The organism is Steroidobacter agaridevorans (genome assembly GCF_009932555.1).
Classification (GTDB): Bacteria; Pseudomonadota; Gammaproteobacteria; order Steroidobacterales; family Steroidobacteraceae; genus Steroidobacter; species Steroidobacter agaridevorans.
In genome coordinates this window covers 376,930-434,600 of sequence record NZ_BLJO01000007.1, presented here as the reverse complement: position 1 = coordinate 434,600, position 57,671 = coordinate 376,930, and the positions used below count along the sequence as shown (strand labels likewise).

At 62.2% G+C, this 57,671-nt stretch carries 48 protein-coding genes (1 of these 48 running past the window's edge); 39 read left to right on the top strand and 9 right to left on the bottom strand.

The window, feature by feature from the left end:
• Both GYH35_RS25450 and GYH35_RS25445 read right to left on the bottom strand, forming a co-directional pair.
• A protein-coding gene (locus GYH35_RS25450; RefSeq protein ID WP_161829857.1) for a substrate-binding domain-containing protein crosses the window boundary here: on the bottom strand, positions 1 to 1,015 show its 5' portion. 437 nt of this gene lie to the left of the window's left edge; only the first 1,015 of its 1,452 coding nucleotides appear in the window; it begins with the start codon at positions 1,013 to 1,015; its stop codon lies beyond the left edge, outside the window.
• A gap of 15 nt (positions 1,016 to 1,030) precedes the next feature.
• Positions 1,031 to 1,561: an RNA polymerase sigma factor gene (locus GYH35_RS25445; RefSeq protein ID WP_161829856.1), complete on the bottom strand. Its 531-nt coding sequence runs from the start codon at positions 1,559 to 1,561 to the stop codon at positions 1,031 to 1,033.
• A 116-nt stretch (positions 1,562 to 1,677) separates the two neighbouring features.
• Between GYH35_RS25445 and GYH35_RS25440 the strand changes: the two genes are divergently transcribed.
• From GYH35_RS25440 to GYH35_RS25385, 12 genes are all read left to right on the top strand, one after another.
• Entirely contained in the window at positions 1,678 to 2,139 is a 462-nt protein-coding gene (locus GYH35_RS25440; RefSeq protein ID WP_161811645.1) for a hypothetical protein, read from the top strand.
• 216 nt (positions 2,140 to 2,355) lie between these two features.
• A complete protein-coding gene (locus GYH35_RS25435; RefSeq protein ID WP_161829855.1) occupies positions 2,356 to 2,898 on the top strand; it encodes an RNA polymerase sigma factor in 543 nt (180 codons plus the stop codon).
• On the top strand, positions 2,895 to 3,944 hold the full coding sequence (locus GYH35_RS25430) for a FecR family protein (protein WP_161829854.1): 1,050 nt from the start codon (positions 2,895 to 2,897) through the stop codon (positions 3,942 to 3,944). Before GYH35_RS25435 ends, GYH35_RS25430 begins: the two co-directional genes overlap by 4 nt.
• A gap of 78 nt (positions 3,945 to 4,022) precedes the next feature.
• Complete coding sequence (locus GYH35_RS25425; protein WP_161829853.1) at positions 4,023 to 7,001, top strand: TonB-dependent receptor; 2,979 nt, start codon at positions 4,023 to 4,025, stop codon at positions 6,999 to 7,001.
• Positions 7,001 to 8,647, top strand: a complete 1,647-nt coding sequence (locus tag GYH35_RS25420; RefSeq protein WP_161829852.1) for an FAD-dependent oxidoreductase — start codon at positions 7,001 to 7,003, stop codon at positions 8,645 to 8,647. Before GYH35_RS25425 ends, GYH35_RS25420 begins: the two co-directional genes overlap by 1 nt.
• 100 nt (positions 8,648 to 8,747) lie before the next feature.
• Positions 8,748 to 9,437, top strand: a complete 690-nt coding sequence (locus GYH35_RS25415; RefSeq protein WP_161829851.1) for a protein-L-isoaspartate(D-aspartate) O-methyltransferase — start codon at positions 8,748 to 8,750, stop codon at positions 9,435 to 9,437.
• 257 nt (positions 9,438 to 9,694) lie between these two features.
• The gene (locus tag GYH35_RS25410; RefSeq protein ID WP_161811650.1) at positions 9,695 to 10,489 is read left to right on the top strand and encodes a GlcG/HbpS family heme-binding protein; all 795 of its coding nucleotides are present in this window, start codon (positions 9,695 to 9,697) and stop codon (positions 10,487 to 10,489) included.
• Between the two features lie 128 nt (positions 10,490 to 10,617).
• Entirely contained in the window at positions 10,618 to 12,909 is a 2,292-nt protein-coding gene (locus GYH35_RS25405; protein ID WP_161811651.1) for a sensor histidine kinase, read from the top strand.
• Positions 12,910 to 13,033: 124 nt separating this feature from the next.
• On the top strand, positions 13,034 to 15,520 hold the full coding sequence (locus tag GYH35_RS25400; protein ID WP_161829850.1) for a TonB-dependent receptor: 2,487 nt from the start codon (positions 13,034 to 13,036) through the stop codon (positions 15,518 to 15,520).
• A 97-nt stretch (positions 15,521 to 15,617) separates the two neighbouring features.
• Positions 15,618 to 16,103 carry a hypothetical protein gene (locus GYH35_RS25395; RefSeq protein ID WP_161829849.1) on the top strand — a complete coding sequence of 162 codons (486 nt, stop codon included), beginning with the start codon at positions 15,618 to 15,620 and terminating at the stop codon, positions 16,101 to 16,103.
• Positions 16,104 to 16,228: 125 nt separating this feature from the next.
• Positions 16,229 to 17,113 carry a glutathione-dependent disulfide-bond oxidoreductase gene (gene yghU / locus GYH35_RS25390; protein ID WP_161811654.1) on the top strand — a complete coding sequence of 295 codons (885 nt, stop codon included), beginning with the start codon at positions 16,229 to 16,231 and terminating at the stop codon, positions 17,111 to 17,113.
• 84 nt (positions 17,114 to 17,197) lie between these two features.
• Positions 17,198 to 17,581 carry a DoxX family protein gene (locus tag GYH35_RS25385; protein WP_161811655.1) on the top strand — a complete coding sequence of 128 codons (384 nt, stop codon included), beginning with the start codon at positions 17,198 to 17,200 and terminating at the stop codon, positions 17,579 to 17,581.
• Between the two features lie 12 nt (positions 17,582 to 17,593).
• On the opposite strand, the gene GYH35_RS25380 is transcribed toward GYH35_RS25385, so the two are convergent.
• A complete protein-coding gene (locus GYH35_RS25380; RefSeq protein WP_161811656.1) occupies positions 17,594 to 18,388 on the bottom strand; it encodes a 2-keto-4-pentenoate hydratase in 795 nt (264 codons plus the stop codon).
• Between the two features lie 102 nt (positions 18,389 to 18,490).
• Here GYH35_RS25380 and GYH35_RS25375 point away from each other — a divergent pair, with 102 nt between their 5' ends.
• From GYH35_RS25375 to GYH35_RS25350, 6 genes are all read left to right on the top strand, one after another.
• Positions 18,491 to 18,811: a DUF1330 domain-containing protein gene (locus GYH35_RS25375; RefSeq protein WP_161811657.1), complete on the top strand. Its 321-nt coding sequence runs from the start codon at positions 18,491 to 18,493 to the stop codon at positions 18,809 to 18,811.
• 19 nt (positions 18,812 to 18,830) lie between these two features.
• On the top strand, positions 18,831 to 19,568 hold the full coding sequence (locus GYH35_RS25370; protein ID WP_161811658.1) for an SDR family oxidoreductase: 738 nt from the start codon (positions 18,831 to 18,833) through the stop codon (positions 19,566 to 19,568).
• Positions 19,569 to 19,616: 48 nt separating this feature from the next.
• Positions 19,617 to 20,429, top strand: coding sequence for a tRNA (N6-threonylcarbamoyladenosine(37)-N6)-methyltransferase TrmO (gene tsaA, locus GYH35_RS25365; protein WP_161811659.1), 813 nt, complete (start codon positions 19,617 to 19,619; stop codon positions 20,427 to 20,429).
• A 122-nt stretch (positions 20,430 to 20,551) separates the two neighbouring features.
• A complete protein-coding gene (locus tag GYH35_RS25360) occupies positions 20,552 to 21,112 on the top strand; it encodes a dihydrofolate reductase family protein (RefSeq protein WP_161829848.1) in 561 nt (186 codons plus the stop codon).
• A 47-nt stretch (positions 21,113 to 21,159) separates the two neighbouring features.
• Positions 21,160 to 21,669, top strand: coding sequence for a DUF1697 domain-containing protein (locus tag GYH35_RS25355; protein ID WP_161829847.1), 510 nt, complete (start codon positions 21,160 to 21,162; stop codon positions 21,667 to 21,669).
• Positions 21,666 to 22,202 carry a P-loop NTPase family protein gene (locus tag GYH35_RS25350; protein WP_161829846.1) on the top strand — a complete coding sequence of 179 codons (537 nt, stop codon included), beginning with the start codon at positions 21,666 to 21,668 and terminating at the stop codon, positions 22,200 to 22,202. Before GYH35_RS25355 ends, GYH35_RS25350 begins: the two co-directional genes overlap by 4 nt.
• On the opposite strand, the gene GYH35_RS25345 is transcribed toward GYH35_RS25350, so the two are convergent.
• A complete protein-coding gene (locus GYH35_RS25345) occupies positions 22,195 to 23,097 on the bottom strand; it encodes a LysR substrate-binding domain-containing protein (RefSeq protein ID WP_161829845.1) in 903 nt (300 codons plus the stop codon). The genes GYH35_RS25350 and GYH35_RS25345 overlap by 8 nt on opposite strands.
• A gap of 74 nt (positions 23,098 to 23,171) precedes the next feature.
• Here GYH35_RS25345 and GYH35_RS25340 point away from each other — a divergent pair, with 74 nt between their 5' ends.
• The 5 genes from GYH35_RS25340 to GYH35_RS25320 all read left to right on the top strand — a co-directional run bounded on the left by GYH35_RS25340 (position 23,172) and on the right by GYH35_RS25320 (position 26,709).
• Positions 23,172 to 23,756 (top strand): LysE family translocator, encoded by a 585-nt coding sequence (locus GYH35_RS25340; protein ID WP_161829844.1) that lies wholly within the window; start codon positions 23,172 to 23,174, stop codon positions 23,754 to 23,756.
• 21 nt (positions 23,757 to 23,777) lie between these two features.
• A complete protein-coding gene (locus GYH35_RS25335; protein WP_161811664.1) occupies positions 23,778 to 24,407 on the top strand; it encodes an NADPH-dependent FMN reductase in 630 nt (209 codons plus the stop codon).
• Between the two features lie 140 nt (positions 24,408 to 24,547).
• Positions 24,548 to 24,892, top strand: coding sequence for a YciI family protein (locus tag GYH35_RS25330; protein WP_161811665.1), 345 nt, complete (start codon positions 24,548 to 24,550; stop codon positions 24,890 to 24,892).
• Positions 24,832 to 26,151 (top strand): RNA polymerase sigma factor, encoded by a 1,320-nt coding sequence (locus tag GYH35_RS25325; RefSeq protein WP_161829843.1) that lies wholly within the window; start codon positions 24,832 to 24,834, stop codon positions 26,149 to 26,151. The genes GYH35_RS25330 and GYH35_RS25325 overlap by 61 nt, the downstream gene beginning before the upstream one ends.
• A 30-nt stretch (positions 26,152 to 26,181) precedes the next feature.
• On the top strand, positions 26,182 to 26,709 hold the full coding sequence (locus GYH35_RS25320; protein WP_161829842.1) for a GNAT family N-acetyltransferase: 528 nt from the start codon (positions 26,182 to 26,184) through the stop codon (positions 26,707 to 26,709).
• On the opposite strand, the gene GYH35_RS25315 is transcribed toward GYH35_RS25320, so the two are convergent.
• Together GYH35_RS25315 and GYH35_RS25310 are read right to left on the bottom strand one after the other, a co-directional pair.
• Positions 26,693 to 29,068, bottom strand: a complete 2,376-nt coding sequence (locus GYH35_RS25315) for an arylsulfatase (protein ID WP_161829841.1) — start codon at positions 29,066 to 29,068, stop codon at positions 26,693 to 26,695. The genes GYH35_RS25320 and GYH35_RS25315 overlap by 17 nt on opposite strands.
• Before the next feature lie 126 nt (positions 29,069 to 29,194).
• Positions 29,195 to 30,190, bottom strand: a complete 996-nt coding sequence (locus GYH35_RS25310) for a TIGR03118 family protein (RefSeq protein WP_161829840.1) — start codon at positions 30,188 to 30,190, stop codon at positions 29,195 to 29,197.
• Between the two features lie 419 nt (positions 30,191 to 30,609).
• Between GYH35_RS25310 and GYH35_RS25305 the strand changes: the two genes are divergently transcribed.
• Positions 30,610 to 31,701, top strand: coding sequence for an alpha/beta hydrolase family protein (locus tag GYH35_RS25305; protein WP_161829839.1), 1,092 nt, complete (start codon positions 30,610 to 30,612; stop codon positions 31,699 to 31,701).
• A gap of 84 nt (positions 31,702 to 31,785) precedes the next feature.
• Positions 31,786 to 32,817 (top strand): MBL fold metallo-hydrolase, encoded by a 1,032-nt coding sequence (locus tag GYH35_RS25300; protein ID WP_161811671.1) that lies wholly within the window; start codon positions 31,786 to 31,788, stop codon positions 32,815 to 32,817.
• A gap of 47 nt (positions 32,818 to 32,864) precedes the next feature.
• Here GYH35_RS25300 and GYH35_RS25295 read toward each other — a convergent pair whose 3' ends face one another.
• On the bottom strand, positions 32,865 to 33,938 hold the full coding sequence (locus GYH35_RS25295) for a branched-chain amino acid aminotransferase (protein WP_161811672.1): 1,074 nt from the start codon (positions 33,936 to 33,938) through the stop codon (positions 32,865 to 32,867).
• Positions 33,939 to 34,003: 65 nt separating this feature from the next.
• Here GYH35_RS25295 and GYH35_RS25290 point away from each other — a divergent pair, with 65 nt between their 5' ends.
• The 7 genes from GYH35_RS25290 to GYH35_RS25260 all read left to right on the top strand — a co-directional run bounded on the left by GYH35_RS25290 (position 34,004) and on the right by GYH35_RS25260 (position 45,317).
• Positions 34,004 to 34,744, top strand: a complete 741-nt coding sequence (locus tag GYH35_RS25290) for a helix-turn-helix domain-containing protein (RefSeq protein WP_161829838.1) — start codon at positions 34,004 to 34,006, stop codon at positions 34,742 to 34,744.
• A gap of 147 nt (positions 34,745 to 34,891) precedes the next feature.
• Positions 34,892 to 37,042 (top strand): S9 family peptidase, encoded by a 2,151-nt coding sequence (locus GYH35_RS25285; protein ID WP_161829837.1) that lies wholly within the window; start codon positions 34,892 to 34,894, stop codon positions 37,040 to 37,042.
• Between the two features lie 11 nt (positions 37,043 to 37,053).
• Entirely contained in the window at positions 37,054 to 38,775 is a 1,722-nt protein-coding gene (locus GYH35_RS25280) for a serine hydrolase domain-containing protein (RefSeq protein WP_161829836.1), read from the top strand.
• 12 nt (positions 38,776 to 38,787) lie between these two features.
• Positions 38,788 to 39,777 carry a class A beta-lactamase gene (bla, locus tag GYH35_RS25275; RefSeq protein WP_161829835.1) on the top strand — a complete coding sequence of 330 codons (990 nt, stop codon included), beginning with the start codon at positions 38,788 to 38,790 and terminating at the stop codon, positions 39,775 to 39,777.
• Positions 39,778 to 39,861: 84 nt separating this feature from the next.
• Positions 39,862 to 41,634, top strand: coding sequence for a DUF885 domain-containing protein (locus tag GYH35_RS25270; RefSeq protein ID WP_161829834.1), 1,773 nt, complete (start codon positions 39,862 to 39,864; stop codon positions 41,632 to 41,634).
• An 11-nt stretch (positions 41,635 to 41,645) separates the two neighbouring features.
• Entirely contained in the window at positions 41,646 to 42,599 is a 954-nt protein-coding gene (locus tag GYH35_RS25265; RefSeq protein WP_161829833.1) for a proline racemase family protein, read from the top strand.
• A gap of 15 nt (positions 42,600 to 42,614) precedes the next feature.
• Positions 42,615 to 45,317 carry a DUF5695 domain-containing protein gene (locus GYH35_RS25260; RefSeq protein ID WP_202624675.1) on the top strand — a complete coding sequence of 901 codons (2,703 nt, stop codon included), beginning with the start codon at positions 42,615 to 42,617 and terminating at the stop codon, positions 45,315 to 45,317.
• Positions 45,318 to 45,381: 64 nt separating this feature from the next.
• On the opposite strand, the gene GYH35_RS25255 is transcribed toward GYH35_RS25260, so the two are convergent.
• On the bottom strand, positions 45,382 to 47,766 hold the full coding sequence (locus GYH35_RS25255; protein ID WP_161829831.1) for a glycoside hydrolase family 127 protein: 2,385 nt from the start codon (positions 47,764 to 47,766) through the stop codon (positions 45,382 to 45,384).
• Between the two features lie 9 nt (positions 47,767 to 47,775).
• Positions 47,776 to 49,005: an NAD(P)/FAD-dependent oxidoreductase gene (locus GYH35_RS25250; RefSeq protein WP_161829830.1), complete on the bottom strand. Its 1,230-nt coding sequence runs from the start codon at positions 49,003 to 49,005 to the stop codon at positions 47,776 to 47,778.
• A gap of 72 nt (positions 49,006 to 49,077) precedes the next feature.
• Between GYH35_RS25250 and GYH35_RS25245 the strand changes: the two genes are divergently transcribed.
• The 7 genes from GYH35_RS25245 to GYH35_RS34660 all read left to right on the top strand — a co-directional run.
• Complete coding sequence (locus GYH35_RS25245) at positions 49,078 to 49,989, top strand: dihydrodipicolinate synthase family protein (RefSeq protein WP_161829829.1); 912 nt, start codon at positions 49,078 to 49,080, stop codon at positions 49,987 to 49,989.
• A 42-nt stretch (positions 49,990 to 50,031) separates the two neighbouring features.
• The gene (locus tag GYH35_RS25240) at positions 50,032 to 51,444 is read left to right on the top strand and encodes an amino acid permease (protein WP_161811683.1); all 1,413 of its coding nucleotides are present in this window, start codon (positions 50,032 to 50,034) and stop codon (positions 51,442 to 51,444) included.
• Complete coding sequence (locus tag GYH35_RS25235; protein WP_161829828.1) at positions 51,444 to 53,156, top strand: DUF885 domain-containing protein; 1,713 nt, start codon at positions 51,444 to 51,446, stop codon at positions 53,154 to 53,156. The genes GYH35_RS25240 and GYH35_RS25235 overlap by 1 nt, the downstream gene beginning before the upstream one ends.
• A 188-nt stretch (positions 53,157 to 53,344) precedes the next feature.
• On the top strand, positions 53,345 to 54,868 hold the full coding sequence (locus GYH35_RS25230; RefSeq protein ID WP_161829827.1) for a hypothetical protein: 1,524 nt from the start codon (positions 53,345 to 53,347) through the stop codon (positions 54,866 to 54,868).
• Positions 54,869 to 54,951: 83 nt separating this feature from the next.
• Positions 54,952 to 55,356, top strand: coding sequence for a GtrA family protein (locus tag GYH35_RS25225; RefSeq protein ID WP_161811686.1), 405 nt, complete (start codon positions 54,952 to 54,954; stop codon positions 55,354 to 55,356).
• 13 nt (positions 55,357 to 55,369) lie between these two features.
• The gene (locus GYH35_RS25220) at positions 55,370 to 56,464 is read left to right on the top strand and encodes a glycosyltransferase family 2 protein (protein WP_202624673.1); all 1,095 of its coding nucleotides are present in this window, start codon (positions 55,370 to 55,372) and stop codon (positions 56,462 to 56,464) included.
• Between the two features lie 296 nt (positions 56,465 to 56,760).
• Positions 56,761 to 57,671 (top strand): TonB-dependent receptor plug domain-containing protein (locus GYH35_RS34660; RefSeq protein WP_202624671.1); only part of this gene is annotated, 911 nt, incomplete at its 3' end.

Genomic DNA, 57,671 nt, shown 5'->3' with positions numbered 1-57,671 from the left:
CCGGGTCGGCGAGGCGCAGCCTTTCGATAGATCGCTGTGCGTTGCAGCCACGCTCGAGCAACGCCGCTGCGAAGAGCCGATGCAGGGGAGTGGCGCGAGCGGGTCCAAACAGCGCGATGGGGCGATATTCGAGCTTGCCATCGATCTGGTCCCAGGTGATGTTCGGGTTGTCGATGAAGCGCGCCGGTTCGAGTGGATCGGGGATCTTTCTCGCAATCGCAAGATATACATCGCTCGCCGACAACTTCATGGGCGTGCTGTCACGACCGCCGGTGAGCACCAGCGCCTGATAGCCGAGCTTCGACTCGATGATTCTGTCGATGCCATTGCGACGGCAAGTTGCAAACTCAGCATGAGCGATGCGGCGCGACGCTACGACCATATCGAACTGCCGAGCGTTGCCGGGCGCGCACAGCCCGGCAAAAGCAGCGTCTGCTTCGATTGTCTGGGTCCGCGGCTCGGCGCCGAGTTTGCCGGGTGGCCGGCGGGCCAGAACGCTGAGTACCAGAGCATCCGTGAGCGGCGACACTGCAATCCGCGCTGGCGGTTGCGATCGGATCAGCCCGCCCTGCGTCGTCTGCTCCGGGGTACTCGGTGCGGCGGCGGCGGGACCTTCTGTCGTCGAACCTGGCTGAGCCGGGAAACCCATGTTTGCTGGCGAGCCCGCCGGTTCGTGTGAGTTGTCATTATCAAACGGGGTCGCGCCGTTGCCTTCGGGCACGAACCCGGGGCCGAGAGAGCGCGGTCGATACGCGGTCGAGTCCGACTTTGCGGCGGCCATCTGTGTCTGCGCTTGCGATTGCGCGGGCTCCGACTTCTCGGACGACTGCCTTTCGAGAACTAACATTCCGCTCGCGAACGCCGACCCGACGATCAGAAACACCAGGGCGCGGGTCCGCCGCGACCAGGAGCGCCGCTTGGCTTCTGCGTCCTGCGCCTGCAGTTGCTGTTTGAGCCGACGCGCGAACTGGGGCGGCGGGTCGCGGCGAAGTGCTTTCAAGAATTCGTCATGCATCGCTGCTTCCTGTCGTCACCATTGCGAACGCAGCGTCTGAACGATTCGATACAACGAGGTGCCGACGTTCGATTCGCTCAACCCGGTGAGGCGCGCGATCTCGCGATTGTTGAGCGCGGCGCCATACTTCAATGCGATCAGCTCCTGCTCGCGCTCGGGCAGTCGGGCGGTGAGCCGGCCCAGTCGTGACAGATCGGAATCCCGGGCGGCTTCCAGTTCCGGCGTGATCTCGGCGGCAAGATCGACGGCCGCATCCAGCGGCGCGTGCGGGTGCCGGGAGCGCAGGTAGTCGATGCCCACGTTCTGAGCGATCCTGAACAACCAGGTCGAGAAGCCGGCCAGGTCGCGCCGATAGCGGGCACGGGCCGACCAGGCCTTCTCGAAGGTGCGGGCGGTCAGATCCTCGACCTCGGCCTCGCCACCCAGCCGGAACCGGAAATAGTTGTAAATGCGTGGCAGCTGATCCGCGTACACCGCGTCCCAGTCCACTTTGTCCGCCGGCTCCCGGGAGCCGGCGTTGGCCATGTCCATCTGTTGCGAGACCATGAAAGCTATATACGACGCGAGCCCGGAAGTATCACGGCAACACGTGCAAAAGCGGTGTCAAGCTGGCCTGCCGGGGATGATTCCGTCAACATAGCGGCGAGGTAAACCATCCCATCATGCGATCCGTAGCTATTCTGCTCGTTCCCGGCATCCTCGCCCTGGTCGCCGGCTGCGGCGAACAACGCGGCCCGACCGTCTATGTCCTCGACGGACAGCAAACGGTCGAATTGAAAGCCACGGCATCGCCCATGAAGGTGCCACCCGGCGGGCAGGTGGTGTTGCACGTCGAGCGCCGCACCACCGGACAGTGGAAAAAGATTTCGCGCAGCGAGCTCACGCCCGGTCAGTGCTGGGTGTATCGGCCGCCGGTCGAAGTCGAGCCCGAAGTGGCGCACAGCGTGCAGTGGGAAGTGGTCCCCGAGAACGCCGTCGAGTTCCACAGCGAATACCAGCTCGATCAGTCTCGCGTGGCGACCGTGCGCGCGTCCGGCAAGGTGTCATTGACGCCGCTCGACAAAGTCAAATGCGAAGAAGACCGCGTCGTGGCCGGCAATACGATCGAGATCGACGCCTCCTGATCTAGCGCGTCAAGCGCCGTTTTGCGCGCGCTCCCCGGTTTCGCGCCGCTCCCGCTGAGAATTATCTTGCCGTCTCGGGCAGCCGGAGAATGTGGCGCACTCGATATCAGATCGGGCTGACAGCCAGCAAGCAGGGCAGCGGCGGGTTTTAGTCAGGGGCGCGTTCTTATCTACTATGGCGGGCTACGCCGGGTTGAGCTGGAGAATCGGGTCGAGATGGATGCGCCGGGACAGGCACGCCGCGGCGAGAGCGCGGAATCGGAGCAAATAGCGCTGCTTTCGCGCCAGTTTCGTCCTGCGCTGGGGCGATTCTTCGGTAAACGCGTCAAGGAACAGCACGAGATCGACGACCTGGTCCAGGACGTGTTCGTGCGCCTGGTGCGCAAAGTGCAGGCCGACGGCTCGCAGATCGTCGCCGGTTACGTCTTCCAGACCGCGCAAAGCGTGCTCAACGACTGGCTGCGCAAGCGCCAGGTGCGTCAGTCGGCCGCGCACGAGCAGCTCGAAGTCGAGCTGCCGAATCTCGAGGACGATGCCACGCCCGAACGCGATCTCGCCGGCAAGCAAAGCCTGGCGAGCGCGACGGCGGCAGTGCTCGAACTGCCGGAGGTCACGCGCACCATCTTTCTTCTGCGGCGGCTCGAGGGCATGCGCTACGCCGACATTGCCAAACGTTTGCAGATGCCGATGAGCACGGTGGAGAAGCACATGGCGCGCGCCGTGGCTCATCTCGATCTGCGTTTGAACGGGAAGTCATGATGCGCGCTCGTCCCGTCCCCGCAGATCTGTCCTCCGCCGAAGCGGCCGCGCGCTGGGCGGTGCGCCTCGATGGCGACAATGTCTCCGACGAAGAGCGTCGTGCCTTCGAGGCCTGGCGCAGTCGATCGGCCGAGAATGCCGCGGCTTACGAGCGTGCCCTGGCGGCGATGCATGTCTTCGATGCCTCGCCCGAAGATGCATCGTTGGATGCGCTTCGTCGGGCGGCGCTGCGTTATCAATCGGAACGTTCCTGGCTCGGGGTCAGAGCGGCGGCGGCGGCGCTCGTGCTGCTGTTTGCTGGTCTGGGAGCTCTCATCGTCGCTGGCGACGGTTCCAATTTGTTTCGCGGCGGTCCCGTCGCTTCGCTTTACGAGAAGGGCGCGGCGGATTACGTCACCCGACGCGGCGAGAAACTCGATGTGACATTGCCGGATGGCTCGGCGCTCACGCTCAACACGGAGACCGACCTCGATGTCGTTTTCGACGGCCGCCGGCGCACCGTCGAAGTCCTCCGCGGCCAGGCGTTTTTCAATGTCGCGAAAGATCCGTCGCGGCCGTTCGTCGTGGTGGCGGGCGGCAAGCAAATCGTCGCGGTGGGCACGGCTTTCGATGTCCGGCTCGATCAGGGACGGGTCGAGGTGCAACTCGTCGAAGGTCACGTCGTCGTCGAGAATGCCGAGCCCTCCGGTTCCGCGTCGCCTCCGACTCGAGACTCCACAGCAAGCGTTCATCTCAATCCCGGCGAGGCGCTCGTGGCGACCGACAAACAAGTCGTGCGCGCGGCAGCGGAAGATCAGGAACGTTTGCTGAAATGGCGCGATGGGCTCATCGAGTTCGACAACACGTCGCTGGCCGATGCGGTCGCCGAGTTCAATCGCTACTCCGCACAGACCATCAGCATCGACGATCCGCAGGTCGCGAAGCTGCCGATCTCGGGTGTGTTTCGCACCAACAGCCAGCGCAAGTTCCTGGAAGCCGTGACCAGCTTGCATCCGGTCACGATCGAATATCGCGGCACCGACCGGTTCGCCCTGGTTCCGCGCTGACAACGCTGGCGGTTTTTCGAGCGCTGCACGTTCTTGGAAATATAGAGCCGTATGGCCGTCAGCAGCGAAGGGGGAAGAGTGCACAAGGTTCAATGGGCCACGGGTGGAGTCTGCGCGCTCGCGCTGGCCGGCAATGCCTTCGCTCAAGTCAGCGAGCAAACAACGATCGAGATCGAGAGTGGCAATCTTGCGCAGTCGTTGACGGCGCTCGGGCGGCAGACGCAAACGGAACTGGTGTTCGATCCTACCGTCGTTGCGGATCGCAAGGCGCCCGGCGTGCGCGGCTCGATGACGGCGGATCAGGCGCTGGAATATTTGTTATCGGGAACGGGGCTGCGTCACGAACGCACTTCGTCCGATGTCGTGCTGGTGCTCGCGAGTGCGCAGCAGTCGTCATCGACACGGACGGCGCCTGCGGAAGAACAACCTTCCCAGGATAGCGGCGGAGATGACGGCGGCCAGGAGAGCGCGTCGACATCGGAGCCCGTGCTCGAATCGGTCACCGTCGTCGGCATCAGAAAATCCATTGCCGACGCCATCGATGTGAAGCGCGACGCCACGCGCATCATGGATTCGATCTCGGCCGAAGACATCGGCAAGCTGCCCGATCAAAACATCGCCGAGACGTTGAGCCGGATTCCCGGCGTGCAGGTGACGCGCGTCGAAGGCGAAGGCAAGTCCATCACCGTGCGCGGCCTCGGCCTCAACAAACTGTTGCTGAATGGCAAGAGCTTCATCGGCAGCGCTCGCAACGGCGATCCCAATCTGTCGGATGTTTCGCCGGAGCTGCTGGCGGGCGTCGACGTGATCAAGGCGCCCTCGGCGGACCTGGTGGAAGGCTGGCTGGGTGCGGTCATCAACCTGCGCACCAAGCGGCCGCTGGATCTGGCCGATTCGGTCATCTCCGGCCGCCTGCAGAGCTCGTACGCCGATCGCGCCGAAGAGTGGGGCGAGAAGGTGTCGGGCTTCGTCGCGCACACATTCGCGGATCGCAAGTTCGGCGTGTTGCTCAGCGGCTCGTATTCCAACTCGACGGGTGCGAGCGATGTCTATCAATCCGGCGGCTGGACTCAAGTGTCCAACGTCGATGCGACCGGCGATGGCGTCAACGACACTTTCTTCCGGCCGCTGCGCCTGATGAGCTGGGCGAACACTTATGAGGACGAGCGCTACTCAGTGAACGCGTCGGCGCAGTGGCGTCCGATGGACGAGCTGACGTTCACGCTCGAAGGCGTGAAGTCTCGCCGCGAGACCGATCGGCTCCGCTCGACGCAGCAGGCCATTCTCACCAACAACATCACCAACGGCGTCATCGATGCCAGCGGCACGCTGGTCTCCGGCAACTATTCCGGCGTCACGGTGCGTCCGCTGATTTACGGCGGCGACTCGTACTCCGACAACAAATACCTCAGCGGCAACGCCCACTGGGCCAAGGACCGTTGGACGGCGAACCTCAACGCGTCGGTGAGCGAAGGTGAGGGCGCGGGTCTCGGCGGTGACGGCGGCAACAACAATTCGGGCAACGACAACGTGCTCGTGGCTCGCCAGCGCGCGGGCAACCTCGCCAGTGTTTCCTACGACGCGGCGGGCTCGAACGTTTCGCCGGACTACGGCTTCAATGCCAACTACGACATCTACGATCCGTCGCAGTACGAGATCTATACGACGTTCGATGTCGATTATGTCGCGGAGAACAAAGGTCACGACGCGGACTTCGATGTCGAGTATGAGCTCGACGGGTTCTTCAAGTCTGTAAAGGTCGGCGCGCGCACCGAGACGATCGAAGTGTTCGGCGGCAATCCGCTCTCGACCTATCCGGCGCTGTCCAGCCACGATCCGACACCGGGCTCGCCGTTGCTCGCAACCGAGGTGCCGGGGCTGAATTACTCGGGCGTCATCGGTGGAATGTTTCCTGGCGAAAGCGGCAGCTTTCCACGCCGCGTGCTCACCGGGTCGGCCGACTTCAACCAGATCCGCAGCGCGCTCGGCGCGACGCCGATTTCGTTCGACACTCCGGGCGCCAAGGCGACCATCAATCAGGTGGAGCAGACCACTGACGCGTTCTTTGCGATGGTGAGATTCGGCAGCGACCTGTTCGGCGTGCCCATGACGGGCGATCTCGGCGTGCGCCAGGTGAACGTCGACCGCGAATCCTTGGGCTACACCATCGTCGGCAATCAAGCGATCGAGGCGCGCGCCGGCAAGTCGTTCTCCGATACACTGCCCAACCTCAATCTCATCTTCGACCTGCGCGACGATTTGCGATTGCGGTTTGCCGCGGCCAAGGTGGTGGCGCGTCCGGACCTCACGAGCACGGGCGTGGGCATTTCGCTGCAGCCGGTGTCGATGACGGGCTTCTCAGGCAATCCCGATCTCGATCCGTTCCGCGCCACGCAGTTCGATACCACGGTCGAGTGGTACTTCGCGCCGGCCAGTCTGATTGCGGTCGGCGCCTTCTATAAAGATGTTTCCGCGTTCACGACGTCGGTGGAAGTGGTCGAGGAACATCCGGAAGCGCCGAACAACACGCTCACGGGGCCGGCGGCGTACACGTACATCATCGGTCGGCCGGTGAATGGCAAGGACGGCGAGATTCAGGGTGTCGAGATCAACTATCAGCACGCGCTGACCATGCTGCCGCAGCCTTTCGATGGCTTTGGCTATGCGTTCACTTATACGTACGCCGATAGCGAGACGCCGGAGAAAGATGAGCTGACGGGCCAGACGTTGCCCATTCCGAACTCATCCGAGCACAGCGCGAACGCGGTCGTGTACTACGAGAAGGGGCCGTTCAGCGGACGCGTCGCGTACAACTATCGCAGCGAGTACATGACCAACGGCGGCTCCATTGCCTCCGGCGGCAGCAACTATGCCGATGCCCGCGGGCAGGTCGACGCCTCGGCGTCGTTCAGAATCAACGACAACTTCCAGCTGACGTTCGAGGGCGTGAATCTCACGCGCGAGATCAACAGTTTCTATCGCACCAACCCCGGCCGGTTGTACAGCTCGTATCTCGACGACCGGAGAATTTACTTCGGTGTGGCGGCGACGTTCTGATGCGCACGCTCGCTGTATTGGCACTCGGCCTCGTTGCAGGTTGCACGGGTTCGGCACGGCAAGGCGATGCGAAAGTCGCCGACCTCGTCATCTACGGCTGCACACCCGCCGGCCTCACTGCCGCAATCACCGCCAAGTCGCGTGATCGCAGTGTTGTCTTGCTGTGCCCCGAGCGGCACGTCGGCGGGATGACGACCAACGGGCTCGGGTGGGCCGACACGGGAAATCACGCTGCGATTGGCGGCATGGCGCGACGTTTCTATCAAGACGTCAAAACGCACTACCAAGCCGTGGGCTTCAAAGGTATCGCAACCTCGCAATCCAAAACCGAAGGCGAGGAAGATGCGATGTGGGTGTTCGAGCCGCACGTCGCCGAGACGATCTATTTGCGATGGCTGAAGGACGCGGGCATCGAGCCCGTGTTCAACGCAAAGCTGCGTCTCGATTCCTCTGCTGTTGAAAAGCGCGACCAGCAGATCGTCTCTATCCAAATGCTCGACGGCGCGCGCTACACCGGCCGCGTGTTCGTCGATGCCACCTACGAGGGCGATTTGATGGCGATGGCTGGCGTGAGCTTCACGACCGGCCGCGAAGGCAACGCCATGTATGGCGAGGATTACAACGGCGTGCAGACCGCCAACGCCGAGCAACACAACTTCGAGATCGACATCGATCCGTACGTGAAGCCTGGCGATCGCTCCAGTGGCCTCGTGCCTCTGGTCGAGCCGGGTCCGCCGGGTGAGCAGGGCGCAGGCGACAAACGCATTCAGGCGTATAACTTCCGGCTGTGCATGACGAAGGATCCGGCGAACCGCGCGCCCGTGCCGAAGCCGGCGGACTACGATCCCTGGACGTATGAACTGCTGGGGCGCTATCTCGATGCCGGCTGGCGACACAAGTTCCGCAAGTTCGATCCCATCCCGAACAACAAGACCGACGTAAACAACTACGGCGCGATCTCGACCGATTTCATCGGTGGCAATTACGATTATCCGACGGCCGGCTACGAACGACGCCGCCAGATCTTCGAGGCGCACAAGAACTATCAGTCCGGCTTGATCTGGTTCATGCAGAACGATCCACGCGTGCCCACCGATGTGCGCCAGTCGATGTCGGAGTGGGGACTGTGCGCCGACGAGTTCGTCGACAACGGTCATTGGCCGCGTGAAATGTATGTGCGGGAAGCACGACGCATGGTGTCCGACTTCGTCATGACCGAGCGGCATCTCGAGGGTCAACTGCCGACGCCGCGTTCCGTCGGGCTCGGCTCGTACACGATGGATTCGCACAACGTGCAGCGCTACGTGAACGCGGACGGCTTCGCCCGCAACGAAGGCGATGTGCAGATCCATCTCGATCGCACCTACGAGATCAGCTACGACGCGATCGTGCCGCGAGCGGCCGAGTCGACCAATCTGTTCGTGCCGGTCGCCGTGTCCGCTTCTCACATTGCCTATGGCTCGATCCGCATGGAGCCGGTCTTCATGATCCTGGGTCAATCCGTGGGCGAGGCGGCAGTGCTGGCGATCGAGCAGGGCGTCCGCGTGCAGGATGTCTCCTATGAAAAGCTGGCGGCGCGCCTGCGCGATCGAGGCCAGCTGATCGATCCGGTCGGCGGCAAATACGTGCCAGCGCCGTCACGCTAGCGTTGTCCGAATTTGGCGGGTGTCTGCTGGCCGCCGAGGTCGATATGATCGGCTCTGGAGGTGCACGCACATGCCCCGTGGCCTGCTCTCTCGAGCCATCATGTTCTCTTTGCTCTGTGCTCCCGAGGCTGGCGCCGCTGGCGCGGGTTCGGACGACTATGCGTCCGCCCGGGCCCGGATGGTGAGTCGGCAAATCGCGGAACGCGGTGTTAGCGATGAGCGTGTGCTCGCAGCGATGCGCAAAGTACCCCGGCATGAGTTCGTGCCGGACAGCGAGAAGCGCTCGGCCTATCACGACACGCCGCTGCCCATCGGCGAAGGCCAGACGATCTCTCAGCCCTACATCGTGGCGTTGATGACCGAACTGGCGCGGCCTGCCGGGAATCATCGCGTGCTCGAAGTCGGCACGGGATCGGGCTATCAAGCGGCGGTGCTCGCGGAGATCGTCGAGCACGTTTATTCCATCGAGATCGAAAGCACGCTCGCGCAACGGGCCAGCGAAGTTCTGCAGAAGCTCGGCTACAACAACGTGACTGTTCGAGCCGGCGACGGCTATGCGGGTTGGCCGGAGTACGCGCCGTTCGACGTCATCATCATCACGGCGGCACCCGATCACATACCGCAGCCGCTGATCGAACAACTCAAGCCCGGCGGCCGCATGGTCGTGCCGGTCGGACCGATCGCCGCCACACAACAGCTGCGCGTGTTGGAAAAGAATGCGGCCGGCAAAGTCACCTCGACCGTCGTGGCGCCGGTGCGTTTCGTGCCGCTGCGAAGACGGCCGGACTAGGCTCAACATCTTCCCGGTTTACTTGGAAAACAAGCGGCGCTGTGAGTCGACTGCCGTTTGTTTTGTTGCGAGCGCCAGGCGTATAAGACGCGCTGGTCATCGCCGAGCGTGATGTCTTCGGCCCGCTCAGTTCTTGTGCAGGGCGCACCTTTGGAGTTTGTCAGCAGGATTACCCGGAGTGTAGCAGCAACGCCGCTCACGTCCTTTCTGCGTGATCGATCGTCAATCACTCCGCAGCAAACAACAGGAGCCTGCTCATGAACACGATTCTTCTACGGACGTCGTGCATAACCGCGTTGACGGTGGTTTCGGCGACGGCGGCCGCACAGGGCGAAGGACAGGGCAGCAGCTGTGCGGCGTTGCCATCGTATTCCCAGTTGAAAACGGCATTAACGGCGGCGCGCGAGCAAGCCAATGGCGGTTTCAACCTCGACATGTGGGGCTCGGTCGTCAACCGGGATGGCATCGTGTGCGCGGTCGCGTTCACCGGCGACGATCGCGGCGCGCAGTGGCCCGGCAGCAGAGTCATCTCCGCGCAGAAAGCAAACACAGCGAACGCCTTCAGCCTGCCGACACTGGCGCTGTCCACTGCGAATCTGTATGCAGCGGTGCAGCCCGGCGGTTCGCTGTATGGCCTACAGCACAGCAATCCCGTCGATACGCAGGTCGCCTATCAAGGCAACGCGTCTCGCTTCGGTCAGTCGAACGATCCGATGGTCGGCTCACGCATCGGCGGCGTGAATGTGTTCGGCGGCGGCCTCGCGCTCTACGACGAAAATCAGCAGCTGATCGGTGCGATCGGCGTGAGCGGCGACACTTCGTGCGCCGATCACAACATCGCGTGGCGAACGCGGCACGCATTGAATCTGGATTTCGTGCCGGGCGGCGTCAGTGCGCAGGGCGACGACAACATCAACTACATCGGCGAGGTGACGGATCCCAGCCTCGCGAACGATTTCTCGCACCCGATCTGCGCCATCGCCGGTGAGGACAAGGTGTCGGACATCAGCGCGAACCTGCCGCCGATCCAGGAGCCTGAAGAAGCTCAGTAAGAGCGGCGCGTGGCGGGCGACTTCGCCCGTCACGCTGCTTCGCAGCACGGTGCATATCGAGAGCGGGCCAGGGAACCCGAAGCGGGCGTGACGGTTACTCTTGAAGCCATTCGTTGAAGTTATTTTCGATGGTAGCGGGTGAGGGCAAGTTTGCCGACGTGGCCGCCGCGTCGGGCCCGATAGAACACGACAGCAGCTCCAAGGGTGTCAGGCCGCTCGTGAAAATCTGGGCTGTTGCCCTGACATTGCACGCAGTTCTGATCTCGAGCGGCTGGCTCGACTACAAAACAACAACAATTGTTAACGACGTCGCCTGGACGCTCGCCTCCCTGCTGGCGACGATCAGCAGTTTCCGAGCAGCGCTGGCTCTGCACGGGCGCGATCGGGTCGCATGGCTGATTTTCGCGTTCGCCTGCGGGACCTGGGCGATCGGCCAGCTCATCTGGGATTTTTTCGAGATCTATCTCGGCGTTCCGGCGCCCTTTCCAAGTTACGCCGATGTCGGCTATCTGTTGTTCGGCCCGATGATGCTGGTCGGGCTGTTCGTCCTGCGGGCTACGCAGGAGGAGCGGCGGATGACCTGGCTGCGCGTGGCGAATCTCGGCCTGATTCTGTGCAGCCTCGCATCGGTTCTGGTCACCACGCTGGCGCGGCCGCTCGAGGAGATGCCGCGCTCCCTGCAGAGCGTGGTGATCGTCGCCGTCGAAAACGGCACGATCGCCATCGCCTTCATCGTGGCCGTGTATTTTCTGTGGTCGTATCGATGGGGCGATCGATTGCTGGCCTACGGGCTGGTAACGCTGTCGCTCGGCGTGCAGACGATCACGGGAATGTTGTACACCCGCGAGCTCATCGGCGACAGCTACGCCACGACCAGCCTTTTCAATGTCGGCTGGATGCTCGCATTCGCGCTTCATCAGTGGGGCGCGGAGGCGCAAGTGACGGCCCAGGCGCACGGCCGCGTCGAGTCGCTGCCCGTCCGGCAGAGCCAGGGCTGGGTGGAAGCGCTGGTGCCGTCGTTCCTGCTGTTTTGTGTGGCCATTTCCGCTACCTGGTTTTCGGCAGAAACAACGGCACGCTCGGTCTATTGGCGCACGATCGTGCTCATTGGCTTTGCGATCGTCCTGGCCTCGCGCGAGGGCTGGCTGTATTGGCGAGGACAGCAACTGCGAGCCGCTCTCGACAACTCGGCGAACGCGTTGACGCGCGCCCATGAGCGGCTGCAGGCCGTCGACAGTCAACGCAGTGAGCTCGAGCGTGTGATCGACGTGACGGCGCTCGCCGGCAGCGTCGGGCTTTGGGAGTGGGAGACGTCTTCGAACGTAGTGCGCTACTCGCCTCAATGGAAGCGGCAGCTCGGCTATGCCGACGAGGAGCTGCCGAATACCTTCGACTCGTGGAGCAACCGGGTGCACCCGGCCGACGCTGCCCGCGTCAGGGCCATCATTGACGAATTCATGCGCCATCCGGAAAGCGAGCTGGTCATGGAACATCGCTTGCGCCATCGCGACGGCTCGTATCGCTGGGTGCTGTCGAAGGGCTCGGCGTTGTTGGATGCGCAAGGACGGCCGGTGCGCATCATGGGCTCGCTGGTCGATATCACTCCCTTCAAGGAGCTGGAGCAATCGTTGCGCGACAGCGAGCGCCGCTACCGCGAGCTTGCCGATAAGCTCGAATCTCGCGTAGCCCAGCGCACCCGCGAGCTGTCCGATGCATATCGTGAGTCGCGCAATTTCGCTCACGCAGTAGCGCACGACTTGAAAGCGCCGCTGCGGGCGATCAACGGATTCTGTGCGCTGCTGGCAGAGAGCGCGTCGACCACGTTGAGCGATACCGAGCGAAGTTACATCGAGCGCGCCCGTCAGGGCTCGATGCGCATGTCCGCATTGATCGACGATCTGCTCGACTACTCGCGACTCGAGCATCGCGAGCAGCGCTTGCAGCCCATCGATTGTCAGTCTTTCGTCCGAGCGCTGCTCGACTCGATGAAGGAGGAAATCAGAGAGGCCGGCGCGCAAATTCATATCGAGCTCGACCCCAGGCCGGTCCTGGCGGATAGCGAAGGACTGCGGATCGCGCTCAGCAATCTGATCGAGAACGCGCTGAAGTTTTCCCGCCAGACCGGGCAGCCGCGCATCGGCATCGAATCGAGCGTCGAGTACGGCCGTTATCTGCTGAAGGTGCGCGACAACGGCATCGGCTTCGACGTCGCCTATCGCGACAAGATCTTCGAGATCTTCAATCGGCTGCATGCCTCCGGCTATGAAGGCACCGGCATCGGTCTGGCGCTGGTCCGCAAGGCCGTGCAACGAATGGAAGGAGAAGTGTGGGCGGAAGCCACGCCCGGCGCCGGCGCTACGTTCTCGGTGAGTTTGAAACTGGCCGACGCCACGGAAACCGCGACTGCCTCTGGCGCGTAGTCATTCGTAGTGCGTTGACAACGCTATTTCCAACGACTTTTGTTGGTGATAGACAAAACCACATTGTCAATCACTCGTTTACACGTATCGCCGCCGCTACATACGCGCATCGAAGGGGGGAATCATGAGCATGAGTTGCTACCGTCAACGGGCCGGTTGGATCACCGTGGTGACGGCGTTCACGCCCGTTCTGGTTCAAGCACAACAGGCCCCCGCGGAGCCTGAAACGCCGCCCTCCGGTCTCGAGACTGTAGTTGTTACAGGTAGCGCGCTCGGTGGCGTGAAGAAACTCGAAGCCAGTTACAACATTGTCACCGCGAATGAGGATCAGATCCGCCAGTCGAATCCAAAAAGCACGGCGGACCTGTTGAAGATCTCACCGGGCATGTGGCCGGAAAGCTCCGGCGGCCAGACCGGCGCGAACATCGCGATCGCAGGTTTTCCGAGCGGCGGCGACGCGCCGTTTTTCACGACCTTGCTGATGGGCTCGCCGTTATATGGCATGCCGACGCTGTCGTTCTTCGAAACGACCAGTATCGTCCGTCTCGACGACACGGTACGCGCCGTGGAAATCCTGCAAGGCGGACCTTCGGTGGTGTTCGCCGGCGGCCAGATGGGCGCAACCGCGAACTTCCTGTTGAAGACTGGCACCGACGAGCCCTCCGGCAGCCTCGGGCTCACCTATGGCGATGAGAATCTCTGGCGTGTCGATGGCTTCACGGGTTTCAAAGTCGGCGAAGGGTGGTACGGCAGCTTCGGCGGTTTCTATCGAACCTCGGATGGCGTGCGCGATCCGGAATTCACCGCCGACGAAGGCGGACAACTCACCGCGACCTTGAAGCGCGAGTTCGACAAAGGCGAGCTGATTCTGTTTGCACGCTATCTGAACGACAAGAATCAATTCATCACGCCGATTCCGTTGATCCAGACCGGCACCGACAACTTCCACGAGTACCCGGGCTTCGATGCGCTCACGGGCACTTATTACAGTGAAGCGATCCGGCACGTGCGCCTGCCTGGCTATCCGAACGGCGGTACGACGGCCGATCTTGCGGATGGCCGCGGCGCGGACATGTGGTTCGTGGGCGCGAACTACGATCACGAGTTCGACAACGGCTGGTCGATCAGCAACAAGTTCCTTGCCAACGCCGGGGACGTGGATACGAATGCGCTGTTCTCGCGCAGCAATCCTTCCCTGCTGGCCGACAAGCTGTACACCGTGCCCACCACGCTCGACGGCTTTCAGCTGCCGGCGGGGTCGGCGACCGCGACCTTCTCCGACGGCAGCGCGGTTGCGCCCACCCAGGATGTCATCAATCAAGGCTGGTGGTTCGTGCACAAGGAACTGCAGAACCTCAACAACGACTTCCGCCTCAGCAAGGAAATTTTCCAGGACAACACGCTGACCTTGGGCGTGTACCTGGCCTACTACGAGATGGATGACGAATGGGGCCAGGGCGGCCTTGGCATGTTGATGACGAATGAGCCGAATGCGCGGCCGATCAGGGTGAGTTACGTGTCGGGCGGCCAGACATTTCAACTGACCGACGAGCAGGGCTTCCTGGACTATGGCGGTTTCAACATCGCGCAACGCGGTCATGCGTTCAATCACGCGATCTACCTGTCCGATTCCTGGCGCATCGACAAGTGGTTGCTGGACGCGTCGGTGCGCTACGAGAACCAGGACGCCACCAACCGCGTCTGCAATCTGACCAATCGGAATCTCGACGGCAACCCGCTGACGGTCTATGACAATGCCGTGCCTCAGTGCAACGGCACGCTCGCGATCACGGATTACGACGAGGACTTCACCTCGTGGACGGTGGGCGCGAATTACAGCTTCACCGATACGATGTCGTCGTATGTGCGCGCGAACCGTGGCGGACATTTCGCGGATTTCGACAACGGCATCCGCGGCAGCACCACCGGCAACACGCCGCCCATCCAGATCGTGCGCAACTATGAAGTCGGTTTCAAATTCCAGAACGAAATCGTCTATGCCGACATCAGCGCGTACTATCGCGAGTTCACCGGCCTGCAGTATCAGCAAACGGACCGCTTGGGCGCACCGACCGGCGCGAAGCTGCATTACGGCTCCGAGTCGAAGGGCTTGAATTTCATCGGCGCGCTCACGCTGTGGGAGAATTTCAGGTTCCAGGCCGTGGCGAACTATCTCGATGGCGAATACACGGACTACGACGCTTGTGTGCCGTTCACCAACGTCGTGACCGGCAATGGCTGCGCGCGCATCGAAGGCCAGCAGCTGCAACGTCAGCCCAAACTGCGATATATGCTCACGCCGAGCTATCACTTCCCGTTCGACTGGGGTGGCATCGATGCGCAGGTGACCTATACCCACATCGGCGACCGCACTCAGGATCAATCCGGACTGCAGGAGCTGGGCTCGTACTACACCTGGGACTTCGCCGTGATCGCGAACGTCGGCGAGAACTGGCAGTTCGCCGTGCGCGGCACCAACATTTCGGATGAGCTCGGCATCACCGAAACCAATTCACGCATCTTCGGCACGGCGGCGGGCACTGGCGGTGTGTTGCTGGCGCGTCCGATCGAGGGCAGCGAGATCAATTTCCAGGCCAAGTATCTGTGGTAGAAAACTGAGCGCTTTGTATCGCCGAGCGGCGCTTCGTGTGCGAGCTGCGAGTGCCCGATGACATACAACGTCTCGGGCACTTTCACAGGAGCAGAGCATGCGAGCCAACAGCAGCTATCTGGCGCTCGGCTTGATCGCGGCCGGCGTCGGCGCCTGGGCCGCGAACGACGGATCGGCCACCGAACAACTCGATGCGCCCGCCGTCGGCGCGGGCTGCGCCCGTCAATTCGAGCGTGCACAACGAGTCGACATGGAATCCTTCCGCGACTACGACGCGGAAACATTCAGGGCCGGGCATATCTCCGGCACCGTCACGATCTTCGCCAGCGGCGCCGCTCGCTACGGTATCGATGCCGTCATGGAAGCGTTGCGCTCGCACTTCGAGAACCGCGAGGCCGTGTGGGCCTGGACCGAGAAATATCGAGTCGTCGATGGCTGCAAAACCGCGTTCATTCTCTACGAAACGACCTACGACATCCCCTCGAACGGCTACCACCAACGCGCTCTCACCGGCGTGACCTACACCTACCAACGCGGCAAATGGCTCGCGGTCGCGGATTCGGGGACGCTGCTGCCGAATTAACGTAGCGCCGTAGTCGGGAGCGCCATCCTTGCCTGAGCGGCACGACTGAGTTGCCGTGCTTGGAACGCGGGGGCGACTCTTTCATTCTTCAGCCTGTGGACTCCACAGGCTGAAGAAGGTGCCCCATGACTGACTACGTGACTCCCGACTACACGCCGCCCAAAGTGTGGAGCTGGGGCAAACCGAACGGCGGCCAGTTCTCGAACATCAATCGACCAGTCGCGGGTCCCACGCATGAGAAGGCGCTGCCGGTCGGTCGCCATCCGTTGCAGCTGTATTCGCAAGGCACGCCGAACGGTCAGAAAGTCACAATCCTGTTGGAAGAGCTGCTCGCGCTGGGGCACGCCGGCGCCGAGTACGATGCGTGGCTGATTCGCATCGGCGAGGGAGATCAGTTCGGCAGCGGCTTCGTCGAAGTGAATCCGAACTCGAAGATTCCCGCGCTGGTGGATCGTTCGGGGCCGCAGCCGATCCGGGTGTTCGAGTCCGGTGCGATTCTGGTCCACCTCGCCGAAAAATTCGGAGCGTTCCTGCCGTCGCAGCCGCACGCTCGCGCCGAGTGTCTCTCGTGGCTGTTCTGGCAGATGGGCAGCGCGCCGTTCCTCGGCGGCGGGTTCGGGCATTTCTATGCGTATGCGCCGGCGAAGATCGAGTATGCGATCGATCGCTACGCCATGGAGACCAAGCGTCAGCTCGACGTGCTCGATAAGAGACTGGCGCAGAGCACGTATCTCGCCGGCGACGAGTACACCATCGCCGACATCGCCGTGTTCCCGTGGTACGGCGGAATGGTCAAAGGCTGGCTGTACAATGCGGGCGAGTTCCTGTCCGTGCACGAGTACAAAAACGTGCTGCGTTGGGCCGAGACCTTGCTGGCTCGTCCTGCCGTCGTTCGCGGCCGCATGGTGAATCGCACGAGCGGCGATCCCGCCAACCAATTGCACGAGCGGCACGACGCCAGCGACTTTCAGACCAAGACGCAAGACAAGCTCGTCGGGTCCAAGTCGTAGCAAGGAGCTACCAGCGGCGCGTGGACGTCGCCGCTACCCTCGCGCGGGAGCTACAATGGGCCGAAGCGGAATACGGGAGCTCCCATGAACGACAATACCGGCAAACTGATTCTGCGACTGGCGCTGGGCATCCTGATCCTGTTGCACGGCATAGCAAAAATCAAAGGCGGCGTGGGTGGCCTGTCGGGCGCGGTCACCGCCGCCGGTCTTCCGGCCTTCGTCACCTACGGCGTTTATGTGGGCGAGGTGCTGGCGCCGATTCTGGTGCTGCTCGGCTGGTACTGCCGGATCGGCGCGGGCTTGATTGCAATCAATATGCTGTTCGCCTTCGCCCTGGTGCATGGCGCCGAATTGACCACTCTCGGCAAGAGCGGCGGCTGGGCGCTCGAGCTGCAAGGAATGTTTCTATTCACCGCCATCGCGCTGGTCCTGCTCGGGCCGGGGCGCTTCAGTCTCAACGGCAAGTAGGGCCGCGTCGTCTCAGCCGATCGTCACCGTCACCGGCGGCAGCGAGCCGAGCTCGAACGAGTAGGTGTCGCCCGCGACGGCGAATCTGGTCGGGATGATGGAGCCGGTCATGATCCACTGACCGGGCTGCAGCGGCGTGCCGGCTTCCTTGGCGAAGCGAGCCACCCAGGCGAGCACCCAGAGCGGGCCATTCATCACGTCGTCGCTGGAGCCGGTGGCCGATTGCTCGCCATTGACGAGCAATCGGCCTGGCAAACCACGCAGATCGCCGAGGTCGGAAGGCGATGCAGCCTCGCCGAGCACGATGCCCTGGTTCCAACTGTTCTCCGCGGCGATCGAGCTTGCTTCGAGATGGGCATAGTCGGCGTCGCGATCGTCGATGACTTCGAACGCTGCCGCGATGGCATCGACGCACCCGATCAAATCCTGGACGTTGGTATCGGAGCGCAGCGCCGGCACTTCCTTGCCGACGCGCAAAGCCAGCTCGCTTTCGATGCCCAGCCGATGGAACTGCGATTTCCGAATCGTTGCGCCGCTCGCGCGCACGTTGCTTTTCAGAATGCGACCGCCGATCGGCTCGGCGACGCCGCAGAATTGTTGCATCTTCCCGGTGGTCAGGCCGACCTTGTAACCGGCGACGCTGTCGCTGCCGGAGCGAAGCGCGCGCGCCAGGATTTCGGATTGAATGGCATAGGCATCGTCGAGCGTCGCCGGGCGGCCGTCGATGCGATACAACTGGAAGCGGGTGCGGTTCCTTACGTCGGCTTCGAATCGATCGACGATGGCGCGAACCTGGTCGGCGTGCATTGTTCGACCTCGACACTCGGGTTGGGGATCGTAGCACAGGCCATTTAGGAAAAATTTCTGCGTCCGGGGCAGTAGACTGCGGTGGGTATTCGAGGAGGGCGTATGGCTGCCTACATGATATGCACGATGAAGGTCCACGACCCGGCGACCTTCCGAAAATATTCGGATCACACGCCCAAGACACTGCAGAAATATGGCGGCCGATTTCTGACGCGCGGCGACCAGGTGACGACGTCCGAAGGCGCGGCCTTCTCGGAACGGATGGTGATTCTGGAGTTCCCGGACCGAGCTTCGGCCGAAGCCTGGTACAACGATCCCGAGTATCAACGCCTGTCCGAATTCCGGCGCGCGGCAACGACGAACGGCCGGATGATTCTTCAGGAAGGCCGGGCCGATCACGTCGCGCCGGATCCTCGCGTTTGAATCCCGCTGGAGTTTTGTAATGGATCTGAAAATTTCCGGACGTCGCGCGCTGGTATTCGGCGCCTCCAAAGGACTTGGCAAAGCAGTCGCGCGCGAGTTGATTGCAGAGGGCGTGCAGGTCGCAATCGTCTCTCGCGATCCGGATCGAATCGCGGCAACGGCGGCGGAGATTGGCGCCATCGGCATTGCAGGCGATGTTTCCTCTCCTGGCAATTGTGAGGCGCTGGTGGCGCAGGCTACGAGGGCGCTCGGCGCACCCATCGATATCCTCGTCACCAACACCGGCGGTCCGCCCGCTGGCTCGTTCGAGCGCATGTCCGCGGCCGACTGGCAAAAAGGCTTCGACAACTTGTGGATGAGCACGGTGGAAAGCGTGCTCGCGGTGTTGCCTCACATGCGTCAACGCAAATGGGGTCGCATCCTCGCGATCACCTCGATCTCCGCTCGCGAACCGCAACCGGGCCTGGTGATTTCAAACAGCTTGCGCGCCGGTCTGCTTGGGTTGATCAATTCCGTCAGCCGCGATGTTGCGAAAGACGGGATCACGATGAATGCGCTGCTGCCCGGCTACACCGCCACCGAGCGACTGACGGAGCTCGGCGTGGACGACGCGACCATGGGGCCCAGGATTCCAACCGGCCGAATCGGCAGACCGGAGGAGTTCGCAGCGCTTGCGGCGTTCCTCGCATCCGAGCGCGCGTCGTACATCACCGGTCAGGCGATCGCGGTCGATGGCGGGTTCTTGAATTCGATCTGATGTCACTTCCGATCACCTGGAGGACGGCATTGGCGTATCCTGCGCCTCATGTCGTCCGCTTCAGATAAAGACTTCTCGCGGCTCGTTCTCGAGCCCATCGGAATCGTTCGCACTTCACTGGCCACCAAAGTCGAAGCGGCACGGCAGCCGCGGGCGGCGCAGGGCGCGAGTGCACGGATCGAGTTGTTTCCCGGTCGAAACTTCGAGCATGCACTCGAGGATCTGACGCGCTGGAAATTGATCTGGGTGATCTTCTGGTTTCATCACAATCCCGGCTGGCGCCCCAAGGTGCTGCCGCCGCGAAGCACTTCGGGCCGCAAGGGTGTGTTTGCCACGCGCTCGCCACATCGACCGAATCCCATCGGCCTGTCCGTCGTCAGACTGGAGAAGATCGAGGGCTTGAATATCCACGTCCTCGATGCCGATATCCTCGACGGCACGCCGGTGCTCGATCTCAAACCCTACATTGCTTACACGGACTCACATCCCGATGCGGGCAATGGCTGGCTCGATGACCGGCCTGACGATCCGGTGGCCGCGTACGAAGTGACATTCCTGCCGCTGGCAACGGAGCAAGCTCATTGGATCGAGACGCGAACGGGTCTCGCCATCGAGGAACGAATTCGCTCCACCCTGGCGCTCGGCCCAGAGCCGCACCCATATCGGCGCATTCGGCGGATTGACGATGGGATGCAACTGGCGGTCAAGGAGTGGCGTGTGCGATTCAGCGTCGAGGGGCGGGACGTGCGCGTCGCTGCGATCGTGTCTGGGTTCCGGGAATCGCAGCTCGCGAGCGACAGTGACGATGATGTGTTACGGGCGCATCGGGAGTTTCTGCAGACGTGGGGTGAGCTGCGCTAGATGGACTTTTGTCGCCACGGCGATTCGATTCCATGACACGGCATGTCAGCGACGAAACCTATCATGCCTCGAGCGAGCGCAACCCTCGTCCACACGATTCCCACTCCGAGCGCCATCAAAGCATGAAGACCATTTACTACGCAGCCACCAGCCTCGATGGTTTCATCGCGACTGAGGACGACTCGTTGGACTGGCTGTTCTCTCTCGGGAGCTTGAATGACTCCAGCTATCCGGAGTTCATTGCTGGCGTGGGTGCTTTGGCGATGGGCTCGGCTACTTATGAATGGATGCTCAGGAACGCGGAGAATGTCGCCGCACAGACCGGTTCCGCGTGGCCCTACACTCAGCCCGCCTGGATATTCTCCACTCGCAAGCTGCCGGCAATAGCCGGGGCCGACATTCGCTTCGTCAGCGGCGATGTTCGACAGGCCCATGCCGAGATGAGGGCGGCGGCCGGCGCCAGTAACATCTGGATTGTCGGCGGCGGTGATCTGGTCGGCCAGTTCTACGATTGCGGCCTGCTGGATCAACTCATTATTCAGATCGGCTCGTGCACGCTGGGCGCCGGAAAGCCGCTATTGCCGCGGCAGCTGCTCAGCCCGGCTTTGCAGCTGAGGTCTGTTCGTCAAATGGGTTCTGCCATGGCGGAATTGCGTTACGACGTGCAGAAGGGTGAGAAGTGACACCGGGGTAATCGAGCGCGGGACTCGACCGGCACGTTTGGAGGAACATGACTACCTTTGTCGCTCTGTTGCGCGCAGTGAACGTGGGTGGGACCGGGAAGCTGCCCATGCAGGATTTGAAACGTCTCTGCGAACGGCAGGGGTTTGCCAACGTGCGTACCTATATCGCAAGCGGCAATGTGATCTTCGAGAGCGGGAAGCGTGAAAGCGCTGTGAAGGCGGCGTTGGAAGCGGCATTGCGCGAGTACGCCGGTAAGGAGGTTGGTGTACTGGTGCGTACGGCGGAGGAGATGCAGCAGGTGCTCGCAGCGAATCCATTCGAGAAGTTGGAGTCCAATCGGACCGTGGCGTGCTTTCTCGACGATCCGCCGCCGAAGGATACGCTGCGCACGGTTACAGGTGCACAGGATGAAGAAGTCCGCCTGGGCAAGCGGGAGATCTATGTGTACTACGGCGCAAACATGGCGCATTCCAAGCTGAAGATTCCGGCGGCGAAGGCCGGTACCGCGAGGAACATGAATACGATCGCCAAGCTGGTTGAGCTCGCCGCGTCTTGAGAGCTCAAAGGATTCTCGTCATCGGAACGAGCTGCACCGGCAAGTCGACGTTCGCCCGCGCGCTGGCAACCAACACCCAGCTGCCGCTGGTTGAGCTCGACGCGTTGTACTGGGAACCCGGCTGGAAGCCTGCGGACGCCGGGACTTTTCGACAACGTGTTCTCGAGAGCACCTCTAGCGATGGTTGGATCGTCGTTGGCAACTACGGAACGGTTCGCGACGCACTCTGGTCGCGTGCCACCACGGTGTGTTGGTTGAACTACGGATTCGCGCTGACGTTCTGGAGGGCATTGCGCAGAACGACGCGTCGCGCCGTCGTCCGAGAAGAGTTGTGGAATGGCAATCGCGAGTCGATCCGACGATCGTTCTTCTCACGGGAATCGATTCTGTGGTGGGTCATCACCACTCATCGCCGCCGCCGCGAGGAGTTTGCCCGTCTACGCGCCAGCGCCGACTACCCGCACTTGAGCTGGGTCGAATTTCAGCGGCCGGGGCAGGCTGAAGCCTATATACGTCAATCGGCGCTCAAGTAGGGCGCTTCGCCGCGCATGCCTTGATCCATTCGATGACCGCGTGCATCGCGGGTCGAGCGGTTGCATCGTCTCGACGACGCACCAGCCAGTAGGCATTCGCTATCCGAACGTGGTCGGCCTCGAATGGCCGAAAAAGTATTCCGCGCGACACATCGATTTCCGCCAACGATCCCCGAGCCAGTGCGACGCCAAGTCCCTGGGCTGCCGCTTGCAGTACCAGGTCGGATGAGGTGAAGCGCGGTCCGACCCGAAGGTCGATGTTGCGCGCCGGATAGACGTCGAACCATCGATCCCAGCCACTATCGGGATCGCGATCATGCAGCAGCCTGGCTTTGGCCAGCGCTCGCGCGGGCTTGCGCTCGCCGAGGCTCTTCCAATAGCCGCGAGTTGCCACCGGATACAGCAACTCATCCATCAGCGGTTCACAGATTCCATCCGGCCACGGGCCGCCGCCCATGCGAAGCGCCAGGTCTGCGCCTTGCGCGGCGAGATCCTTCACGGAGGCTTCAGTCACGATCGACAGTTCGATTGAAGGATGATTTTTTGCAAGCACCGGCAGACGCGGCATCAACCACCGCGTGGCGAGGGACGGTGTCGTCGTGATCACGACGGAATTCGGAGCTCGCAGTTCGCGCACGCTCTCGACCGCGCGCTCCAGATCGTTCAGTCCCGAGATCAGCGCTTTGCCCAGCGCCTGGCCCTGAATCGTCATTGCGAAGCGGCGCTGCCGTCCCGGCTTCTCGATGAGCGCGACACCGAGCCAGGCTTCGAGCTCACGCACCTGTCTGCTGATGGCCGAGTGAGTGACTTGCAATGCGCGAGCGGCCGGGCGTACGCCGCCTGTCTCAAAAACATAAGCGAAGGCGCGCAGGGCCGACAGTGGAAGCTTTCGCATGGTCTAAAAATGAAACCATCTGCATCGAGTTTTGCAACAGGGTACGCGGGCCGCGCTCCCCATACTAGAGGCCTATGAACTCCTTACTGCCAGTGATTGGCGTGCTATTCGCTGCGGCAATCACACCCGGCCCCAACAACATCATCGTCATGCAAGCCGGCGCACGTGGCATGGCGCCGGCGATAGGCGCCGTCCTTGGAGTTGTTTGCGGTTCGATGCTGCTGCTCATCGTCACCTGGTTCGGCTTCGGTCTCGCAACGTCGGTTGTGCCCGCGTTTACGCTCGTTCTGCACATTCTGTGTGGCGCGTACCTGGCTTGGATGGGGTTCGCGCTACTGATGCGAGAGCGGACATCTGCGACCGATGCGGCAGTTCCCTCGACGCCTTTGGGCATTGCCGTCTTTCAGTTGTTGAATCCCAAAGCATGGATTCTGGTTGCAGCCGCGGTCGCGGCGATGCCTCAGGGGCAAAGCCTGACGCTGCTGGTGCTTCTGATGGTGGCAGTGACCAGCGCTTGCTTGATGCTGTGGGCGTTGGCGGGGACGGCAGCGACGCGGTTGTTTGCTCGCCCCGAGGCGCGTCGTGCCATCGATCGAATTCTCGGCGCGGTGCTCATGCTTTCGGCTGCGAGCATCGTCGTCGACCTGTTGAACACTTGAGCCGGATTGGAGGATTTGAGGATGTGGAGCCTGCCCAACACAGCAACAGAACAGCCTGGCGACGTATCCGTGAGGCCGGTCGTACTGGCTCTGGCGGGAAGTCTCCGTCGACGTTCGTATAACAAGCAGCTGCTGGCGGCCGCCGAGCTGCATGCACGGCCGACGCTTTCGATTCGGATCTACGAAGACCTGGGGTCGGTGCCGCTGTTCAATGAGGACCTCGAAGCACACGATCCACCGGGGGGAGTCGTGAGACTTGCAACTGCGCTCGTGCAGGCGGATGCCTTGTTGATCGCCACGCCTGAATATAATCAGGGATTGCCGGGCGTGCTGAAAAACGCCATCGATTGGCTCTCTCGAAGCGAGCCTGACCTGCTAGACGGTAAGCCCACAGCGATTCTCGGAGCCAGCGCCGGGCCGTGGGGAACCCGCCTTGCTCAAGCATCGCTCCGGCACACCCTCACGGCCTGCGGCGCCATCGTGATGCCACAGCCGCAAATCTACGTGCGCGAGGCGGCCAACGTATTCGATAGCGACGGCGCTCTGACGGATGAGCGGCTGCGTAATTCGCTTTCGACGTTCATCGGTTCTTTCCAGAGCTGGATCGAGGGAAGCGGGCGTTTCCGCCGCCGGCTAGAATGCGGCGCATGAACCGCCCGGCCGGAGGAGCTCAGGGTCGACGGCCGATACCGAACGCAGATTTTCTTGCGGCGTGTGTCCAATCCGGCCTGGCCCGAGCATCTCAGTCAGGCAAGCCCGCCGAGCGTCGGCGGCCAGACCCGGAGAGACTGATGTCCACGAGCAAAACCAAGTTCCTGTTTCTGTATCGATTCCCGGCCGGACCGCAGCCGGCCTCATCGCCCGAGGAGATGCAGGCCCAGTACAAGGCCTGGGCGGCCTGGCGAGCGAAGTTCGAGAAGGAGGTCATCCCTGGCGAGGGTTTGAAGCAGGGGGGCACGGTGGTTCGCGGCGGCAACGTGACGGATGGTCCTTACATCGAAGCCAAGGAAGTCATGGGCAGCTACGCGTTCGTCGAGACCGAGTCGCTCGCGCAAGCCATCGAGATCGCGAAGGAATGCCCGATCAACCAAGTGCCCGGCGCGAGCGTAGAGATCCGCGAGCTCGGCTGGCGCTGAAGCACGTGATCGATCCGAAATCGACCGCTGCGCTTCCGGAGCACTACTTCCGGCACGAGTCCGGACGGTTGGTTTCGGTGCTGTCGCGCCGGTTCGGCGTACATCGCGTGGAGCTGTGTGAGGATGCCGTGCAAACGGCGTTGCTCCGCGCTGTGCAGTTATGGGCCGAGCGAGGCCAGCCGGACGACAAGAGCGCATGGCTCTATCGCGTGGCAGTGAATGAGATGCTCGGTGCGCTTCGACGTGAGAAGCGCACCGACGCCTCAGTCGACAGCGCCGAGCAAGCGGCCGCTGACGCTGGCGCCGAGGAGCCTGTCTATCTGGACAACGAGGTCAGGGATGACCAGCTCCGCATGTTGTTCGTTTGCGCGAATCCCGCGATCCCGCGCGAATCGCAGATCGTGTTTGCGCTGAAGACCCTGTGCGGCTTCAGCACCGAAGAGATCGCGCTTCGACTGTTCCAAAGTCATGAAGCGATCTACAAGCGATTGCAGCGGGCCCGCGCCGCCCTGCGCGAGCATGTCGAAGAACTGGAAACTCCCGGCATCGAAGAACTGGCCACGCGCCTTCCCGCCGTTCTGGAGATTTTCTATCTGCTGTTCACCGAGGGTTACAGCTCGGCGCAACCAGACGAGGTAATACGTCACGAGCTGTGTGAGGAAGCGATTCGTCTGGGCAGGCTGCTCGACGAACATCCGATTGGCGCAGTGCCTGAGACCGCTGCGTTGCTGGCGCTCATGTATCTGGACGCGGCGCGTTTCGAATCACGCGTCGATGGAGCCGGCGGGCTGCTGCTGCTCGAGGAACAGGATCGCTCGCTGTGGGACGTCGAGCTCATCCGCATTGGGGTCTCGTACCTGCATCGCGCGGCTCGGGGCGATGTCTTCTCTCGATATCACGCCGAAGCTGCCATTGCCGCCGAGCATTGTCTGGCTCCGTCTTATCGGGAGACTCGCTGGGAGGAGATCGCGCGTCTGTATCGAATGCTCGACGGCATCGCGCCGTCGCCGATCAACACATTGAACCGAGCGATCGCGATCGCCGAGTGGCAGGGGCCCGATGCGGGGCTCGCCTTGCTCGAAGCGATCAATCCGCCGCCGTGGCTGCTCGGCTATTACCTTTGGGACGCGACGCTCGGCGAGCTCTATCGCCGTCGCGGAGATCGCGAGCGAGCGATCATGCATTTAACGCGTGCGCTCGGAGCGGCTCCGACTCACGCGGAGCAGGCGCTTTTGCGCAGAAGGCTGGGCATGGCATAGTTGGCGGAGTTCCTGTTGCCATTGACGACCATGTCCGCCCATTCCGATACCACCTCCATTCGCCGAGCCACCCCCGAAGACGCCGTCGTTCTGGCCGAGTTGGGAGGCGCGACGTTCACGGAAACATTCGGGCACTTGTATCCGCCCGAGGATCTGCAGGAGTTCCTCACCAGAAGTCACACGCCGGAAAGCTGGGCTCGCACGCTCGGCGATCCCAATCGTGGCGTGTTCGTGGTCGAGCACCCGAGCGGGCGCAAGATCGGCTTCATCGTGGTCGGCGCTTGCAAGCTCCCGGTCGAGAACCTGGAAGCGCAGTCGGGCGAAATACAGCAGCTGTATGTGCTCGCCGAATTCCACAATCTCCGTCTCGGCCGGCGCTTGATGGATCTCGGCCTCGAGTGGCTGGCCTCGCAGGGCCGCGCGCCTCTTTATATCGGCGTCTGGTCGGAGAACTACGGCGCACAGCGCTTCTATGAGCGTTATGGGTTCAGCAAGGTGGGCGAGTATGGGTTTCCGGTGGGCAAGACGGTCGACCGCGAGTTCATCCTGAAGCGCTGAGACCCGCCTCCGCCGTCGCCTTCTCACCGACGTCCATCGGGCCCAGATCGATCGTCACGGATGAGATCTTGCCGGTGAAGGCGAAAGGCAGCGGGTAGGTAAAGTCGACGGGCGATCCCATGTCCATGCCGACATCGATGCCCTCGCCGAGCGAGAGCTGAATCGGGATGGTGCGCGCCAGGCGGCCGCTGGCGATGGGCTTGCCGTTCGCGCTCATCGTGATCTCGCCACCTTTGCCGAAGCCGCCGCCGTCATATTTGAAATCGACGACCAGCGTGGTCTTGCCCGCGGGCAAGGGTTGCTTCGCCGCGAAGGTGAAGCGTTCGACGCTCAGGAAGTTGTAAACAAACGTCGGCTTGCCTTGTTTGAGATACAGGCCGTAGCCGCCTTCGAGGCCGCCGTGGGTGATGATCATGCCCTCGGTATTTTCGTCCGTGATCTCGATCTCCGCCGCGATCTTCCATGACTTGTTGCACATCGGCGGCGATGCGGCGTCGGGCAAGCCGACGGTGCCGGGATAATAAGTGATGGAATTACGCCCACGAATCAGGCTCGGACGTCCCATGAGCTCTGCATTCATGCGAATGCTGGCGCGCCAGTCCAGCGGCAGGACGTTGTATTTCGCGGCTTCGACCCACCACATGTCCTGCAGTTGCCGAAGCTTCTCGGGGTGTTGCTGAGCCAGGTCGCGAGCCTGCGAGAAATCCTCGTCGATGTTGTACAGCTCCCAGATCGCTTTGTCCGGATCCCATTCCTGGCGATTCGGATCCCAGGGCACGAAGGAAGGCGACGAAGCCATCCAGCCCTCGTGATACAGCCCGCGATTGCAGCCCAGCTCGAAGTACTGCGTTTTGCGGAGGCTCTTGGCCTGCGCATCGTCGAGCGTGGCTGCGAAGCTCACGCCTTCGATGGGCTTTTGTTTGACGCCGTTCAGATCGGTCGGCGGCGTGACATGGCACAGCTCGTAGAGCGTCGGCACGATGTCGATGGTGTGAATGAACTGATCGCGCAGTCCGCCCTTGTCCTTGATGCGTGCCGGCCAGGAAACGATCATCGGATTGCGCGTGCCGCCGAAATGACTCGCGACCTGCTTGGTCCACTGGAACGGCGTATTCATGGCATGCGCCCAGGCGGACGGGAAGTGATTGAAATGTTTCGGACCGCCGAGCTCGTCGATGGCCTTGATGTTGTCCTGCCACTTCTCCGAGAACCCGTTGAAGAACATGTTCTCGCACAACGAGCCTTCCAGGCCGCCTTCGGCGCTCGCGCCATTGTCGCCGGCGATGTAGATGATGAGTGTATTGTCGGCATCGGGCAGCTGCTTGACGGCCTCGACGATGCGACCCAGCTCGTAGTCACATTGCGCGGCGTAGCCGGCGAACACTTCCATCATTCGCGCATAGAGACGCTTCTGATCGGCGTTGAGCGAGTCCCACGCGGGCAGACCCTTCGAGCGTGTCGTCAGCTCGGTGCTCTCGGGAATGACGCGGAGTTTCTTTTGCCGGGCGACGGTCTGCTGCCGGTAGGCATCCCAGCCGTCGTCGAACTTGCCTTTGAACTGGTCGATCCATTCCTTGGGCGTCTGGTGAGGCGCATGCGTCGCGCCGGTGGCGACATACAAGAAGAAAGGTTTGTCGGGCGCGATGGCCTTCGCCTGGCGGACCCATGCGATCGATTTGTCGGCAAGATCGGTGGTCAGGTGATAGTTGGGATCGCGCGAGGCGGGCACCAGGTTCCGGTTCTCGAACAGCACCGGATTCCAATGATTCATGTCGCCGGCATTGAAGCCGTAGAAGTAGTCGAAGCCGAGCCCGTTGGCCCAGCGATCGAACGGCCCCACCGCGCTCGTTTCCCAGGGCGGCGTGTTGTGATTCTTGCCGATCCACGCCGTCATGTAGCCGTTCTGCCGCAGCACCTCGCCGATGGTCCCGCAGCTCCGGGGCAGGATGCAGGTGTAGCCGTCGTAGCCAGTCGCCAGCTCGGTGATGCCGGCGAACGATGTCGAATGATGATTGCGGCCCGTGATCAACGCTGCGCGCGTCGGGCTGCACAGTGCAGTCGTGTGGAAGCGGTTGTAACGCAACCCTTCGGCGGCGAGCCTGTCCATCGTCGGCGACGGGATGCCGCCGCCGAAGGTGCTGTACTGGCCGAAGCCGCAGTCGTCGATCAGGATCAGCAGAATGTTGGGCGCACTGGCCGGCGCCCGCACCGGCTGCGGAAACCTCGCCGGATCGGAATCGAGATACGTGCGACCGACCTCGCCCTTGAAGTGAAAGTCAGGACGCGGCAGGACTTCAGGCGTGCCATGACTGTTGGAGGGATGCGCATTTCCGTTGGGCTTGCCCGCACCTTTCTTCATGATCGCTCCGCAGGACGAGTTGTCCGTGACTATGCGGAGGGATCCTGGGTCAGCGATTCGTGCGCTGGGGAGTGGCGGGCTTCCCGTTACCGCGAGGAGTGTTAACGGCTATCGGCGAGTCAGGACTCACTGCGATTGCGGATCAATCCTGCCGAACACCCCCGCCGTCTCGTCGGCGATCCCCGCGGCGAAGTACAACGGCGGTATGGGTTGGTTGTTCGCGTCGACTGCGAATGCCAAGCCCCAGAGCCCGTCGTTTACGATCGGCTGACCTGAAGCATCCTTGATCGTATCGACGAATGCGCCGCTATTCGGGTCGAACGCGTTGATCACGCCGTCGCCGAAGTTTCCGATGAGCAGCAGGTTGCCGAGCGGGCCGAAGCTCGCGGGCGCGAGCGCGATGCCCCACGGCGCATTCGCCTGCGCGCCGGGACTTACGAGACGCCTCAGCAGATTGCCGTTCGGATCGAACACATTGACGATGCCGAGGCCCGCGCCTTTCACTTCTTCGTCCAGATTGTCCGCCGTATGCTGCGCGTACGCCACGACGATCATGGGTACTCCACCGAGAGTGACTGCCTGGACGCCGAAGGGAGCGTAGTCTGCGGGCAGCTGCGGATCGGCGAAGCCACCGGGCGCGGCGATCTTTTGAAATTGCCCGTCGAACACGTCGATCTTGCCGTTGTGAAAGTCCGCCGCGAAGAGCAGGTTGGCGCTGCCGTTCGTAGCAATGGCGAGGCCCTTGTACACAGCGCCTCCTGCGGCGTCGTCGTGCACGACCAGCGCGTTGGCCGGATCGATATCGGGAGACCACGCGAGCAACGTTCCACTTTCGCCAACCATGATGAATTGTGCCGGCGCCGAGGCCATTGCGTTGCTCACGACAAAATCCGTCGAGCCGTTGAAGACGAGGCCGGTCGGAGACGCCGGGCCCCTCGCAGTCGACGGCAAACTGACGGTGATCTGTAGAGTGCCTGCGGGATCATAGGCAGTGGATGTCTGCGTCAGATTGTTCGTGACCCATATGGGAAGTCCGGGCGCCAGTGCGACGCCCCACGGGTTGACGAGATTCGGGTCGGTTACTGTCGCTGCGATTGCGCCATTCGAAACGAGGGGAGTCATGGCGAATGAGCCAGTGGGGCTCGGAGGGGGAGGCGTCGGTGGAGGAGGAGGTTGAGGTGGATCGGGATAGCCCTGAGCAATGGCGCTGGAAGCGACCAATGTCGCTAGCAGAATCGCCATTGCCGAACAGATGCGCCGGTGCCGGTTGTGAACACTCTGCTTACTCGAAGTCATGCTGCAGATCTCCCAGTCGTCTATGCACACGCGTCTGTGCCTCAGACTGGCGCGCCGGTTTCACAAGGCTTGAACGATTTGACATTTCGTGTTCAAACCCGCCTGCGACTGTCAGTGTCGACCGCAGAAGATCTTTGTCTCGTCTGACTGAGTGTCCTTTGATCGACTTCGAGGCGCTTGCAAACCATTTGCGCCCTTCGCGCATCTGATCCTCAGATCCGTCGTTGCATCGAGGTAGCCCGCCAATGCCGAAGCAGTATCCAGCGTTCGCCACGCAGGCCATGAGATGGGCAGCGTTCCTGTTTGGACTGGCGTCGAGCGTCTGCTCGCATGCGGAGGACGCGACGCGTGCCGCGCCCGTGCCCTGGAGCGCGCCAGCCTCCGTGAGCGTGGTGGAAGAAGAAAAGACTTTCGAGAATGGTCCCACAAAGCTCAGCGGCACGCTCTATCTGGCGAGCGGCCGAAAGCCGCAGTCGGCCATCGTGGTAACGCATGCAGCCGCCTTCCCATTGCGCGACTTGCCGCTTTATCGGCACTTGAAAGAAATGCTGCCGGCACTCGGCGTCGCGGTTTTCATCTATGACCGACGCGGCAGTGGCAGATCGGGCGGCGATCTGCAGACCAGCGACTACGCGCTGCTGGCCGACGACGCGATTGCAGCCGTGCGAATGCTGAAGGCCGATGTTCGTATCGACCCTCGACGTGTCGGAATCTGGGGATTGAGCCAGGGTGGGTGGCTGGCGCTTCTGGCGGCGTCGCGCAGCCCCGAGCCAGCCTTCATCATTGCCGCGTCGGCTCCGCTCGTGAGCCCGGACGTACAGATGATGTTCCGTTCCATCAACGTCATGCGCGTGAACGACTACCCGCAGGCCGATATCGAACAAATGATCGCAACCCGTAAGGCAGTCGACGACTACATGCGCGGCACCGGCGATCGCCCGACGGCTCAGCGCCTCGTCGATGCGGCAAAGACGAAACCCTGGTTCAAGCTCCTGTATATGGGTGAGACGGTCACGGATCGCGCGACCTCACGCTGGCGCAAGGAGATCGAGTTCGATCCCTTGCGGACGCTCGAAGGCGTCAAGGTGCCGGCGCTGGTGATTTACGGAGCGGCAGATCCGGTCGTGCCGGTGGCCGATTCGGTCGAACGGCTGCGAGTCGCGCATCCGAAGTTCGACCTGGCGGTGATTGCCGGCGCCGATCATGCGATGCGACTATCGGTGCCCCCGCGAGTACAGATGGATCCGGCGCGTATGCACGAGGAGGCGCCGGAATCCGCCGAATATTTTGCCATCCTGGCGAGCTGGCTGACGCGGCAGGCGATTGCGAAGCCGTGACCCGCGGCCGCAGCGTCGCCTATTGCCGCTCGAGCCAGCTTGCTAATACGATGACCGTCAGTGCCTGCTGGCCTGGAGCGTGTCATGTTGTTCGAAACCGTGGTTTCCGGTGGCTGCCGCTCCTACCTCATCGGTTGCGAAGAGACTTGCGCGGCCGCGTTGATCGATCCTGAGTTGAGCCAGGCCGATCGCTATCTCGCCCTGGCGGCGCGCGACGGATTGCGGATCAAATATCTCGTCGATACTCACACTCACGCGGATCATTTCTCTGCCACGCAACAGCTGGCGAAGCAGCTCAATGTGCCGGTGGTGATGCACGGATCGAGTCCGGCGCCGTTCGTTGACTTGCGATTGCAGAGCGGCGAGTTGTTGGTGGTCGGCAAGCTTCGGCTTCAGGCGATGCACACGCCCGGGCACACGCGCGATTCGATGTGTCTGACGGTTGAAGACCGCGTCTTCACCGGCGATACGTTGCTCATCGGCGCGACCGGCCGCACCGATCTTCCGAGTGGCGACGCGAGCGCGCTCTACGACAGTCTGTTCAACGGAGTGTTGCAGCTGGACGCGGCGACGAAAGTATTTCCGGCGCACGAATACAAAGGTCGCGCGCATACCACCATCGGTCAGGAGCTCGCCGAGAATCCGCGGCTTCAGCAGCGTGATCGCGGGGCGTTCATCGAGATGATGGCGAACCTCAATCTGACGATGCCCACGCACATCACGGAAGCGCTGCGCACGAATATGACGGGAGGTAAAACCGTCGCGCAGATGCTGGCTGAAGCGGCCGCGATCGTGCCCTTCATGTCGCTAGCCGAATTGAAGGGATGCATCGAAACTCACCGGTGCGATTTCCTGGTGCTCGACGTACGCGAGCGGGACGCCTTCATGGAAGGTCACATTCAAGGCGCACAACATCTGCCACGCGGGCAGTTGGAATTGCGGGTGAATCAGGAGCTGCCCGATCCCACTCGCAGAATCCTGGTCTATTGTGAGTTCGGCCGAGTATCGACGCTGGCGACCGCAACGCTGCGACAGATGGGCTTCAAAGGCGCTGTCGCATTGGATGGCGGAATGAAGGCGTGGCGTGAGGCGGGGTATCCGGTGGTCGCTGGGTGAGTCCGGGCGAATCGACGGCTGGCGCCGCCGATTCGCCGCAAGTTGGCTCAGACCTTGCGAACCCAACCGCGCGAGTCGGCGACGCTGCCGCGCTGGATGCCGACCAACTGCTCTTTGAGTTTTTTCGCGACCGGCGATTCGTGCGCTTTGTTGAGGCGGAACGAGCCGGAGGAGCTGACGATTTCGCCGATGCTTGCGATCACCGCCGCCGTGCCGCATGCAAATGCTTCGCTGAGTTTCCCGCTCTGGGCATCCGCGCGCCACTGCTCCAACGCATAGGGCGCTTCCGAAACCGTCATTCCCAGCTCGCGCGCGATCTCGATGACGCTCGTGCGGGTGATGCCCGGGAGGATGGTGCCGGTGAGCGGCGGCGTGACGATGGAGCCGTCGTTCATCACGAAGAACAGGTTCATGCCGCCCAGCTCTTCGATCCAGCGATGCTCGGCCGCGTCGAGGAACACGACCTGATCGCAGCCGTGCTCGGTCGCTTCGGCTTGGGCGATGAGGCTGGCCGCATAATTGCCGCCGCACTTCGCTGCGCCGGTGCCGCCTGGAGCGGCGCGAGTGTATTGGTCCGAGACCCAGAGTTTGAGCGGCTTGTCGCCGCCCTTGAAATACGGGCCGACGGGGCAGGCGATCACGCAGAAGATGTACTCCTGCGCCGGCCGCACGCCGAGGAATGCTTCGCTCGCGAACATGAAGGGGCGCAGGTACAAGCTGCCGGCGCCGCTGGGCACCCAGTGCTTGTCGATCCTCACCAGCTCTTCCACCGCCTGGATGAAGAGCGACTCCGGCAGAATGGGCATCGCCAGACGTTCCGCCGAGCGAGCAAAGCGTGTCGCATTCATTTCGGGACGAAATAGCACGATTTCGCCTGTGGCCGTGCGATACGCTTTCATGCCTTCGAAGATTTCCTGTGCGTAGTGCAGGACGGCGCAGGCAGGGTCGATCGCAAGCGGTGCGCGCGCTGTGACTTTGCCATCGTGCCAGCCGCGGTCCGTGCTCCAGCGCAGCGTCACCATATGATCGGTGAAGACGCGGCCAAAGCCGGGATCTTCGAGTGTCTTCTCTCGGGCCTGCGTGCTGACGGGCGAAGCGTGCGGTGTGATCGTGAAAGTCATGTGTGATCCTCGAGAACGCGCGGCAAGCTGCACCGGAGCAGCGCTGACGCTATGATTTGCATTGTATGGTAAAGGCCAAGCCCAGCCTCGGAAATATCGTCAGGCACATCCGCAACAGCAACGGCTGGACGCTCGCTGAGATGAGTCAGCGCGTCGCCATTCCGCTGTCGACGCTGGCCAAGGTGGAGAAGGGTCATTTGACGCTGACCTACGACAAGCTGGTGGACCTGAGCGACAAGCTCGGCATGGGCCTGTCGGACTTTTTGAATTCGTCGGCCGTCACCGCGCAGCCCAAGGGCATGGCGCGACGAAGCGTCGGTAAAACCGCTGCCGATGGCCTGAACGTAGAGACCCAGAACTACGACTATCGCTATCTGTGCACCGAGCTGCGCGGCAAGATCATGATTCCGATCATCAGCCGCGTGCGCTCCAAGACCATGCAGGAATTCGGTGAGCTGCTGCGTCATGCCGGCGAGGAATTCGTGTACGTGCTCGAAGGCGCCATCGAGGTGCACTCGGAGTTCTACGATCCCATTACGTTGCGTGCGGGTGAGTACGTCTATCTGGACAGCGAGATGGGCCACGGCTACCTCGTTGCCGACGGCTGCGAGGAAGCGACGATCCTCGCCGTCTGCGCGTCGGCCGCGGCCAACCTCCAGCAGGAATTGATTTCTCAGGCGCGGGGCGAAGCGCCCAAGACTACCAAGCTCGCCGTCGCTGGCAACGCCGAAAAGCCGAAAGCGCTCAAATCTTCCACGCACAAGAAGTCCTCGGCGAAACCCAAGCGTCGCGCCGGCGCTGCGTAACTTTTTCCGCCGCCGGCATGCGCGGGAGAATTTCGCCTGCGTCGTCTCCATTCGGAGTAGTTTATCCTGTATGGAGAAAATTCTCTTGACAGGAATAGGGGCCTCCCTAGACTGGCTCGCGGGGGATACAACAATCCGGGAGTCGTGATGACGCAATCCCATTCGCTTGCCCGCGCTCGTCGCTGTGGCGCGGCGCTGCTGTCGCTCTGTCTTTTGCTTGGCGCGTTAGTCACTGGTCCTCAGGTCGAGGCCGCCGACCGATCCATCACCATCGAAGATCTGCTGAGCGCGCCGTTTCCGTATGGGTTGACGGCGTCGCCCAAGGGCGAGCAAGTCGCCTGGATCGCCAATCGTCTCGGCGCTCGGAATATCTATCTGGCGCAGGCCGGCAGCGACGGAAAATTCGCCCTTCGCGCGCTGACCCGTCAGGAAGGCGACAACGGCATCGAGCTCGCCGATCTGCAGTGGTCGCACGATGCTTCGATGCTCGTATTCTCGCGCGGCGGCAGTCTCGAAGGCGGCGGGCCAGTCAATCCATCGAGCGCCGCGTCCGGGCCGACTGCGATGGAAATCGCCTCCGTGCGGCTCGAGTCGGGAGAGATTCGCTCGTTTGGGCTGGGCAGCAACGCCGTGCCTTCGCCGGTGAACGACGACGTCGTATTCGTGCGCGGCGGGCAGATCTGGATCGGCAATCTGGCTCGCAGCGACGCCGCGACTGAGTTGATCCAAGACGCCGGCGCCGCCAGCGAGCTGTCGTGGTCGCCGGATGGCAAGCGCCTCGCGTTCATCAGCAATCGCAAGGACTTCTCGGTCGTCGGTGTCGTCGAGATCGCCTCACGAAACATTCGATGGATGAGCCCGGGCGTCGATCGTGACATGAGCCTGCGCTGGTCTCGCGACAGCAAGCGGCTCGCGTGGGTCCGGTATCCGTCGCTGGCGGAATCGTTCTGGACCGATGCGTTCTTCGCGAAGCGGGCGGGCGAGCCGTGGTCGATTTGGGTCGCCGACGTCGCAAGCGGCGCTGGCAATAAAGTGTGGACCGCCGAGGCCGGACCCGGCAGCATCTTTCAGCCCATCGAAGGCAGCACGAGCCTGTTGTGGACCGCGGACAATCGCCTGTTGTTTCCTTGGGAGCAGACAGGTTGGTTGCGACTCTACTCGCTGGATCTGAGCCAGAAGGGCGCGCGCCCGGTGGCGTTGTCACAGGATGGCGCGGAAGTCTTTGCGATGACGTTGGATCCGGCCGGTCGCGAGGCGATCTATTCGTCCAATGCCGAGGATGACGATCGTCGTCATCTGTGGCGCGTTCCGGTGAAGGGCGGCAAACCGCAGCGAGCCAGCAAGGGCGACGGCATCGAAGATTTTCCGGTGCTGACGGAGCAGGGCGCGCTGTTCGCCATGCACAGCACTGCTCGCAATCCGATGGCGCCTGCGCTGGTTCAATCGGATGGCGCATTCAAGACGATGGCGGCGAGCGGCGCGGCGTTGTCATTCCCGGGCGATCGCCTCGTCGTTCCTCAGCGAGTCGTCTTCAAGAGCCCCGATGGCTTGTCGGTGCACGGTCAGTTATTTGAGCCGTCCGGCAAGAAGAGTGCGAAGCAGCCGGCGGTGCTGTTCTTCCACGGCGGGCCGCAGCGTCAGATGTTGCTCGGCTGGCATCCGATGGGCGCATACACTCACATGTATGCGATGAATCAGTTCCTGGCTTCCAAGGGATATGTCGTTCTCTCCGTGAACTTCCGCGGCGGCACGGGCTACGGCCTGAACTTCCGCGAGCCTGACGAATTCGCCGCCGGCGGTGGCAGTGAGGCTCGTGATATCGCCGGGGCGGTGGAGTATTTGAAAAGTCGCGGCGACATCGATCCCGCTCGCATCGGCGTCTATGGAATGAGCTACGGTGGCATCATGACTTCGCTGGCGCTCGCACGCTACCCGCAGGACTTCGCGGTCGGCGTCGACATGGCGGGCGTGCACAACTGGAAGTCGTTCCTAGCGGACTTGACCGCACCCGGCGCATCGGCTGAGGTCGCCGAGGTGGCGTTCCAATCATCGGCGATGGCGACGATCGAGGACTGGCGCGCGCCGGTGCTGATCGTTCACGGCGACGACGATCGTGCAGTGACCTTCGCGCAGAGTGTGGAGCTGGTCCGCGGCCTGCGCAAGGAAACGAACGTCGAGCCCGAGTTGCTGGTCATTCCCAACGAAGTGCACGATTTCATCCTGCATCGAAGCTGGCGCCGCGTATTCGAAGCGACGCACGAGTTCCTCGACCGTTACCTGCAGCAGCCTGGCACGTAAGGAGCAGACAAATGTCGATCAGCCGCCGTGAGATGTTGTTGCATACGGGATTGCTTGCGGGTGTGACCGCAGTCGGAGGTTTCGCCGTCGCCGACTCGGCAGGCACTCCGAAGTCCGGCGCAGACGCGAATCTCTTTACTCGCCTGGACGAGTTCGTGCGCCAGTACATGGAAGAAATGAAAGCGCCAGGGATGACGCTCGCGTTGGCAGACCGCAAGGGGCTGCGACGGGTCGTTCACTATGGATTCGGCGATGTCGAGCGGCGCGCGCCGGTGCAAGACGAGGAATTGTTCGAGATCGGCTCGATCAGCAAATCGTTCGTCGCGATCTGTCTGCTGCAGCTCCATGACGAGGGCAAGCTGGATCTGCACAAGCCGATCGTCGAGTACCTGCCCTGGTTTCGGATCGATTCCGCATTCGCGCCGATCACCACGCATCACTTGTTGACGCACGGCGCGGGCTTGCCAGGCAATGCGCCGTTGCTGCCGTCCGATCCAGCGCTGCGTCATCGTGCGGCGTATGCGCCTGGCGAGCACTTCCACTATTGCAACATGGGCTATCAGGCGTTGGGCGATCTGGCCTGGACGCTCGACGGTCGCGAGCTGCCCGAGCTCATTCGCAAGCGTATTTTCGAGCCGCTCGGCATGACCCGGTCGGAGCCGGTGATCACGCACGACATTCGCGATCGCATCGTGAAGAACTATCAGCCGTTCCAGAGCGATCGTCCGGGCACGCGCGATGCTCGCCTGGCCGAAGCGCCCGGCATCATCTATACCGGCGGCGCCGGGTGTGTGCTCGCGACAGCAAAAGACATGGGCGCGTATCTGCGCATGATCGCCAACGGCGGCGAAGGCCCGAACGGTCGTCGCTTGATGTCGAAGGAATCGTTCGCGCTGTTTACCAAAGCTCACATCGTCGCGCCGGAGTTCGGCCCGACCGCGAGCTATGGATATGGCATTGCCGTCGACAAACTCGACAGCCACACCGTCGTGCGTCACACCGGCGGCATGGTGTCGTTCATGTCGTCGTTGCTGGTCGATATCGATAACGGCGTCGGCGCGTTTGCTTCGATCAACGCTCAGCAAGGATATCGTCCGACGGCCGTCACTCAGTTCGCCGTGCAACTCATGCGTGAGCAGCAGGCATCGAAGCCACTGCCAATCATCCCTGCCGCCAATCCGGCGCTGCAGGTGCTGAATGCCGCTGACTATGCGGGCTCGTATCAGCAGAGCGGTGGGGGCAAGTTGGAGATTGAGGCGAGTGGCGACAAGCTGTTCCTCGTGCGCACCACCGGCAAAGTGCCTTTGCAGCCGGCGGGCGCGCCCGGAGCATTTATCGTCGCGGATGGCGGCAAGAGTCAGTTCCCGCTCGTGTTCGGTCGGGCCGACGCGAAAGATCCCAAGAGCGCAGTCGTCGAGGCGGCCTGGGGCGGCGACTGGTATACGAACGCGAAGTACCAGGGCGAGAAACAATTCAACGCACCGAAGCAATGGCAGAGCTACGTCGGCCACTATCGCAACGAGAATCCCTGGATCGGCAGCATTCGCATCGTGCTTCGCAAGGGCCGGCTGTGGATCGACGGCATGATGCCGCTGGAAGCGGCGGGCGATCGTTTCAACCTGCGCGACCAGCCGCACAGCCCCGAGTGGATTCAGTTCGGCGAGGTCGTCAACGGCCGTTGCATGCGACTGAAGCTGTCCGGCGAAGATCTGTGGCGTGTGGCGACTGCGTAGAGGACGAAACAAATGAAACACGGATTGCGTCGCTGGCAGCTGGCCCTCATGCTGTGTGTCATGTCATCGCTGCAAACAGTGTTCGCCGCGCCGGTGCTGGAAGCGGAGATCGCGAGATTGACCGCCCCGATCGGCGGCAAGGTCGGTGTCGCAGCGTGGCAGCTCGATGGCAAAGGCGAGCGGATCATGGTGAACGCGGGCGAGCGATTCCCGATGGCGAGCACCTTCAAGATCGCCGTCGCCGGCGCCATTCTCGCCAGCGTGGATGCCGGCAGGTTGCAGCTCGATCAACTGGTCGCCGTGCAACCGAACGACATCGTGCCGTCGGACGGCATCGCGAGTCTGGCGATTCATCCGGGCATCAGTCTGTCAGTACACAACTTGCTGGAGCTGATGCTCACATTGAGCGACAACACCGCAACCGATGTACTGACACGGCTCGCTGGCGGTCCGCAAGCGGTGACTGCGTGGGTGCGAAAGCAGGGCGTCGAAGAGCAACGCATCGATCGCGACACTGCAGGCATATTGCGTGAGTTCTTCAATTTGCCGCCCGGACCGTTCAATGAGGCGCTTCAAGAAGCGGTGAAGCAGGATCCGCAACTCGAGGAGCGCGGCAACCATCCGAATGCGGCGTTCGATAAGGATGTTCGCGACACGTCGACGCCGGCCGCAATGGGGCAGTTGCTGACCAAGATCTTCAATCAGCAGGCGTTGAGCGTGTCGAGCACCAAAGTCCTGATCGACATCATGCAGCGTTGCCACACCGGCGCCGGCCGGCTGCCGGGTCGGATGCCCGCAGGCACGGTCATCGCTCACAAGACCGGCACCATCGGCGGCACCGTGAACGATGTCGGCGTCATGACCTTGCCCGATGGCAAGAGCCAGATCGTCATCGCCGTCTTCATCAAAGAGAGCGACAAACCGATGGAACAGCGCGAGCGCGTGATCGCCGAGATTGCCCGCTCGGTGCGCGACTACTTCCTGCTCGCCGAGGCCAGTTAGCTCCGCTCCCAGTCGTCGGCCTTGCCATGCTCCTCCTGGCTGGATAGTATTTCGTATACTAAATGCCAGAGAGGAGCGAGCGGCATGCGCGGAATGGTTGCGATGGCCGGAGCCCTCTGGTTCCTTGGCGCGCCCGGGGTGTTGGCTCAATCGGGCCCGTCCGACGCCGTGCCCAAGCTCAACGCGATCTACCAGGCCGAATGGGAATGGTGGAAGAACGAGATGGCCGAGGAGCCGGACGACGAGCGTCCCGGCGAAGAATCGGATCATCTGGCGCGCGTCGACGAAGCCAGTCAGCAAGCCAGGCTGGCGCATCTGCAGGCGGTGCTCGCGGATGTGAATCGGATCGGCACGGCGTCGCTCACAGGCGAAGATAAAGTCAACGCGGAAATATTCCGCACGATTCTCGAAGAGCGCATCTCCGATCTGCGCTTCAAGACCTACCAGACGCCGTTCAACGCCGACTCGTTCTTCTGGACCGAATTCACGCCGCGCGAAGGTTTCCCCGATCAGGAAGCCTATCGACGCTATCTCGGCCGCCTGGCCGACGTGCCTCGCTACTTCGACGAGCACATCGCCAACATGCGTGCTGGGCTGAAACGCGGCTTCACCGTGCCGAAAGTTTCGGTCATGGGGCGCGACAAGACCATCGAGCCGTATCTCGCCACCGACGATACGAACCCGCTGTTCCTGCCGTTCACGCAGATGCCGACGAACATCGCGGCAGGCGATCAGGAACGTATTCGCAGTGAAGCTCGGGACGTGATCGCCAAGCAGGTCGCGCCGGCGTACACGAAGCTGCTGGAATTCATTCGCAAAGAATATCTGGCCAAGGCGCGCACCTCGATCTCCGCGTCGACGTTGCCGGATGGCGCGAAGTTCTATCAAGCGCGCATCGAGAAGTTCACGACGCTCGAGCTGACGGCCGAGCAGATCCACCAGATTGGATTGGGCGAGGTGGCGCGCATCAAGGAAGAGATGCAGACCACCATGCAAAAGGCCGGCTTCAAGGGCACGTTGCCCGAGTTCTATCAATTCCTGCGCACCGATCCGCAGTTCTATGCGAAGACGCCGCATCAACTGATTGCCGAAGCCGCCTACATCGTCAAGAAGTCCGATCTGAAGCTCAAGGACACGATCGGCACGCTGCCGCGTTTCCGGCACGGCATTCTGCCGGTGCCCGATGCGTTGGCGCCGATCTATACCGGCGGCCGCGGCGGATTGGAGAGCTGCCTGTTCAATACATATAACCTGCCGGCGCGGCCGCTCTATACGCTGCCGTCGCTGGTGCTGCATGAGTGCACGCCCGGCCACAGCTTCCAGGCAGCACTGGCGCTGGAAGCGCCGGAACGGCCGAAGTTCCGCAACGATGTTTATTTCTCGGGCTACGGCGAAGGTTGGGGCCTGTACACCGAATGGCTGGGCCGCGTGATGGGCATCTACGAGACGCCGTACGAAGAGTTCGGTCAGCTCACGTACGAGATGTGGCGCGCCGCGCGCCTGGTCGTCGATACCGGTATTCATCACTATGGTTGGAGCCGCGATCAGGCGCTTCAATACATGAAGGACAACGTCGCGCTGTCGACGCACGAGATCACCACCGAAGTCGATCGGTACATCGCCTGGCCGGGTCAGGCGGTCGCTTACAAGCTCGGCGAGTTGCAGATCCGTCGGCACCGTCGGGAAGCGGAGCAGGCGCTCGGTCCGAAGTTCGATCAGCGCAAGTTCCACGACGCGATTCTCGCGCTCGGCGCAGTGCCGCTGCCGGTGCTGGAGCAGCGCATGGCTCAGTTCATCGCCGATGGCGGTGAGAATCCGTCGACGCCGTCGCGCGATCCCGCGGATCACAGCAATTGATCGACGCACCTATGGATAGCATCCGAATCCTGGATTCTCACACCGGTGGCGAACCGACGCGGCTCGTGCTCGAAGGTGGTCCCGACCTGGGCGAAGGGCCGCTCGAGCAGCGCTTGCGGCGCTTTCGCGAGAACTTCGACGCCTTCCGTTCCGCCATCGTCAACGAGCCGCGTGGCAGTGACACGGTCGTCGGCGCGCTGTTGTGCAAGCCTCATCGAGAGGAGTGCGACATCGGCGTGATCTTCTTCAACAACGTCGGCTACCTGGGCATGTGCGGTCACGGCACCATCGGTGTGATCGTGTCGTTGGCGTACCTGGGCGTGTTGAAGCCGGGCACGGTGAAGATCGATACGCCCGTCGGCGTCGTCGAAGCTCAATTGCTGCCCGATGGATCGGTCGCCGTTGCGAATGTTCCAAGTTATCGCAAGGCGCACGCCGTGACGGTCGATGTTCCCGGCGTCGGCCCGGTGACCGGCGACGTGGCTTGGGGCGGCAACTGGTTCTACCTGGTCGAGCAGGAGCGCATTCCCATCCAGCTGACGAATGTCGAGTCGCTCACCGATCTGTCGTGGCGCATTCGTCAGGCGGTGAACGCGCAGGGCTATCCCGAGATCGATCACGTCGAGTTGCTCGGCGCGACGCCGACCGCGCGCAGTCGGAATTTTGTGCTCTGTCCCGGCAAAGCGTATGACCGCTCTCCCTGTGGCACGGGCACGAGCGCCAAGCTCGCGTGTCTCGCCGCCGATGGCAAGCTCCAGGAAGCCGAGGAGTGGACCCAAGAGAGTGTGCTCGGCAGTGTGTTCAGGGCGCGCTATCGCTGGATAGATCGCGCCAAGGGAACGATTGCGCCGACCATCATGGGCACGGCGCACGTGACCGCCGATGCGAAGTTGCTGCTCGATCCGAAAGACCCATTCTGCTGGGGCATCCGCGACGATAAAAATATGGATGCCATGCGAGGCTGAGCGATGAGGAATGTCGTGAGCGCCGCGCTGCGCGTCGGTGCGGTGTGGTTGTTCGTTCACCCGTTGGCGATGGCAAGCACGGCGCTTACCTTGCAGAGCCGCGACTTCGACGTCGTACTCGACGGTCCGTCGCAGACGCTGGTGTCGCTCAAGCCGAAGCAAGGCGATGGCTTCGACTTTGCTCCCTCGAAGCTGCAATCGACTCGCAGCGGCGACGGCTACTACCAGCTCGGTGATATCGACCTGCGTCTGCGCACGGCAGGCGAATCTCAGTGGCAGGATTATTCGACGGCCTTTCGACGCGAACCGGCGCGTGAGCTGCCGCGCGATGCGAAGACTCTCGCTGCCGCTGAAATATCGATGGGAGTGCCACGCGAGCTGGGCCTGCGCGTCGTGCGCCGTTGGCAGATCGGTGACAACGGCCATCTCTCGTTGCGCTTCGAGCTGACCAATGCCGGTCAACGGGACATCGAGCTCGGCGGCGTCGGGCTCGCGATGGTGTTCGACAACGTGCTGTCGAAGCGCTCGCTGGCGGAGGCGCACACCGAGGCCAGCTTCGCGGATCCCTACATCGGTCTCGATGCTGGATACCTGCAGGTCACGCGACTCAATGGCCAAGGCCCAGCGCTGATTGTCGCGGGTGAAAACGGCACGCCGTTCGAGGCGTATCGACCCATCGCCGACAAGAAAGACGAGAGCGGCAAGGCGCTGCTGCTCAACGATGCGACTCAGCGAGGCCAGACATTCGAAGGCTTTTACACCTGGATGGCGGCAAGTCGCGGCTTCGCCGAGCGCGAATGGAAGGGCGCCGAGCAATGGAATGAGCCGACGACTGTCACGCTTCGCCGCGGCGAGACGCGTCGGTTCGGCGTGCAATTCCTGGTGTCGAAAACGATTCGAGATATCGAGCACACGCTGTCCGCGAACGCCCGCCCGGTGGCGGTGGGTATCCCTGGTTACGTGCTGCCGACGGATCTGACGGGCGATCTGTGGCTTTCGTCGCGGCAGGCAATTAGTTCGGTCGTCGCTCAACCGGCCGGTGCGCTGGAAATCGCGGCTGCTGATGGCGTGCAAGGCTGGTCCAGATATCGGGTGACTGGCAAGCAATGGGGCCGGTCGCGCCTGACCATCACCTACGCGGACGGCACGCGGCAGGCGGTTCATTACTTCGTGACCAAACCCAGCGCCACGGTCCTCGACGACCTGGGCCGGTTCATTGCCACGAAGCACTGGTACGACGATCCGTCGGATCCGTTCAAGCGTGGGCCGTCGTTCATGACTTACGATCGCGAGCGCAACGCCGTCGTGCTGCAGGATCAGAGAGTGTGGATGGCAGGGCTGAGCGACGAGGGTGGTGCGGGCGCCTGGCTCGCGCTCGTGATGAAACAACTCGGCGCACCGAATGCCTCGGAGATCGAGAGGTTCGAGCGTTTCGTCACGCAGACTCTGGATGGTCGTTTGCAGGTCAATGAGGGGCCGGAGAAGTTCGGCGTCCGCAAGAGCCTGTTCTACTACGAGCCGCAGGCTCCGCAGGGCGTGCGCTATGACCCCGCGATCGACTGGACGAAATGGTCGGCCTGGCGAAAGTCACAAGCCGATTCCGTCGTGCGCTCATTCAACTACGTGCACGTCGCCGCCGCGCATTGGGTGTTGTATCGCCTCGCTCGTTATCACGAAGGGCTGGTGAAGGCGCACGATTGGCGTTGGTATCTCGATCGCGCTTATCAGACGGCGCTCGCGATGCCGAAGCTTGCGCCCGAGTACGCGAAGTTCGGTCAGATGGAAGGCGAGGTGTTCATCGAGATCCTGCGTGATCTGCAGGACGAGGGCATGAAGGCCGAAGCGTCCCAGCTCGAGCAGGCCATGCGTCAGCGTGCCGATCATTGGGCGGCCGAGGAGTATCCGTTCGGCAGCGAAATGCCGTGGGACTCGACCGGTCAGCCCGAGGTGTATGCGTGGATGCGCTACTTTGGCAACACGGCGAAGGCCGACCTGACTCGCGAGGTGATCCTGGGCTACGACCCGACCCTTCCGAGCTGGGGCTACAACGGCAACGCGCGGCGCTATTGGGATTTCATGTACGCCGGCAAGACGGCTCAGCTCGAGCGCCAGTTGCATCATTACGGTTCGGCGAACAACGCGCTGCCGCTGCTCGATTCTTTCCGCCGCGATCCGCGGGACATTCATTTGTTACGCGTGGCGTACGGCGGATTGATGGGCACGCTGACCAACATCGATCAGGAAGGCTTCGGCTCGGCGGCGTTTCATTCCAATCCTGATCTGCTCCGGTTCGACGGCTACAACGGCGACTACGGCTCGGCGTTCTACGGTTACGCCTATGGCATCGGGAGCTACCTGGCGCGGCATCCGGTGTTCGGCAATGTCGGCTTCGGCGGATCGACGCAAGAGCGGGGATCGATCGTCAGCTTCGTGCCGCGTGATGGGTTCCGCACTCGGGTGTTTCTTGCGGAAGCTGGGCTGTGGCTCACGCTGGATGCAGGAAAGTTCGCGCGCTTGGACTATGACCGCAACAGCGGGAATGTGAGCGTGTATCTGGATTCCGCCGATGAATTCACATCGAAGGCTCAGCTTCGGATTGAGAGCACGAGGTCAGGCGCCGGCTATCGGCCGAGCACGACGCTGAACAAGCACCGCGGTCGCTATGTGATCTCTCTCGGCAAGAGCGAAACGTCAGTGCAGCTGACGCCGGCGCGCTGAGAGCGAAGCGCCGGTCCAGTTGTGGCCGGCGCGCTGAGATCTTCAGCGCGCCGAACCGAGTCGATCAAGCCGTGATGTTGGCGTTCTTGGTGTAGATGCGGCAGCCGAACACCGGGCCGGCGGTGTTGCCGGGCTCGGGCTCGAAGCGCACCAGCACACTGTCCTTGCCCTTGGTCAGCGCCTCCGGAATCTCGTAGTCCACATCGAAGAACACGGGCTTGTCCGGACGCAGCGCCTGCGTCGCGATCCGCTGGCCTTCGACCAGGATGTGGAATTTGCGTGCGCGCTCGTCGGCCCAGTAAGTCGCCTGCAGAATCAGCGGGCCCGGCTTGACCTTCATGCGGAACGCGAAGAAGCCGCCGGTGCGGGCGTCACGTCCCTGGCGGCCGCGATAGACCACGGGATAGGAAATATCCGAGGTCAGCTGATGATCGCGCTCGGGCTGCATCTCACCCAGATGCATCACGTCGACGGAGCGGGCGGCGAGCTCTTTCTGTCGAGCCTGCTCGGCCTTGAACGCCTTTTCTTCGTTGACCCACTCGGCATCGGTGAAGCGCCGGAAATAAACCGCGCTGCGCCGGTGATAGTTCTTATAGAACGGTGAGAACGTGAGCGCGGCCGGGCGGGCAATCGTGCTCGCTCGATACACCGCTTGCTGGGGCTCGACCGGCTCGAAGTCTGCGAGCAAGTCTGCGCCGACGAGTGCGGGTGCTGCAGCTTCGAACGGCTGATCCGCGGGGCCGAGGTCGGCTGCGAGCACCATCGGCCCGCGCAACACCGCGATCGTCTTGTCATCGCCTGGCGTGGATTCGAGGCGGAGCTCCAGCGGTAATGTGAACGCCACTGTATCTCCCTCGCGCCATTTGCGGCGAACGATGAGGTAGCCGGCGTCCTTGGTCGTTTCGGCCTTCTTGCCGTTGACCGTCAATTGCGCATCCTTCGCCCAGCCCGGCACGCGAAGCGCGACAGCGAACGGCTGCGACTTCGGCAATGAAGCCACTTTGAGATTGACCGTGTTCTCGTACGGATACTGGGTCGTCATTTCCAGCTGCGCGTTGCGTGCCTTCCAGGTTGCGCGCGAAGGAATGAACAAGTTCACCACCAGCGTGTCGCCGCTTTCCCACCAGATCGAATCGCCGTGTTTGGAATGACTTTCCATGCCGGAGCCGACGCAACACCAGAAGCTGTCGGTGGGCGAGGAGAACTCGCGCTTGATGCCTGACATCAGCGGCGTCATGTAGGTGAACATGCCGGTCGCCGGATCCTGATGCGCGAGAATGTGATTGAGGTGCGCGCGCTCGTAGTAGTCGAACAGTGCGCCCGATGGCTGCCACGCAAACAGATGGCGCGTCAGCTTGAGCATGTTGTACGTGTTGCACGCCTCGCAGGTCTGCTCGGTGATGTGTCGTGCAACCGTGCGCGGCTCGGAGAAATATTCCCGATCCGAGTTGCCGCCGATCACGTAGCTGTGATCGGTCGTGACGGTCTTCCAGAAGAAGCGAGGCGCGACGGCCTGCGCCGACTTGCCGGTAATCTCGTGCAAACGCGCGAGACCGATCAGTTTGGGGATCTGCGTGTTGGCATGGCGCTGGGCGAGCTCGTCGCGTTCGGCCGTCAGAGGATCGAGGATGCGCTTGTGATAGAGACGCTCCGCGAGCACGAGCCAGCGACGGTCGTTGGTGCGTGTGTAGAGCTCGGCAAAGCTCTCGTTGATGCCGCCGTGCTCGCAGTCGAGCACGGTCTGCACCTGTTCGTCATTCAGCGCGTTGAAGACCTTCTCGATGTAACCGCCGAGACCGACGGCGACCTCGATCGCGCGCTTGTTGCCCCCGCAGTAGGTGTCCACGTCCATCAGGCCGGCGAACAACTTGTGCCAGTTGTAGAGCGGTACCCAGCAGCCATTCAGATCGAAGCCGGCCGAACGGATCTCGCCGCGCATGATCTCGGGGAAGATTTCCTTGCCGTCGACGATGGTGCCGTCCTTGCGCTTGCGGGTGAAGCCGGCAACGTAGCCGTCGCCTTGCTTGGCCTGAGCTTCGGCCAGCTCCGCAACGATGTACTCGGCGCGCTGCTTGGCTTGAGGCTCGCCCGTTTGCGCATAAATCAACGCCAGTGCAGTGAGATAGTGACCGAGGCTGTGGCCGGCAATCGTGTCTGCTTCCCAGCCGCCATAGACTTCACCCTTCGGCGTCAGCCCGGCGAACTTGCGGAAGTTGTGGAGCAGGCGATCCGGCTCCAGCGCCAGCAGATATTTGCGATTCGCTTCGACCGCATCGGCGAACGGCGAGGGCAACAAGCGCACGTCGCTGAGCGACAGCGATTTCGCAGTTCCCGGCAGCGTTCCTGTGCTTGCCAGAGCGGCGCTCCAAGGCAATCCGGCGCAGAGCGCACCGGCCGCGGCGCCCTTCAACAGTGCGCGACGATCGGTGATCAGCGGAGGTCGAGTCATCGGTGCTCCTTAAGAGAAACGTTGTAGATCGAAAGGCTTCAGGCTCACGGCCGTCGGCGAGTTCGTCGCGAGTTGCGCGATCAGTTCGCCAGTGATGGCCGCGAGCGTGAGGCCGAGATGTTGGTGACCGAATCCGTACAGAATGTTGGGTGCGTGCGGCAGCCGACCGATTGCAGGAAGATAATCCGGCAACGTCGGACGCGCGCCCATCCACTGACGAGTCGGCGCGTTGCAGGGCAGGCCGAGTGCAGCGACGTGACTGCGCAGACGTTGCCACTTGCGCTCATCGGGCGGCGCGTCGATGTCGCTGAATTCCACGAAACTCGCTGCCCGCAGGCCCGACTCAAAGCGTGTGACGATCATGGAACGATCTTCGAACACCACCGGCGGCAGATCGGGCCAGCCATGCTCGGTCATCTGCAGGTGATAGCCACGCTCGGCAATGATCGGCACGGGGCTGCAGTAGGGTTCGATCAATTCGCGTGAGCGAACACCTGCTGCGATCACTGCGAAATCAGATTCGACTGAGCTGCCGTCATCCAATGTCACGCTGACCGATCGGTCGCGATGTACAACGGCGCGTGCTTTGGCATTCACGATGCGCCCGCCGCGCGCTGTGATGAAACCTCGTAGCACATCGGCCAGCTTAGGCAGATCCGCGATCTGTCCCGTGTTCTCGAATCGAATCGCCCCGGCGGGCGCTTGCTTAACTAGACCCGCAAGCAGGCGCATCTCATCGGCGTCGCATTCGTGAAAACGAGCATTGCCTATATCAGCGGAGCGCCACGCCGCGAGTCCGTCGGCGGCGCTCACTGGCGTTTCCCACACGACGAAATGTCCGGTCTCGCGCACCAGGCCGGGTACGCCGAGCTGTTCGGTCAAAGATTTCCACGCAGGGAGCGCGTTTGTGAGCAGCGAGCGAAGCGCCTCGCGTCCGTGGTCGACTCGTCCTGCGGCACTTGCCATTCGCAGAGCAAACGGCAACCAACGTTTGATCTGAGAGGGCGGCAGGCCGAGCGCGCCGCCTCGACTGAACAATCGGCGAGGGCCGGAGCGCAACACCGGCCACGAGGCCAGCGGCTCGACTTGCTCGATTGCGATATGTCCGGCGTTTCCCCATGAGGCAGCACCGGCTGCAGGCGCTGTATCGAATACAGTAACCTCGACGCCCACGCGTTGCAGACCGGCCGCGATGCTCAGACCGACGACGCCGCCACCTAAAACTACTGCCCGTTGCATAGACCTGCAGATTACACTGGCGATGGGCGGATAGTATACGATATACTTAAAGCTCCAGTAGACGAGGCTATCATGACACCGACTTGGCAGGGCGTTTATCCGGCGGCGACCACTCAGTTCAAGGAGGATCTGTCCATCGATCTGGCGCAGAGCCAGCGGGTCATCGACAACCTGATCAAAGACGGCGTCCACGGCATCATCGCGATGGGCACCTGCGGCGAGAACAACTCGCTCGATCCCGCCGAGAAACAAACGCTGCTGCGCGCGATCGTCGAAGTCGTCGCCGGCCGTGTGCCGGTCGTCACCGGCGTTTCCGAATTCGATACGCGCCGCGCGGCGGCCTTTGCCAAAGATGCAAAGAAGGCGGGCGCCGACGGTCTGATGGTGCTGCCCGCGATGGTTTATGTGCCGACCGAAGAAGAGCTGATCATGCACTTCCGCACGGTGGCGCAGGCGACCGATCTGCCGGTGATGTTGTACAACAATCCGCCGGCGTATCGAGTGAACATCGGCGTCAAGGTGCTCGAAGGGCTGCGCGATGTGCCGAACATCGTCGCGGTCAAGGAATCGGCGCCGGATCCGCGCCGCTTCACCGATCTCATCAATGCGTTCGGCGATCGTTACACGCTGATGGCCGGTCTGGACGACGTTGCGCTGGAAGGCTTGCTGCTGGGCGCGACGGGTTGGGTGTCCGGCCTCACGAGCGCATTCCCGCGCGAGTCGACTCAGTTGATCGAGGCGGTGAACGCGGGCGATCTGGACCGGGCGCGCGCCATCTATCGCTGGTTCATGCCGTTGTTGCATCTGGATGCCGAGCACGACCTGGTGCAATCGATCAAGCTGGCGGAAACCATCATGGGACGCGGCTCGGAACGAGTGCGCCCGCCACGCTTGCCGTTGGCTGGTGAGCGGCGGCGTGAAGTGACCGCAATGGTCGAACGCGCGGCCGCGACCCGGCCCACATTGCGTGCATCGGCCGCCTGAGCCGTTGATAGCGCCCGGCATCGACTTGAGGGGAATCGGAGCATGGGAATATTCGGCCAGCGCAAGTCGCTACAGCACTCGCACGGAATAGACGAGGGCAAGCGGCTCGCAAAGACCTTGAGCTGGCCGCACCTGATCGCACTCGGTGTCGGCGCCATCGTCGGCACCGGCATCTACACCCTGACCGGTGTAGGCGCCGATCGCGCCGGCCCCGCAGTGATCTTCGCATTCGCAATCGCCGGCGCAGTCTGTGCTTGCGCCGCGCTTGCCTATGCCGAAGTGGCGACGCTCATGCCCGCCGCGGGCGGCGCTTATACATATACATACGTCGCCATCGGCGAGCGCCTGGCCTGGATCGTCGGCTGGAGCTTGATCCTCGAGTATTCGCTCGCCTGCAGCACCGTCGCTGTCGGATGGTCGGCTTATCTCGTGGGATGGCTGAAAGCTGCCGGCATCAATCTACCCGAGGCCCTACTAAGCGGGCCGCATGGCGGAGGCATCATCAATCTGCCTGCCGTGCTGGTCGCGACGATCATCGCCGGCATGCTGATCGCCGGCACGCGCGAGAGTGCGACATTCAATATTGTCCTGGTCGTCATCAAGCTCACTGCGTTGGCTTGCTTCGTCGCGCTCGCTTTGCCCGCGTTCAACGCCGGCAATCTCGAGCCATTCATGCCGTATGGATTCGCGAGCCATGAAGACGGCGGCGCGAAGCGCGGGGTGATGGCGGCCGCCGCAATCGTGTTCTTTGCTTTCTACGGATTCGATGCGGTCGCCACCTCGGCGGAAGAGGCGAAGAATCCGGGCCGCGATCTGAAGATCGGCATCATCGGCTCGATGGCTGTCTGCACGCTGATCTACATGCTGGTCGCGGTGTCCGCCGTGGGCGCGGTCAAGCACACCGAATTGGCCGCGTCGGCCGAGCCACTCGCGTACGTCTTGCGAACACTCCAGCATCCGGTCGCGGCGTGGGCGGTGGGATTGGCGGCGCTCATCGCCCTGCCATCGGTGATCCTGGTGATGATGTATGGTCAGAGCCGCATCTTCTTCGTGATGGCGCGCGACGGGCTGTTGCCGAAACGTTTGAGCACGGTCTCACCTCGCACCGGCACGCCGGTGTTGATCACGGCCGTCACCGGCGTGTTCGTCGCACTGACGGCGGGCTTCTTCCGCCTCGACGAGATCGCCGAGCTGGCGAACGCCGGCACTCTGCTTGCGTTCGTGACCACCGCGGCGTCGATGATGGTGTTGCGTAAGTCGGCGCCCGATGCGCCACGCGTGTTCCGCTGTCCTGCGCCGAATGTGGTCGGCATGCTGGCGATCCTCGGCTGCTTCTATCTGTTCCTGAGCTTGCCGGGGCTGACGATTCAACGCTTCCTGTTATGGAACGCGGTGGGTTTCGCGATCTATCTGCTGTTGCAGCGGTTGCGGGCGCGAGTCGTCGCGGTTGCCTGATGACGCCGTTACGACGTCTGATTGCGTGCGCGCTGCTGGCTGCGATGCCAGCTGCAGCCGGCGTTGCAGACACGTTGAACGATGTCATCGCCGAATACGAAACCCTGGCGCGCGCCACTGATACCAATGAAGGCCCGGGCTGGCCGGATGTGAGTCTCGCAGCCGCCAGGCAGCGGCAGGAAAAATACAGCGAGCTGCGCGATCGACTGGGGAAAGTCGCTGCGCCGAGCGGAGAAGATGCACTGACCCGCGAGTTGCTCCAGTGGCGGCTGCAGGTTCTGATCGACGGCGCGCGCTTCGACGAAGACCGCATTCCTTTCGATAGCGGCGACGGTTTCTTCAACGCCGGCACGTATGCGGCGCAGGTCACGCGAATCGCGAATGATGCCGACGCGATGGCCTGGATCGCGAGGCTGCAAGCGCTGCCGTCCTACTATGAAGGGCAGATTGCGAACATGCGGCGGGGAATCGCAACCCGGTTCACACAACCGCGTTCCACTGCGGAATCTGCACTGCGCTCGATGAAAGTCGCGGCCGATCAACCGGCTGCGGACAGTCCGCTGTTGAAGCCGCTGGCGTCATTGCCGGCAACCATTCCAGAAAAACGACAGCAGGACCTGCGAGCGCTGGCGCTTGCTGTCGTAGAGCGCGAAGTCAAGCCGGCTCAGCGCGCGCTCGTGACTTTCTTCGAGAAGGAATATTTGCCGAAGGCGCGCCCCAAGCTCGGCGCGTCGACGCTTCCTGATGGCAAGGCGTACTACGAGTTCGCGGTGCGGCGCTCGACGACGACCGATCTGACGCCGGACGAAGTGTTCGACATCGGCGCGGCGGAGGTCGAGCGTATTCGAGCCGAGATGCTCAGTGCGCAGCGAGCCGACGGCTTCCAGGGAACATTGCGAGAGTATCTGGACGACTTGAACCGTCGGCCCGGCAGCCATGTCCCCGACATCGAGAGCTATGTCGACAAAGCCGCGGGCATCGGCAATCGAGTGGCGCTCGAGCTGCCGCGCTGGTTCAAGACGCTGCCGAGATTGCCTTGGGGCGTTCGTATCAAGCCTCCGGAACTGGAAGCGGCTTCGGGCGCCTACAACCTGGGCGATCCGGAGAAGGGCGTCGCTGGCGCCGTCGTCGTGGGCAGTCAGGCGTATCGCAGTTCGGTGTACGGACTGACGGCCTGGATGCTGCACGAAGGCATCCCCGGACATCATCTGCAGATTGCGCTAGGGCAAGAGCGGCTCGATCTGCCGAAGTTCCGGCGTCGGGATGACGTGACGGCCTTCGTCGAAGGCTGGGCGCTGTATGCGGAGCGTCTGGGCGCGGAGATGGGCATCTATCGGACGCGGGAGGAACGCGTAAATCAGCTCTCGATGGAGATGTGGCGCGCCTGCCGACTGGTGATGGATGTCGGCATCCATTGGAAACATTGGTCCGCCGAGCAGGCGGCCGCTTGTCTGCAAGACAACACCGCGTTGTCGCCCGGCTCCGTGGCAGGGGAGACCCAACGTTACATCTCGTGGCCGGGCCAGGCGCTGGCGTACAAGATCGGCGAGATCAGGATCAGAAAGATCCGCAGCGAAGCGGAGCAGGCGCTCGGCTCGCGCTTCGACATTCGTGAGTTTCACGATGCCTTGATCGGCAGCGGGCCAATGCCGCTGGATATTCTGGAGCGTCGGATGCGGCGGTGGGCGCAGGAGCAGACGCATAAGAGCTGATGCCTCTTGTGCCAGGCGACGTGTCGGAGTCCATTGGAATCCAGGTGCAGTGCATGAGGCCTGCTTGCCAGTGGCTGCACTCGAGGCCGCCTTGCATCAAAACAAACGGACTTCTCGAATATCGAATTGACGATCCCCGGGCTTTTGCTACTGTGTCGGCGCAAACAACAATACTAAATAAGCCGCCCATGCAGCCTTCCAATCACGGCAGCGCGGCAGTTGCCGCAGACAAATGGACCGTAGGCACCTTCGCGCTCTGCACGATCGCAGCGCTATATGGATTGTTCTGCCTCGCGTTATCCAACGCTCCGCTCACCGACCTTCCAAACCATTTGGTGCGGGCGCACGCCATTGGGGATTTTCTGTTTGACGCCGGCCGCTTGTTTGGCGGCAGTTTCAGCTTCCATCCACGCTGGACACCGTATCTCGCGGGCGATCTCGTTCTGGCGTGCCTCGACTGGCTCGTCGGCATCGAATGGGCGAGCCGCCTTTGGATCGCCATCTCAGTGCTGCTGCTGCCGCTGTCGATCTGGTTTGTTCTCGGTGTTCAGGGCTGTTCGCGGCGGGGACAGATCGTCGGCAGCCTTTTGGGCTTTTACCTGGCGACCGACTGGTTCTTTGCCAGTGGATTTCTCAACTACCGCATTTCCGTGGCGTGCGTTTTGTTCGGCTATGGATGGTTCTTGCGTAGCCAGGACACCGGCTCAATGTCCGCCTATGTGTGGTACATCCTGCTGGCGGTCATCGGCTATGCAATGCATCTGTCCGCGCTCATTTTCCTGTTTGCCGTAGTGGCCGTGTCCCTGGCATGGGCCGTGCTGAAGGGCCGGCAACCCTTGAGCCGCGCCACTGTGCTTGCCTTGCCATTGCTAGCCCTGTTGGCGATCCACTTTGGTTTTCCCGATGGGGAGGCGGGGAATGATTTCGCCTCCCATTGGGGAACCTGGGAGTCGAAACTCCGGCGCCTGATGTCCTCGGCGGTACGCTTCAACGTCAAATATGAAATCCTCTTGTTTGCGTTGTTCCTGACGGCGACTCTCGTGCCATGGCTCGGGATACGCTGGCGGCAGGCGTTCAGATCGAGCTCCACGGAGCTAGCCCTGGCGCTGGTGTTCATGGCGCTGTACTTCGCGCTTCCGCTCGTTCACGGTGGGGTGTACGACGTCGACAACCGCGCGCTGCCACTGGCTCTGCTATTTCTGCTTTTCGCTGGGATCCGCAGCTGCGATCTGGCCGCGCCGGCGCAACAACGCCAGCTAGTGCTTGCAATCACGGTCGCGGCCGCGAATCTTGTCTATCTCGGTTTCGAGATCCTGCCGCAGAATTATGCAATGAGCCTGTACAGGACCGTCGCGCAGCGCGCGCCGGCCGCATCGGCTGTGCTGCCGATCAACACCCAGCCCGAAATTGGCAGGTATGAGCCGTTCTCGCACGCCGGTGCATTCGTCACTTCCGAAACCATCGCTCTGACTCCTTACCTGTTCTCCGGTCCCGCCAATCCCAATATAGGTTACTTCCGATACCTGCGCCCGCCGTACGCGCCTTCCCAGTTCTGGTACACACGCAACGATGGCACGGTGGATTGGGAGAAAATCAAGCAGAGCTATGACTACCTGCTGGTCACGATGCCCTATGAACCTTCCCGCATCGGTATCGGCTTCACCGTCATGGAGCACAATGCTGTTGCGTCGCTTCTGAAGATCCGGAAATAGCTGCCGAGATGAGGAGGCGGTCCAGGCTGCGGGCTTATGAAATACAAAAGTAGCGAATAAGAGCAGAGTGGATCTGCCCTGCCATGAAATACAAAGCTGCTCTCGATCTACGAGCATTGATGCGCTTTGTCTTTACGGGCGGCGCATCAACCGTTGGCCAATACATCGTCCTCGCACTACTGGTGGAAGTTGCGGGGATGAGGCCGGCTCTTGCTTCGTGCATCGGCTACAGCTTCGGCGCGGCCGTCAACTATGCAATGAACCGGCTGTGGACCTTCAAAACAAAGCTGCCCCATGGACAGAATCTGCCGCGCTTCATGATCATGATCGCGATTGGGTTTCTGTTGAGCTATGCGCTGATGCATGCGCTCGTCGACGGAGCGGGCATCAACTACCTGCTGGCGCAGATTCTCACCTCCGGCATCGTGTTGCTGTCGAACTATTTGCTGGCGGTTTCCTGGGTCTTTCAAGAGCGCACAACCGATTGAAGGATATGCCCTCATGCTCAAAAATCCCGAAATGCTGGATGAGCTGGACGGATCGCGCCCGAAAAATCCACTCCTCTCGATCGTTGTTCCGGTTTTCAACGAGGAAGAAGCCGTACGCCACTTTATCCCAGCTATTCGAGCAGCCCTGGACGGAGTATCGGATGTACGGTTCGAGTTCGTGTTCATAAACGACGGCAGCCGCGATGGGACGCTGAGTCGGCTGCTGAGCATTCAAAGGACAGAGCCCAACGTGCGGGTGATCGATCTGAGCCGGAATTTCGGTAAGGAAGCTGCTCTGACAGCGGGCTTGGACCATTGTACCGGCGACATCGTCGCTCCGATGGACGTGGACCTGCAGGACCCTCCCGAGTTGCTGCCACAGATGATCGAGGCCTGGCGGCGAGGATTTGACGTGGTTCTCGCCAAACGCATGTCGCGGAACAACGATTCGCTGTTGAAGCGCTGGAGCGCCGAAGCCTTTTACAAACTGCACAACACGGTTTCCGAGCCGGTCATTGCCGAAAACGTTGGAGACTATCGATTGATGGGCCGCGCCGTGGTCGATGTCCTGAAACAACTGCGCGAATCGCGCCGCTTCATGAAAGGCTTGTTCGCCTGGGCGGGTTTCCCCTCGACGATCATCGGATACGAGCGCCCATCCCGCACGGTCGGCAAGACAAAATTCAACGGCTGGAAATTGTGGAATCTGGCGCTTGAAGGAATCACTAGTTTCAGCACGGCGCCTTTGCGGTTCTGGACTTACCTTGGGGCCTCCGTTGCGGTTTTATCTTTCGCATACGGTTTGTATCTGGTGTGGAGAACGCTACTTTTCGGAGTGGAGGTTCCCGGCTATGCGTCGGTGTTCGTAGCCGTCGTATTCCTCGGAGCCTTACAGCTCATCGGCATCGGCGTCATCGGCGAATACCTCGGTCGCACGTATCTCGAGGCAAAGCAGCGGCCCGTATACATCGCAAGAAAAATCTATGCGGGCAATGTTGTTCCCCAGTCCGAGCACGCGCCAGAAACGATCGACGTAATCGCCGACAGTGTGGTTGGCGGTAACTCTGTAGCGCCCGAAGTGAGATGTGTAGAGCTTGCCGACTCGTGATGGACGCAGGAGCAGCCTTGAGGCGTTGAGACGCTCCTGGCGACGCAAGCCGCCAACGCCTCCGACCGCCACGCGGAGATAGCCACCCCGGCGGCGAGCGCAGACCACTGAATTCCCCCCGGCCGTCGCGATCCACCGACGTACCCAGTCCAATCCCAATTCTATCTAGCCAATAAAAACAATCACTTGTAAAGTATGGCGAGTTATATCGTATAACGTATTTGATTTATTAACTCAGACATGTTTTAAATGTCGGCAACCTTCATCTGGCTGAAAACAACATCGTGGGGGCTGACATGCAAAGCAAAACACCTGGTTTGCCGGGTCCGGCAGACCGTTTGAAACTGACGTCGCGGAAAGGGAAGGCCGCGGTCGTCGCGTGCGCGATCGGACTGTTCGGTCCGCTTGGCGGTCACGCGCAGGAGCAGGGCGCCGATGGGGCTCCGCTCGAGGAAGTGGTCATCACCGGCACGCGGATCAAGCGCGCCAATCTGGAAACGGCGAGCCCGATCGCGGCCCTGCCGCAGGAAGAGTTCAAGTATCAGGGCACCTCGACGGTCGAAGGCGTGCTGAATCGCATGCCGCAGTTCACTGCGGACTCGAACGAGAACGGCTCGAACGGTTCGGACGGCACGGCGCGTGTGAACCTGCGCAATCTCGGCCCGTCGCGCGTGCTGGTGCTCATCGACGGTCAACGTATGCTGCCGGTGGAAGGCAACGACGTGAATTTCATTCCGAGCGCGCTGATCGAGCGCGTCGACGTCGTGACCGGCGGCGCCTCGGCCGTGTACGGTTCCGATGCGGTCTCGGGCGTCGTCAACTTCGTGCTGGACAAGAATCTCGAGGGCGTGCGCTTCTCGGCGCAGTACGGCTCCGCCTGGCACTCGAACGACAACTCCTATGCGCGCTCTCTCGTCAGAGACGCGAACTACGAGCTGGCGGATTCGTCGGTGTGGGATGGCGGTCGCGTCGACTTCAACGTGGCCATGGGCATGAACAGCGCCGACGGCAAGGGCAATGCAACGTTCTATCTCGGCTATCGCAAGCTCGAGCCGGTGACTCAGGACGCCCGCGACTATTCGGCTTGCGGCTTGAACCTCAGCGGCGAACCCGACCAACCCCCCGACAGGCTGGTGTGCGGCGGATCGAGCAACAACCAGTGGGGCAGATTCGTGATGCTCGGCGGTCCGAACATCGGCCGCAGTTA

Bases quoted from the DNA above. Each gene is read 5' to 3' on its own strand.
- GYH35_RS25445 (WP_161829856.1), bottom strand. From the start codon at position 1,561: ATGGTCTCGCAACAGATGGACATGGCCAACGCCGGCTCCCGGGAGCCG.
- GYH35_RS25440 (WP_161811645.1), top strand. From the start codon at position 1,678: ATGCGATCCGTAGCTATTCTGCTCGTTCCCGGCATCCTCGCCCTGGTC.
- GYH35_RS25435 (WP_161829855.1), top strand. From the start codon at position 2,356: ATGGATGCGCCGGGACAGGCACGCCGCGGCGAGAGCGCGGAATCGGAG.
- GYH35_RS25430 (WP_161829854.1), top strand. From the start codon at position 2,895: ATGATGCGCGCTCGTCCCGTCCCCGCAGATCTGTCCTCCGCCGAAGCG.
- GYH35_RS25420 (WP_161829852.1), top strand. From the start codon at position 7,001: ATGCGCACGCTCGCTGTATTGGCACTCGGCCTCGTTGCAGGTTGCACG.
- GYH35_RS25415 (WP_161829851.1), top strand. From the start codon at position 8,748: ATGTTCTCTTTGCTCTGTGCTCCCGAGGCTGGCGCCGCTGGCGCGGGT.
- GYH35_RS25410 (WP_161811650.1), top strand. From the start codon at position 9,695: ATGAACACGATTCTTCTACGGACGTCGTGCATAACCGCGTTGACGGTG.
- GYH35_RS25405 (WP_161811651.1), top strand. From the start codon at position 10,618: ATGGTAGCGGGTGAGGGCAAGTTTGCCGACGTGGCCGCCGCGTCGGGC.
- GYH35_RS25400 (WP_161829850.1), top strand. From the start codon at position 13,034: ATGAGCATGAGTTGCTACCGTCAACGGGCCGGTTGGATCACCGTGGTG.
- GYH35_RS25395 (WP_161829849.1), top strand. From the start codon at position 15,618: ATGCGAGCCAACAGCAGCTATCTGGCGCTCGGCTTGATCGCGGCCGGC.
- yghU (WP_161811654.1), top strand. From the start codon at position 16,229: ATGACTGACTACGTGACTCCCGACTACACGCCGCCCAAAGTGTGGAGC.
- GYH35_RS25385 (WP_161811655.1), top strand. From the start codon at position 17,198: ATGAACGACAATACCGGCAAACTGATTCTGCGACTGGCGCTGGGCATC.
- GYH35_RS25380 (WP_161811656.1), bottom strand. From the start codon at position 18,388: ATGCACGCCGACCAGGTTCGCGCCATCGTCGATCGATTCGAAGCCGAC.
- GYH35_RS25375 (WP_161811657.1), top strand. From the start codon at position 18,491: ATGGCTGCCTACATGATATGCACGATGAAGGTCCACGACCCGGCGACC.
- GYH35_RS25370 (WP_161811658.1), top strand. From the start codon at position 18,831: ATGGATCTGAAAATTTCCGGACGTCGCGCGCTGGTATTCGGCGCCTCC.
- tsaA (WP_161811659.1), top strand. From the start codon at position 19,617: ATGTCGTCCGCTTCAGATAAAGACTTCTCGCGGCTCGTTCTCGAGCCC.
- GYH35_RS25360 (WP_161829848.1), top strand. From the start codon at position 20,552: ATGAAGACCATTTACTACGCAGCCACCAGCCTCGATGGTTTCATCGCG.
- GYH35_RS25355 (WP_161829847.1), top strand. From the start codon at position 21,160: ATGACTACCTTTGTCGCTCTGTTGCGCGCAGTGAACGTGGGTGGGACC.
- GYH35_RS25345 (WP_161829845.1), bottom strand. From the start codon at position 23,097: ATGCGAAAGCTTCCACTGTCGGCCCTGCGCGCCTTCGCTTATGTTTTT.
- GYH35_RS25340 (WP_161829844.1), top strand. From the start codon at position 23,172: ATGAACTCCTTACTGCCAGTGATTGGCGTGCTATTCGCTGCGGCAATC.
- GYH35_RS25335 (WP_161811664.1), top strand. From the start codon at position 23,778: ATGTGGAGCCTGCCCAACACAGCAACAGAACAGCCTGGCGACGTATCC.
- GYH35_RS25330 (WP_161811665.1), top strand. From the start codon at position 24,548: ATGTCCACGAGCAAAACCAAGTTCCTGTTTCTGTATCGATTCCCGGCC.
- GYH35_RS25325 (WP_161829843.1), top strand. From the start codon at position 24,832: ATGCCCGATCAACCAAGTGCCCGGCGCGAGCGTAGAGATCCGCGAGCT.
- GYH35_RS25320 (WP_161829842.1), top strand. From the start codon at position 26,182: ATGTCCGCCCATTCCGATACCACCTCCATTCGCCGAGCCACCCCCGAA.
- GYH35_RS25315 (WP_161829841.1), bottom strand. From the start codon at position 29,068: ATGAAGAAAGGTGCGGGCAAGCCCAACGGAAATGCGCATCCCTCCAAC.
- GYH35_RS25310 (WP_161829840.1), bottom strand. From the start codon at position 30,190: ATGACTCCCCTCGTTTCGAATGGCGCAATCGCAGCGACAGTAACCGAC.
- GYH35_RS25305 (WP_161829839.1), top strand. From the start codon at position 30,610: ATGCCGAAGCAGTATCCAGCGTTCGCCACGCAGGCCATGAGATGGGCA.
- GYH35_RS25300 (WP_161811671.1), top strand. From the start codon at position 31,786: ATGTTGTTCGAAACCGTGGTTTCCGGTGGCTGCCGCTCCTACCTCATC.
- GYH35_RS25295 (WP_161811672.1), bottom strand. From the start codon at position 33,938: ATGACTTTCACGATCACACCGCACGCTTCGCCCGTCAGCACGCAGGCC.
- GYH35_RS25290 (WP_161829838.1), top strand. From the start codon at position 34,004: ATGGTAAAGGCCAAGCCCAGCCTCGGAAATATCGTCAGGCACATCCGC.
- GYH35_RS25285 (WP_161829837.1), top strand. From the start codon at position 34,892: ATGACGCAATCCCATTCGCTTGCCCGCGCTCGTCGCTGTGGCGCGGCG.
- GYH35_RS25280 (WP_161829836.1), top strand. From the start codon at position 37,054: ATGTCGATCAGCCGCCGTGAGATGTTGTTGCATACGGGATTGCTTGCG.
- bla (WP_161829835.1), top strand. From the start codon at position 38,788: ATGAAACACGGATTGCGTCGCTGGCAGCTGGCCCTCATGCTGTGTGTC.
- GYH35_RS25270 (WP_161829834.1), top strand. From the start codon at position 39,862: ATGCGCGGAATGGTTGCGATGGCCGGAGCCCTCTGGTTCCTTGGCGCG.
- GYH35_RS25265 (WP_161829833.1), top strand. From the start codon at position 41,646: ATGGATAGCATCCGAATCCTGGATTCTCACACCGGTGGCGAACCGACG.
- GYH35_RS25255 (WP_161829831.1), bottom strand. From the start codon at position 47,766: ATGACTCGACCTCCGCTGATCACCGATCGTCGCGCACTGTTGAAGGGC.
- GYH35_RS25250 (WP_161829830.1), bottom strand. From the start codon at position 49,005: ATGCAACGGGCAGTAGTTTTAGGTGGCGGCGTCGTCGGTCTGAGCATC.
- GYH35_RS25245 (WP_161829829.1), top strand. From the start codon at position 49,078: ATGACACCGACTTGGCAGGGCGTTTATCCGGCGGCGACCACTCAGTTC.
- GYH35_RS25240 (WP_161811683.1), top strand. From the start codon at position 50,032: ATGGGAATATTCGGCCAGCGCAAGTCGCTACAGCACTCGCACGGAATA.
- GYH35_RS25235 (WP_161829828.1), top strand. From the start codon at position 51,444: ATGACGCCGTTACGACGTCTGATTGCGTGCGCGCTGCTGGCTGCGATG.
- GYH35_RS25230 (WP_161829827.1), top strand. From the start codon at position 53,345: ATGCAGCCTTCCAATCACGGCAGCGCGGCAGTTGCCGCAGACAAATGG.
- GYH35_RS25225 (WP_161811686.1), top strand. From the start codon at position 54,952: ATGAAATACAAAGCTGCTCTCGATCTACGAGCATTGATGCGCTTTGTC.
- GYH35_RS25220 (WP_202624673.1), top strand. From the start codon at position 55,370: ATGCTCAAAAATCCCGAAATGCTGGATGAGCTGGACGGATCGCGCCCG.